This is a genomic window from Ramlibacter sp. MMS24-I3-19 (assembly GCF_050320135.1).
Lineage (GTDB): Bacteria > Pseudomonadota > Gammaproteobacteria > Burkholderiales > Burkholderiaceae_C > Ramlibacter.
Genome location: NZ_CP190017.1, coordinates 4,452,244 through 4,505,682 on the forward strand (window position 1 = coordinate 4,452,244; position 53,439 = coordinate 4,505,682).

General features: G+C 70.0%; 53 protein-coding genes and 1 tRNA gene (2 of these 54 cut by a window edge). 36 read left to right on the plus strand and 18 right to left on the minus strand.

The window, feature by feature from the left end:
- Nucleotides 1-904, minus strand: the 5' portion of a protein-coding gene (locus ACPWT1_RS22060) for an acyl-CoA synthetase (protein ID WP_427915613.1). It extends 872 nt beyond the left edge of the window; only the first 904 of its 1,776 coding nucleotides appear in the window; the start codon lies at nt 902-904; its stop codon lies beyond the left edge, outside the window.
- A 51-nt stretch (nt 905-955) separates the two neighbouring features.
- Here ACPWT1_RS22060 and ACPWT1_RS22065 point away from each other — a divergent pair, with 51 nt between their 5' ends.
- The 6 genes from ACPWT1_RS22065 to ACPWT1_RS22090 all read left to right on the plus strand — a co-directional run bounded on the left by ACPWT1_RS22065 (nt 956) and on the right by ACPWT1_RS22090 (nt 8,704).
- Nucleotides 956-1,903 carry an alpha/beta fold hydrolase gene (locus tag ACPWT1_RS22065; RefSeq protein WP_427913269.1) on the plus strand — a complete coding sequence of 316 codons (948 nt, stop codon included), beginning with the start codon at nt 956-958 and terminating at the stop codon, nt 1,901-1,903.
- A gap of 354 nt (nt 1,904-2,257) precedes the next feature.
- A complete protein-coding gene (locus tag ACPWT1_RS22070; RefSeq protein ID WP_427913270.1) occupies nt 2,258-3,181 on the plus strand; it encodes a hypothetical protein in 924 nt (307 codons plus the stop codon).
- 93 nt (nt 3,182-3,274) lie between these two features.
- Nucleotides 3,275-4,379, plus strand: a protein-coding gene (gene prfB, locus ACPWT1_RS22075) for a peptide chain release factor 2 (RefSeq protein ID WP_427913271.1) whose coding sequence is annotated in 2 segments (ribosomal slippage) — nt 3,275-3,355 and nt 3,357-4,379 — 1,104 coding nt in all. Because the reading frame shifts where the segments join, the coding sequence is not laid out codon by codon here.
- The gene (locus ACPWT1_RS22080) at nt 4,379-5,050 is read left to right on the plus strand and encodes an HAD family hydrolase (RefSeq protein WP_427913272.1); all 672 of its coding nucleotides are present in this window, start codon (nt 4,379-4,381) and stop codon (nt 5,048-5,050) included. Before prfB ends, ACPWT1_RS22080 begins: the two co-directional genes overlap by 1 nt.
- On the plus strand, nt 5,043-7,685 hold the full coding sequence (gene pepN / locus ACPWT1_RS22085; RefSeq protein ID WP_427913273.1) for an aminopeptidase N: 2,643 nt from the start codon (nt 5,043-5,045) through the stop codon (nt 7,683-7,685). The genes ACPWT1_RS22080 and pepN overlap by 8 nt, the downstream gene beginning before the upstream one ends.
- Before the next feature lie 8 nt (nt 7,686-7,693).
- Nucleotides 7,694-8,704 (plus strand): class 1 fructose-bisphosphatase, encoded by a 1,011-nt coding sequence (locus ACPWT1_RS22090; RefSeq protein WP_427913274.1) that lies wholly within the window; start codon nt 7,694-7,696, stop codon nt 8,702-8,704.
- 38 nt (nt 8,705-8,742) lie between these two features.
- Here the strand turns inward: ACPWT1_RS22090 and ACPWT1_RS22095 are convergent, their stop codons facing one another.
- Nucleotides 8,743-9,414 (minus strand): TetR/AcrR family transcriptional regulator, encoded by a 672-nt coding sequence (locus ACPWT1_RS22095; protein ID WP_427913275.1) that lies wholly within the window; start codon nt 9,412-9,414, stop codon nt 8,743-8,745.
- Between the two features lie 130 nt (nt 9,415-9,544).
- Here ACPWT1_RS22095 and ACPWT1_RS22100 point away from each other — a divergent pair, with 130 nt between their 5' ends.
- The 4 genes from ACPWT1_RS22100 to ACPWT1_RS22115 are packed head-to-tail and all read left to right on the plus strand — an operon-like array spanning nt 9,545 to nt 13,575.
- Complete coding sequence (locus tag ACPWT1_RS22100; RefSeq protein WP_427913276.1) at nt 9,545-10,897, plus strand: MFS transporter; 1,353 nt, start codon at nt 9,545-9,547, stop codon at nt 10,895-10,897.
- A 24-nt stretch (nt 10,898-10,921) separates the two neighbouring features.
- A complete protein-coding gene (locus tag ACPWT1_RS22105; protein WP_427913277.1) occupies nt 10,922-11,755 on the plus strand; it encodes a shikimate dehydrogenase family protein in 834 nt (277 codons plus the stop codon).
- 12 nt (nt 11,756-11,767) lie between these two features.
- Nucleotides 11,768-12,679, plus strand: coding sequence for a 4-hydroxyphenylpyruvate dioxygenase (locus ACPWT1_RS22110; protein ID WP_427913278.1), 912 nt, complete (start codon nt 11,768-11,770; stop codon nt 12,677-12,679).
- Between the two features lie 35 nt (nt 12,680-12,714).
- Nucleotides 12,715-13,575, plus strand: a complete 861-nt coding sequence (locus ACPWT1_RS22115; RefSeq protein ID WP_427913279.1) for a sugar phosphate isomerase/epimerase family protein — start codon at nt 12,715-12,717, stop codon at nt 13,573-13,575.
- Between the two features lie 40 nt (nt 13,576-13,615).
- On the opposite strand, the gene ACPWT1_RS22120 is transcribed toward ACPWT1_RS22115, so the two are convergent.
- The 3 genes from ACPWT1_RS22120 to ACPWT1_RS22130 are packed head-to-tail and all read right to left on the minus strand — an operon-like array spanning nt 13,616 to nt 16,717.
- Nucleotides 13,616-14,605: a DUF1839 family protein gene (locus tag ACPWT1_RS22120; RefSeq protein WP_427913280.1), complete on the minus strand. Its 990-nt coding sequence runs from the start codon at nt 14,603-14,605 to the stop codon at nt 13,616-13,618.
- Between the two features lie 25 nt (nt 14,606-14,630).
- Nucleotides 14,631-15,545 (minus strand): amino acid--[acyl-carrier-protein] ligase, encoded by a 915-nt coding sequence (locus tag ACPWT1_RS22125; protein WP_427913281.1) that lies wholly within the window; start codon nt 15,543-15,545, stop codon nt 14,631-14,633.
- Nucleotides 15,545-16,717 carry an acyl-CoA dehydrogenase family protein gene (locus tag ACPWT1_RS22130; protein WP_427913282.1) on the minus strand — a complete coding sequence of 391 codons (1,173 nt, stop codon included), beginning with the start codon at nt 16,715-16,717 and terminating at the stop codon, nt 15,545-15,547. Before ACPWT1_RS22130 ends, ACPWT1_RS22125 begins: the two co-directional genes overlap by 1 nt.
- A gap of 84 nt (nt 16,718-16,801) precedes the next feature.
- Between ACPWT1_RS22130 and acpS the strand changes: the two genes are divergently transcribed.
- The 6 genes from acpS to ACPWT1_RS22160 all read left to right on the plus strand — a co-directional run bounded on the left by acpS (nt 16,802) and on the right by ACPWT1_RS22160 (nt 21,928).
- The gene (acpS, locus tag ACPWT1_RS22135; protein ID WP_427913283.1) at nt 16,802-17,257 is read left to right on the plus strand and encodes a holo-ACP synthase; all 456 of its coding nucleotides are present in this window, start codon (nt 16,802-16,804) and stop codon (nt 17,255-17,257) included.
- Nucleotides 17,258-17,272: 15 nt separating this feature from the next.
- Nucleotides 17,273-17,530: an acyl carrier protein gene (locus ACPWT1_RS22140; RefSeq protein ID WP_427913284.1), complete on the plus strand. Its 258-nt coding sequence runs from the start codon at nt 17,273-17,275 to the stop codon at nt 17,528-17,530.
- Between the two features lie 11 nt (nt 17,531-17,541).
- On the plus strand, nt 17,542-20,058 hold the full coding sequence (locus ACPWT1_RS22145) for a glycoside hydrolase family 2 protein (protein ID WP_427913285.1): 2,517 nt from the start codon (nt 17,542-17,544) through the stop codon (nt 20,056-20,058).
- Nucleotides 20,055-20,633, plus strand: a complete 579-nt coding sequence (locus ACPWT1_RS22150) for a serine aminopeptidase domain-containing protein (protein ID WP_427913286.1) — start codon at nt 20,055-20,057, stop codon at nt 20,631-20,633. Before ACPWT1_RS22145 ends, ACPWT1_RS22150 begins: the two co-directional genes overlap by 4 nt.
- Nucleotides 20,624-21,838, plus strand: coding sequence for an alpha/beta fold hydrolase (locus ACPWT1_RS22155; protein WP_427913287.1), 1,215 nt, complete (start codon nt 20,624-20,626; stop codon nt 21,836-21,838). Before ACPWT1_RS22150 ends, ACPWT1_RS22155 begins: the two co-directional genes overlap by 10 nt.
- A 14-nt stretch (nt 21,839-21,852) precedes the next feature.
- A tRNA-Thr gene (locus ACPWT1_RS22160) sits at nt 21,853-21,928 on the plus strand.
- Between the two features lie 52 nt (nt 21,929-21,980).
- Here the strand turns inward: ACPWT1_RS22160 and ACPWT1_RS22165 are convergent.
- Together ACPWT1_RS22165 and ACPWT1_RS22170 are read right to left on the minus strand one after the other, a co-directional pair.
- A complete protein-coding gene (locus tag ACPWT1_RS22165) occupies nt 21,981-22,574 on the minus strand; it encodes a hypothetical protein (protein ID WP_427913288.1) in 594 nt (197 codons plus the stop codon).
- Nucleotides 22,575-22,672: 98 nt separating this feature from the next.
- Nucleotides 22,673-22,861: a DUF3606 domain-containing protein gene (locus ACPWT1_RS22170; protein ID WP_427913289.1), complete on the minus strand. Its 189-nt coding sequence runs from the start codon at nt 22,859-22,861 to the stop codon at nt 22,673-22,675.
- Nucleotides 22,862-23,065: 204 nt separating this feature from the next.
- Between ACPWT1_RS22170 and ACPWT1_RS22175 the strand changes: the two genes are divergently transcribed.
- The 6 genes from ACPWT1_RS22175 (at nt 23,066) to ACPWT1_RS22200 (ending at nt 28,431) form a co-directional block, all read left to right on the plus strand.
- Nucleotides 23,066-23,869 carry an outer envelope protein gene (locus ACPWT1_RS22175; protein ID WP_427913290.1) on the plus strand — a complete coding sequence of 268 codons (804 nt, stop codon included), beginning with the start codon at nt 23,066-23,068 and terminating at the stop codon, nt 23,867-23,869.
- 103 nt (nt 23,870-23,972) lie between these two features.
- Nucleotides 23,973-24,110 (plus strand): DUF3096 domain-containing protein, encoded by a 138-nt coding sequence (locus ACPWT1_RS22180; RefSeq protein ID WP_427913291.1) that lies wholly within the window; start codon nt 23,973-23,975, stop codon nt 24,108-24,110.
- 171 nt (nt 24,111-24,281) lie between these two features.
- Entirely contained in the window at nt 24,282-25,400 is a 1,119-nt protein-coding gene (locus ACPWT1_RS22185; RefSeq protein ID WP_427913292.1) for an ABC transporter substrate-binding protein, read from the plus strand.
- Nucleotides 25,401-25,540: 140 nt separating this feature from the next.
- Complete coding sequence (locus ACPWT1_RS22190) at nt 25,541-26,404, plus strand: class I SAM-dependent methyltransferase (RefSeq protein ID WP_427913293.1); 864 nt, start codon at nt 25,541-25,543, stop codon at nt 26,402-26,404.
- Nucleotides 26,405-26,546: 142 nt separating this feature from the next.
- Nucleotides 26,547-27,731, plus strand: coding sequence for an SGNH/GDSL hydrolase family protein (locus ACPWT1_RS22195; RefSeq protein ID WP_427913294.1), 1,185 nt, complete (start codon nt 26,547-26,549; stop codon nt 27,729-27,731).
- A 19-nt stretch (nt 27,732-27,750) separates the two neighbouring features.
- Nucleotides 27,751-28,431, plus strand: a complete 681-nt coding sequence (locus tag ACPWT1_RS22200; protein ID WP_427913295.1) for an OmpW/AlkL family protein — start codon at nt 27,751-27,753, stop codon at nt 28,429-28,431.
- Between the two features lie 53 nt (nt 28,432-28,484).
- Here ACPWT1_RS22200 and ACPWT1_RS22205 read toward each other — a convergent pair whose 3' ends face one another.
- Both ACPWT1_RS22205 and ACPWT1_RS22210 read right to left on the minus strand, forming a co-directional pair.
- Nucleotides 28,485-29,609, minus strand: coding sequence for a response regulator transcription factor (locus ACPWT1_RS22205; RefSeq protein ID WP_427913296.1), 1,125 nt, complete (start codon nt 29,607-29,609; stop codon nt 28,485-28,487).
- On the minus strand, nt 29,602-30,906 hold the full coding sequence (locus tag ACPWT1_RS22210; protein ID WP_427913297.1) for a hemolysin family protein: 1,305 nt from the start codon (nt 30,904-30,906) through the stop codon (nt 29,602-29,604). The genes ACPWT1_RS22205 and ACPWT1_RS22210 overlap by 8 nt, the downstream gene beginning before the upstream one ends.
- 24 nt (nt 30,907-30,930) lie before the next feature.
- Between ACPWT1_RS22210 and ACPWT1_RS22215 the strand changes: the two genes are divergently transcribed.
- Nucleotides 30,931-31,767: a symmetrical bis(5'-nucleosyl)-tetraphosphatase gene (locus tag ACPWT1_RS22215; protein ID WP_427913298.1), complete on the plus strand. Its 837-nt coding sequence runs from the start codon at nt 30,931-30,933 to the stop codon at nt 31,765-31,767.
- Between the two features lie 138 nt (nt 31,768-31,905).
- On the opposite strand, the gene ACPWT1_RS22220 is transcribed toward ACPWT1_RS22215, so the two are convergent.
- The 3 genes from ACPWT1_RS22220 to ypfJ form a co-directional block, all read right to left on the minus strand.
- The gene (locus tag ACPWT1_RS22220; RefSeq protein ID WP_427913299.1) at nt 31,906-33,339 is read right to left on the minus strand and encodes a DEAD/DEAH box helicase; all 1,434 of its coding nucleotides are present in this window, start codon (nt 33,337-33,339) and stop codon (nt 31,906-31,908) included.
- Between the two features lie 17 nt (nt 33,340-33,356).
- Entirely contained in the window at nt 33,357-35,513 is a 2,157-nt protein-coding gene (locus tag ACPWT1_RS22225) for a SulP family inorganic anion transporter (protein ID WP_427913300.1), read from the minus strand.
- 75 nt (nt 35,514-35,588) lie between these two features.
- Complete coding sequence (gene ypfJ / locus ACPWT1_RS22230; RefSeq protein ID WP_427913301.1) at nt 35,589-36,464, minus strand: KPN_02809 family neutral zinc metallopeptidase; 876 nt, start codon at nt 36,462-36,464, stop codon at nt 35,589-35,591.
- Between the two features lie 29 nt (nt 36,465-36,493).
- On the opposite strand from ypfJ, the gene pcp reads away from it, so the two are divergent.
- The 7 genes from pcp (at nt 36,494) to ACPWT1_RS22265 (ending at nt 42,277) form a co-directional block, all read left to right on the plus strand.
- The gene (pcp, locus tag ACPWT1_RS22235; protein WP_427913302.1) at nt 36,494-37,162 is read left to right on the plus strand and encodes a pyroglutamyl-peptidase I; all 669 of its coding nucleotides are present in this window, start codon (nt 36,494-36,496) and stop codon (nt 37,160-37,162) included.
- 76 nt (nt 37,163-37,238) lie between these two features.
- Entirely contained in the window at nt 37,239-38,093 is an 855-nt protein-coding gene (locus tag ACPWT1_RS22240) for a 3',5'-nucleoside bisphosphate phosphatase (RefSeq protein ID WP_427913303.1), read from the plus strand.
- Complete coding sequence (locus ACPWT1_RS22245) at nt 38,090-39,007, plus strand: DMT family transporter (protein ID WP_427913304.1); 918 nt, start codon at nt 38,090-38,092, stop codon at nt 39,005-39,007. The genes ACPWT1_RS22240 and ACPWT1_RS22245 overlap by 4 nt, the downstream gene beginning before the upstream one ends.
- 8 nt (nt 39,008-39,015) lie before the next feature.
- Entirely contained in the window at nt 39,016-39,651 is a 636-nt protein-coding gene (locus ACPWT1_RS22250) for an L-threonylcarbamoyladenylate synthase (protein WP_427913305.1), read from the plus strand.
- A 22-nt stretch (nt 39,652-39,673) separates the two neighbouring features.
- Entirely contained in the window at nt 39,674-40,342 is a 669-nt protein-coding gene (locus tag ACPWT1_RS22255; RefSeq protein ID WP_427913306.1) for a site-2 protease family protein, read from the plus strand.
- Between the two features lie 2 nt (nt 40,343-40,344).
- Nucleotides 40,345-41,628 (plus strand): tryptophan--tRNA ligase, encoded by a 1,284-nt coding sequence (locus ACPWT1_RS22260; protein WP_427913307.1) that lies wholly within the window; start codon nt 40,345-40,347, stop codon nt 41,626-41,628.
- Between the two features lie 34 nt (nt 41,629-41,662).
- Entirely contained in the window at nt 41,663-42,277 is a 615-nt protein-coding gene (locus tag ACPWT1_RS22265; RefSeq protein ID WP_427913308.1) for a LuxR C-terminal-related transcriptional regulator, read from the plus strand.
- A 16-nt stretch (nt 42,278-42,293) separates the two neighbouring features.
- Here the strand turns inward: ACPWT1_RS22265 and ACPWT1_RS22270 are convergent, their stop codons facing one another.
- Complete coding sequence (locus ACPWT1_RS22270) at nt 42,294-43,787, minus strand: sensor histidine kinase (RefSeq protein ID WP_427913309.1); 1,494 nt, start codon at nt 43,785-43,787, stop codon at nt 42,294-42,296.
- A gap of 37 nt (nt 43,788-43,824) precedes the next feature.
- A complete protein-coding gene (rpoN, locus tag ACPWT1_RS22275) occupies nt 43,825-45,222 on the minus strand; it encodes an RNA polymerase factor sigma-54 (protein WP_427913310.1) in 1,398 nt (465 codons plus the stop codon).
- Between the two features lie 339 nt (nt 45,223-45,561).
- Between rpoN and ACPWT1_RS22280 the strand changes: the two genes are divergently transcribed.
- Both ACPWT1_RS22280 and ACPWT1_RS22285 read left to right on the plus strand, forming a co-directional pair.
- Complete coding sequence (locus ACPWT1_RS22280; RefSeq protein ID WP_427913311.1) at nt 45,562-46,749, plus strand: hybrid sensor histidine kinase/response regulator; 1,188 nt, start codon at nt 45,562-45,564, stop codon at nt 46,747-46,749.
- 111 nt (nt 46,750-46,860) lie between these two features.
- On the plus strand, nt 46,861-48,294 hold the full coding sequence (locus ACPWT1_RS22285; RefSeq protein WP_427913312.1) for a sigma-54-dependent transcriptional regulator: 1,434 nt from the start codon (nt 46,861-46,863) through the stop codon (nt 48,292-48,294).
- Between the two features lie 3 nt (nt 48,295-48,297).
- Here the strand turns inward: ACPWT1_RS22285 and ACPWT1_RS22290 are convergent, their stop codons facing one another.
- Nucleotides 48,298-49,872, minus strand: a complete 1,575-nt coding sequence (locus ACPWT1_RS22290; protein WP_427913313.1) for an amidase — start codon at nt 49,870-49,872, stop codon at nt 48,298-48,300.
- Nucleotides 49,873-49,948: 76 nt separating this feature from the next.
- Entirely contained in the window at nt 49,949-50,227 is a 279-nt protein-coding gene (locus ACPWT1_RS22295; RefSeq protein ID WP_427913314.1) for a hypothetical protein, read from the minus strand.
- Between the two features lie 95 nt (nt 50,228-50,322).
- Here ACPWT1_RS22295 and ACPWT1_RS22300 point away from each other — a divergent pair, with 95 nt between their 5' ends.
- The 4 genes from ACPWT1_RS22300 to ACPWT1_RS22315 all read left to right on the plus strand — a co-directional run bounded on the left by ACPWT1_RS22300 (nt 50,323) and on the right by ACPWT1_RS22315 (nt 52,678).
- Nucleotides 50,323-50,679: a KGG domain-containing protein gene (locus tag ACPWT1_RS22300; RefSeq protein ID WP_427913315.1), complete on the plus strand. Its 357-nt coding sequence runs from the start codon at nt 50,323-50,325 to the stop codon at nt 50,677-50,679.
- Between the two features lie 92 nt (nt 50,680-50,771).
- Complete coding sequence (locus tag ACPWT1_RS22305) at nt 50,772-51,074, plus strand: hypothetical protein (protein ID WP_427913316.1); 303 nt, start codon at nt 50,772-50,774, stop codon at nt 51,072-51,074.
- A 106-nt stretch (nt 51,075-51,180) separates the two neighbouring features.
- Nucleotides 51,181-52,176 (plus strand): Ku protein, encoded by a 996-nt coding sequence (locus tag ACPWT1_RS22310; RefSeq protein WP_427913317.1) that lies wholly within the window; start codon nt 51,181-51,183, stop codon nt 52,174-52,176.
- Between the two features lie 4 nt (nt 52,177-52,180).
- Entirely contained in the window at nt 52,181-52,678 is a 498-nt protein-coding gene (locus ACPWT1_RS22315) for a hypothetical protein (protein WP_427913318.1), read from the plus strand.
- Between the two features lie 7 nt (nt 52,679-52,685).
- On the opposite strand, the gene ACPWT1_RS22320 is transcribed toward ACPWT1_RS22315, so the two are convergent.
- Together ACPWT1_RS22320 and ACPWT1_RS22325 are read right to left on the minus strand one after the other, a co-directional pair.
- Nucleotides 52,686-53,186, minus strand: a complete 501-nt coding sequence (locus tag ACPWT1_RS22320) for an aspartate carbamoyltransferase (protein WP_427913319.1) — start codon at nt 53,184-53,186, stop codon at nt 52,686-52,688.
- Nucleotides 53,187-53,274: 88 nt separating this feature from the next.
- On the minus strand, nt 53,275-53,439 hold the 3' portion of the coding sequence (locus tag ACPWT1_RS22325) for a hypothetical protein (RefSeq protein ID WP_427913320.1). 66 nt of this gene lie beyond the right edge of the window; the window shows 165 of its 231 coding nt (coding positions 67-231); its start codon lies beyond the right edge, outside the window; its stop codon occupies nt 53,275-53,277.

Sequence of the window (53,439 nt, forward strand, 5' to 3'; positions counted from 1 at the left end):
TGAAGGCGAGCTCGGGACTGAAGCGCGCGTTGCAGGCGACGATGGGGCGGCCGAAGTAGAGGGATGGCAACAAGGCATCCATCAGCCCCCCGGTCCAGGCCCAGTCTGCAGGGGACCAGAACACTGACGTGTTCTGGTCGTCCCCTGCGCTGGGCGCTTGCCCCTGCTTGACGCCCGCCCCCTCCCCAACCCTCCCCCTCACGGGGGAGGGAGCAGGAAGCGCCGTGGTCGTCTGGAACCCGAACCAGTTCTGGCTGCACACGAACCCGGGCAGGTTGCCGATCAGGGCGCGGTGCGGGATCAGCGCGCCCTTGGGCGGTCCCGTGGTGCCGCTGGTGTAGATCAGGATCGCGCCCTCGTCGGCCCTGGTTTTCGCCGCGGTGAAGTCGCCCGGGTGCCGGCCGAGTTCCACGCCCCAGTCCAGGTCTGCCTGCAGTGCCGCGGCACCGACGCCGATCACGTGGCGCAGCGACGGACACGCAGCACGCACCGAGAGCAGGTTGGCAATGGAGCTCTCGTCGCAGATGGCGACGGTGGCCTCGCTGTCCTGCAGCCGGTATTCGAGGGCGTCGGGGCCGAACAGCATCGACAGCGGCATCGCGATCGCGCCGGACTGCAGGATCGCCATGTACGCGATCGCGGTCTCCGCGCGCTGCGGCATGACCAGCGCCACGCGATGGCCGCGACGCACGCCCAGCGAGGCCAGCACGTGGCTCAGGCGATCGGCCTGCGCCTGCAGCGAGGCGAACGTAAGACGGCCGCCGCCGTGCGTGCGCACCGCCACGCGGGTGTCGCCCTCGGGCCCCTGCGCCCAGCGCGTGCAGCACGCCTGCGCGATGTTGAAGTGCCTGGGAACGGCCCACCGAAACTGCGCATGCATCCGCGCGTGGTTGTCGGCCTGCATGTCGCTGCGTTGACTGACCGCCATCGGTAGGCCTCCTATGATTCCGGGGCAATGTACCAACCCCAACGTGCCTCGCGCAGCGAGTTTGTGCCGATCCGCCGCCTGCGCTACCACGTGCGTCTCTGGGGCGACCCTGCCCCGGGCAAGGTGCCGCTGGTGCTGGTGCACGGCTGGATGGACGTCGCAGCCTCCTGGCAGTTCATGGTCGATGCCTTTTCGCGCGACCACTACGTGATCGCCCCGGACTGGCGCGGCTACGGCCTCACGGGCCTCGACGCTGCGCAGGACCCTGCGTCGGGCGGCTCGCCCTATCGCCCCGCGGCCGACAACTACTGGTTCCCGGACTACCTCGCCGATCTCGACTTCCTGCTGGACCACTACGCGGGCGACCAGCCGGTCGACCTGGTCGGCCACAGCATGGGCGGCAACATCGCCATGCTGTACACCGGCGCGCGTCCGCAGCGCATCCGCCGCCTGGTCAACCTCGAGGGCTTCGGCATGCCAGCCACGCGGCCCTCGCAAGCGCCGGGCCGTTATGCCAAGTGGATGGATGAACTCAAGGCCCTGCACCGCGGCGAGATGGCGCTGAAGTCGTACGACTCCATCGCCCTGGTCGCGGCGCGGCTCATGAAGACCAACAAGCGGCTGTCGCAGGACAAGGCCGACTGGCTGGCGCAGCACTGGTCGCGGCAGGGCGCCGACGGCCGCTGGCACATCCTCGGCGATGCGGCGCACAAGATCACCAATGCCCAGCTGTTCCGCGTCGACGAGGTGCTGGAGCTCTACCGCCGCATCACGTGCCCGACGCTGTGGGTCGAAGCTGCCGACGACAGCCTGGGCCAGTGGTGGCAGGGCAAGTTCACGCTGGCCGAGTTCCACGAACGGCTGGGCCACGTTGCCTCGCTGCGGAAGGCTGTGCTGCCTGACGCGGGCCACATGCTTCACCACGATCAGCCCGCCCTGCTCGCGGACCATCTCGAGGCGTTCATCGACGGCTGAGGCGTCCGCAGCTCAGCCGTGGGCGCGCGCGTCGCGCCGGTGAGACGCGAGCATGGGCGCCGTACGCCCTCTTGAACCGTTTCCTCGCGCGCCGCAACCCAGCGGGCGACATCCGGCAGTCCCGCCGGGCTGCCCCCCGCGAGGTCTGCCATGCGGCCAACGCCCCTGTTCGCACGTCACTGCGCTGCGCGCCTCGGCCGCCGTCCTCGCGGCGAAGCTGCTCATCGTCACACGCATGCCTCAGCCCCCGTCAAAAAGTCGCACTTTTCCGACATCCCTGTCGGACATAGCCTCGGCACTGGCGTAGGAGACCTCCTACCCCCTACAGTCGTCTCACAAGTTGAGGTGACTCGGATGAGCAGGAAAATCTGGACGCTGTTTCTTGCAGTGTTGCTCGCACCTTGCGCCGCGCTCGCCGCGGATGAGACGGAGCAAGGCCTGGCCACGGTGTGGGAAGCGCTGTGGCACCAAAGCGGCACGCCCACGCGCATCGTGCGCTGGGACGGCGAGATCCGCATGCGGATGACGGGAATCGATCTTCCCAAGCACCGCGACTACATCGTGCAGGCGCTGCGCACCGTCACGGACGAGGCGGGCGTCAAGCTGGTCGACGTGTCCGACCAGCCCAATGCCGAGCAGGTCGCGAACTTCAAGCTCGAGGTGGTGCCCGACACCGCGCTCGAGGACAACCAGCCGTGCGTGACCTACCTGGACTTCCGCACGGAGGACCGCATCGACTCGGCCACGATGCAGATGCGCACCAAGGACGTGTGGCGCTGTGCGTACCATGAGTCCATGCACCTGATGGGCGTGCGTGGCCACCCGGGCGGCAAGACCGTGCTGAGCTACTTCCCGACCAAGGTCGACGGCCTGCTGCCGCTCGACCGCGCGATGCTGCGCGCCTGGTACTCGCCGCGCATGAAGGGCGGCATGACGCCGTTCGAGGCGCTGCCCGTGCTCGCCGACGAAGTGGTGAACATGGCGCCGGACAAGGTGGCCGCCGCGCAGACGCGCGACCACTTCTTCTCGACCACGGTCGACCAGATGCAGGCGTACGCCGCCGGGCGTGGCGACATCCCCGCGATCGTCAAGCGCTCGGGCAAGTCCACCGACGAAGGCATCCGCCGCGGCCGCAGCGAGATGAGCTACTTCCTGGGCGTCGCCTACTTCGAGGGCGCGATGGTCGCGGCCGACCAGAAGCAGGCCCTGACCTGGTTCGAACGCGCCGCCAGCGCCGGCAACCGCCGCGCCCAGTCGTACCTGGCCGGCCCGCGGTAACCCGCGGCGCGCCCGGCGCGCACTCTCTCGCGGGGCCCGTCGGCGGGGCCCTGCCCTTCTGCGAAAATCCGTGGTTTTGGAAGACACAGAACCATGGACGCAGAACGCATCAACCTCATCGGATCCACCCTGACCGACCTGCAGCGCAGGACGGCGGATCTGCGGAGGTATCTTTGACTTCGATGCCAAGTCGGAGCGCCTGAGGACCGTCAACGCCGCGCTGGAGGATCCCGCGGTCTGGAACGATCCGAAGAAGGCCCAGGAGCTGGGCAAGGAAAAGAAGCAGCTCGATGGCGTGGTCCTCGTGCTGCAGGACCTGGACCGCGAGCTGAGCGACAACCTCGAGCTCTATGAAATGAGCAAGGACGAGGGCGACCAGGCGGGCCTCGCCCACATCGAGGCCGAAGCGGCCAAGCTCACGCCGGTGGTCGAGGACCTCGAGTTCCGCCGCATGTTCGACAAGCCGGCCGACCCGATGAACGCCTTCCTGGACATCCAGGCCGGTGCCGGCGGCACGGAAGCCTGCGACTGGGCCGGCATGCTGCTGCGCCAGTACCTGAAATACGCCGAGCGCAAGGGCTTCAAGGCCAACATCGAGGACGAGACCGCAGGCGACGTGGCGGGCATCAAGAGCGCCACCATCAAGGTCGAAGGCGACTACGCCTATGGCCTCCTGCGCACCGAGACCGGCGTGCACCGCCTGGTGCGCAAGTCGCCGTTCGACTCCGCCGGTGGCCGGCACACCAGCTTCGCCAGCGTGTTCGTCTATCCGGAGATCGACGACTCGGTGGAGATCAACATCAACCCGGCCGACGTGCGCGTGGACACCTTCCGCGCGTCGGGCGCCGGTGGCCAGCACATCAACAAGACCGACTCGGCGGTGCGCCTGACGCACGTGCCCACCGGCATCGTCGTGCAGTGCCAGGACAGCCGAAGCCAGCACAGCAACCGCGACGTCGCCTGGCAGCGCCTGCGTTCGCGCCTCTACGACCACGAGATGCGCAAGCGCATGGAGGAGCAGCAGAAGCTGGAGGACACCAAGACCGACGTCGGCTGGGGCCACCAGATCCGCAGCTACGTGCTGGACCAGAGCCGCATCAAGGACCTGCGCACCAGCGTCGAGATCTCCAACACGCAGAAGGTGCTGGACGGCGACCTCGACCCGTTCATCACGGCATCCCTGAAGCAGGGCGTGTGATGGCGCACCCCACCCTCGCGCTCGTGTTCGACATGGACGGCACCATGGTCGATTCCATGCCGGCGCATGCGCGCAGCTGGCAGGTGTTCACGCGCCGGCACGGCATCCACCTGCCGGTCGACGAGGTGCTGCGCCGGACCACCGGCCGCACCGGCGTCGAGTGCATCCGGGTGCTGATGGGCGAGGACATCGACGATGCGCGGGCCGCCGCGCTGATCGGGGAAAAGGAAGCGCTGTACCGCGAGTTCTTCGGCCCCGAGTTCCGCGAGGTGGCGGGCTTCCGCGACTTCGCGCATGCCGCGCAGCGGCGTGGGCTGAAGCTGGCCGTCGCGACGGCGGGCGACCGGCACAACATCGCGTTCTCGCTCGAGCGCCTGAAGCTTGCGCAGGCGCCCGACGCCATCGTCGGCGGCGACGAGGGCCTGGCGGGCAAGCCCGATCCCGCGCTGTTCCTCGAGGCGGCGCGCCGGGTGCAGGTGCCGCCTGCGCAGTGCATCGTGTTCGAGGATGCGCCGTTCGGCATCGAGGCCGCGCGCAGGGCCGGCATGCGCGCCGTGGCCGTCTGCACCACGCACAGCCAGGCCGAGCTGGCCGGCCCGCACGTGATCGCGCAGGTGCGCGACTACCGAGAACTCATTCGATCCAACTTCCTGGAGACACTCCATGCGTGAAGGACAGAACGCGGTCATCTACCGCGCCGACTACCAGGCACCCGCCTACTGGATCGACACCGTCGACCTGTGCTTCGACCTCGACCCCGCCAAGACGCGGGTGTTGAACAAGATGAAGGTGCGCCGCAACCCCGACGTCCCGGCGCAGGCGCTCAAGCTCGATGGCGACGAGCTGAACCTGGCGCGCGTGCTGGTGAACGGCCAGGGCACCTCGTTCAAGATGGAAGGCGACCGGCTGGTGCTGGAGAACCTGCCCGAGGGGCACGAGCCGTTCGACCTGGAGATCTTCACCACCTGCGCCCCGGCCCGCAACAGCAAGCTGATGGGCCTGTACGTCAGCAACGAGTCGTTCTTCACGCAGTGCGAGGCCGAGGGCTTCCGCCGCATCACCTACTTCCTGGACCGTCCCGACGTGATGGCCAGCTACACGGTCACGCTGCGCGCCGACAAGCAGAAGTACCCGGTGCTGCTGTCCAACGGCAACCTCGTGGACCAGGGCGACCTCGGTGACGGCCGCCACTTCGCCAAGTGGGTCGACCCGCACCGCAAGCCCTGCTACCTGTTCGCGCTGGTGGCGGGCCAGCTGGTGTGCCGCGAGCAGAAGATCCGCTCGCGCGGCGGCAAGGACCACCTGCTGCAGGTGTACGTGCGGCCCGGCGACCTGGACAAGACCGAGCACGCGATGAACTCGCTGATCGCCTCCGTCGCCTGGGACGAGGCCCGGTTCAAGCTGCCGCTGGACCTGGAGCGCTTCATGATCGTCGCGACCAGCGACTTCAACATGGGCGCGATGGAGAACAAGGGCCTGAACATCTTCAACACGAAGTACGTTCTTGCCAGCCAGGCCACCGCCACCGACACCGACTTCTCCAACATCGAGTCGGTGGTCGGCCACGAGTACTTCCACAACTGGAGCGGCAACCGCGTCACCTGCCGCGACTGGTTCCAGCTGTCGCTCAAGGAAGGCCTCACCGTCTTCCGCGACCAGGAGTTCAGCCAGGACCTGGCCGGCGAAGCGTCCGCCCGCGCCGTCAAGCGCATCGAGGACGTGCGCGTGCTGCGCACCGCGCAGTTCCCCGAGGACGCGGGCCCGATGGCGCACCCGGTGCGCCCCGAGCAGTACCTGGAGATCAACAACTTCTACACGGTCACCGTCTACGAGAAGGGCGCCGAGGTCGTGCGCATGATGCAGACGCTGGTGGGCCGTGAAGGCTTCGAGCGAGGCATCACGCTGTACTTCCAGCGCCACGACGGCCAGGCCGTCACCTGCGACGACTTCGCGCAGGCCATCGCCGACGCCAACCCGGGCTCGCAACTGCAGCAGTTGCTGGAGCCGTTCAGGCGCTGGTACAGCCAGGCCGGCACGCCGCGCGTCCATGCGCGCACGCAGTGGGACGCCGCCAGCGGCACCTACACCGTCGACTTCACGCAGCACTGCCCGCCGACGCCGGGCCAGGCCGAGAAGCAGCCGTCCGTGATCCCGATCGCTTGGGGCCTGCTCGACGCCAGCGGCCGCGAAGTCGGCCAGGGCATGTTCGTGCTCACCGAAGCGTCCCAGCGCCTCACGGTGCCGGGCCTGACGGCCGAGCCGGTGCCGTCGCTGCTGCGCGGCTTCAGCGCGCCGGTGATCCTGGAGTGGGATGCCAGCGACGAGCAGCTGCTCGCGCTGCTCGAACATGACACCGACCCGTTCAACCGCTGGGAAGCCGGCCAGCGCCTGGCCGTGCGCCGGGCCCTGGCCGCGATCGAAGGCAGTGGCGTCGTGGAGCTGGACACCTCGTTCATCGAGGCGATGCGCAACATCCTGCGCCACCCGAACCTGGACGCGGCCTTCAAGGAGCTGGTGCTCACGCTGCCCGCCGAGGCGTACATCGCCGAGCAGCTGGAAGTGGTCGATCCGCAGCGCGTGCATGCGGTGCGCGAATCCATGCGCGAGCAGCTGGCCACCGCACTGGTGGACGACTGGGCCTGGGCCTACGAGCAGAACCACGAGAACGGTGCCTACAGCCCCGATCCGGTGTCCTCGGGCCGCCGCGCCCTCGCCGGCCTCGCGCTCGCGCACCTGTGCATCGCCGCGCGCAAGTCGAATGACACGGTGTGGCCGGGCAAGGCCTACCAGCGCTTCAAGGATGCCTCCAACATGACCGATCGCTTCAACGCCCTGGCGGCGCTGGTGGTGAGCGGCCAGGACCTGGCACGGCCCGCGCTCGACAAGTTCCACGGCATGTTCCGCGACGAGGCGCTGGTGCTGGACAAGTGGTTCTCGCTGCAGGCCGGCGCCCCCGATCGCGGCGGCAACGTGCTGCCGATCGTGCGCCAGCTGATGCAGCACCCCGACTTCAACATCCGCAACCCGAACCGCGCGCGCAGCCTGATCTTCAGCTACTGCAGCGCGAACCCGGGCGCGTTCCACCGGCCCGACGCGGCTGGCTACGTGTTCTGGGGCGACCGCGTGATGGAGCTCGATGCCATCAACCCGCAGGTGGCCGCGCGCCTGGCGCGCGCGCTCGATCGCTGGCGCAAGCTGGCCGAGCCGATGCGCAGCGCCGCCCGCGAAGCCATCGCCCGCGTGGCCGGCAAGCCCGACCTGTCCAACGACGTGCGCGAGGTGGTCACCCGCGCACTGGCCGACTGAACCACACCATGAGCAAGATCTCCCTCACCCGCTACCTCGTCGAGCAGCAACGCGTCGACGGCCACATCCCCTCGCAGCTGCGCCTGCTGATCGAGGTCGTCGCGCGCGCCTGCAAGGGCATCAGCCACGCCGTCAACAAGGGCGCGCTCGGCGGCGTGCTGGGCACCGCCGGCAGCGAGAACGTGCAGGGCGAGGTCCAGAAGAAGCTGGACATCATCGCCAACGAGGTGCTGATCGAGGCCAACGAATGGGGCGGCCACCTCGCCGCGATGGCCAGCGAGGAGATGGACACCATTTACGTCGTGCCCAACCGGTATCCCAAGGGCGAGTACCTGCTGCTGTTCGATCCGCTCGACGGCTCGTCGAACATCGACGTCAACGTCAGCATCGGCACCATCTTCAGCGTGCTGCACATGCCCGAGGGCGACCGCGGCGTCGACGAGGGCGACTTCCTGCAGCCCGGCAGCCGGCAGGTCGCGGCGGGCTACTGCGTCTACGGACCGCAGACCACGCTGGTGCTGACGGTCGGCGACGGCGTGGCGATGTTCACGCTCGATCGCGAGCAGGGCTCGTTCGTGCTGACGCAGGAGGACGTGCGCATTCCCGAGGACACGAAGGAATTCGCGATCAACATGTCGAACATGCGCCACTGGGACGCGCCGGTGAAGCGCTACATCGACGAGTGCCTGGCCGGCAAGGAAGGCCCGCGCGGCAAGGACTTCAACATGCGCTGGGTCGCCTCGATGGTGGCCGACGTGCACCGCATCCTCACGCGCGGCGGCATCTTCATGTACCCCTGGGACAAGCGCGAGCCGGACAAGCCGGGCAAGCTGCGCCTCATGTACGAGGCCAACCCCATGAGCTGGCTGATCGAGCAGGCCGGCGGCGCCGCCACCAACGGCCGCGAGCGCATCCTCGACATCAAGCCGAAGAAGCTGCACGAGCGCGTGAGCGTGGTGCTGGGGTCGAAGAACGAGGTGGACCGCGTGACGCGCTACCACCTCGAGGCGAAGAAGTAGGACCTGCGCCGGCGCTGGCCTGGCGCAAGGCAGGCGCCTCACTTGCGCACGTAGCGCACCACCATCTCCACGACGTGATCGCGCCGCTGCCGCAGGGCGGCGGCCGACTCCATGTCGCACTTGAAGATCATGGAGAAGGTGTAGCGGTTCGACACGTTGAAGAAGCACAGCGCCGAAATGGACATGTGCACGTCCACCGGATCGAGCCCGCGGCGGAACACACCCTTGTCGACGCCGCGCTCGTAGATCGCACGCAGGCTTTCGATGGCCGGCACGTTCAGTCCCTGGATCGCGCTGCTGCGCGCCAGGTACTGGCCGCGATGGATGTTCTCGCTGACCACCAGGCGCACGAACGGCTCGTTGTCGTGCTGGTAGTCGAAGGTGAATGCCACCAGCTTGCGCAACGCGTCCTCGGGTTCGAGGTCCTGCAGGTGCAGGTCGCGTTCGAGCTCGCGGATCTTCCGGTACGCCTCTTCGAGGACGGCGATGTACAGCGCCTCCTTGCTCTCGAAGTGGTAGTAGATCATCCGCTTGCTGGTGCGGGTGAGCGCGGCGATCTCGTCGATGCGCGCGCCGGCCAGGCCCTTGTTGGCGAACTCGGCGGTGGCCACTTCCAGGATGTCGGCCAGGGAGCGTGCCGAGTCGTAGGTGCGCGTGCGACTGCGCTCTTCGGGCGCCGCTTGCGCGTCGGAATGAACGAACTGTTCCATTTTTTCGAGGGTACACCTTGCCCGGCCCGCTCGGGACGCTAGCCCATCACGGGTTTACCCCGGACCCGAGAAAGCGAACCAGTTCGTACATTCTGGGCTCCGACCCCGGATCGGGGCGAAGGAGACACCCATGACCCACCCCCAGGACACCGGGGCCCCCACGCTCCACGCGCCGCGCAAGGCGGCGCTCGCCAGCTGGATCGGCAGCGCACTGGAGTACTACGACTTCTTCATCTACGGCACCGCGGCCGCGCTGGTGTTCGGGAAGATCTTCTTCCCCAACGTCGATCCCAAGCTGGCCACCATCGCGGCATTCGCCACGTTCGGCGTGGGCTACGTGACGCGGCCGATCGGCGCCTTCTTCATGGGCCATGTGGGCGACAAGTTCGGCCGCAAGAAGATCCTGACCTTCACGCTGCTGCTGATGGGCCTGTCGACGTTCCTGATCGGCGTGCTTCCCACCTACGGCCAGGTCGGCATCGCCGCCCCGGTGCTGCTGGTGGTGCTGCGGCTGCTGCAGGGGCTGTCCGCCTCGGGCGAGCAGGCCGGCGCGAACTCGATGACGCTGGAGCACGCACCCGCGTCGCGGCGCGCGTTCTTCACGAGCTTCACGCTCGGCGGCACGCAGATGGGATTCATCCTGGCCACCATCGTGTTCCTGCCGATCTCCACGCTGCCCGAGGACCAGCTGCTCTCGTGGGGCTGGCGCGTTCCGTTCCTGCTCAGCGCCGTGGTCGTCGCCATCGGCTTCTGGATCCGGCGCACGCTGCCGGAGACGCCGGTGTTCGAAGCGGAGGCGAAGTCGAAGGCGACGCCGCGCGTGCCGGTGGCCGATCTCTTTCGCGAGCACACGCCGGACGTGCTGCGCGTGATCTTCGCGGCCCTGGTCTCCGTGGTCAGCACGATCTTCGGCATCTTCGTGCTCTCGTACGGCGTGAACACGGTCCACATGGACAAGTCCAGCATGCTGCTGGTCCTGGTGAGCGCGAACATCGTCGCGCTGGCCGCGATCCCCCTCTGGGCGATGCTGTCCGACCGCATCGGCCGCCGGCCGGTGTTCATCTTCGGCGCGCTCGCGTGCGCCGTCATGATCTGGCCGACGCTGTGGGCCATCTCGCGCGCCGACGTCCCGCTGGTGTTCCTGTTCGGCGTGCTCCTGTCCGGCGTGGTCTACAGCGCCGCCAACGGCACCTGGCCGTCGCTGTACGGCGAGATGTTCGACACCCGGGTGCGCCTGTCGGGCATGGCCATCGGCACCCAGATCGGATTCGCGCTCGGCGGCTTCGCGCCCACCATCAGCGCGGCGATCCAGAAGCCCGGACCGGACGGTTGGATCCCGGTCGCGGTGCTCGTGACCGTGTCCTGCGTCATTGCCGCCCTGTCGGTGCTGACCGCGCGCGAAACCTACAACCTGCCGATGGAGCAGCTGGGCCGCCGGCGCGCGCAGCGCGCGGGGCACGGCGGCACGCGGCTCGCCGCCTGAGGACGTCCGACGGGTCCCGAATCGATGCTCACCGGCAAGACGACGCTCATCGCCCACCTGGGCTTCCCGACCGAAGCCTTCAAGGCACCGATGATCTACAACCCTTGGTTCGAGCGCCAGGGCATCGATGCGCTGGTGGTGCCGATGGGCATCCGCGCGCAGGACTATCCGCAGGCGCTGGACACGCTGTCGCGCATGACCAACCTGCGTGGCGCACTGGTCACCATGCCGCACAAGGTGACCACTCTCGGCCTGGTGCGGGAGGCCTCGACGGCCGCGCGCATCGCCGGTGCGAGCAACGCGCTGCTCAGGCGCGGTGACGGCAGCTGGTACGCGGAGCAGTTCGACGGCATCGGCTTCACGCGCGGCTTGCGTCGCAAGGGCAGGACCGTGCAGGACCAGAGCGTGCTGGTCGTCGGCTGCGGCGGCGTGGGCAGTGCGATCGCCGCGGCCATCGCTGCCGAGGCGCCGGCACGCCTGGACCTGTTCGACAGCAGCGGCGCCGCAGCCGACGCCCTTCGCCAGCGCCTGCTGCAGTTCTACCCGCAGCTCGACGTGCGTTGCGGCTCCAACGATCCCGCGGGGCACGGCATCGTGGTCAACGCCACGCCGCTGGGCATGAAGGAAGACGACCCGCTGCCGTTCGACGTGCAGCGCATCGCGCCCGGTGCCTTCATCGGCGAAGTCGTGATGAAGAACGAATACACGCCGCTGCTGCGCGCCGCGCGCGGGCGCGGCTGCGACGTGCAGCTGGGCGTGGACATGCTGTTCGAGATGATCCCGGCGTACCTGGAGTTCTTCGGCTTCGGGACCGCCTCGCCCGACGATCTTCGCGCCGTGGCGCGCATCCAGTACTGAAGGAGCACGACGATGAGCGCGCAACTCGTGGAACCGGAGGCCGCCCGCGAACCGCTGCAGCCGGCGTGGTCGGAGGCGGCCAATCCGCTCGGCCTGGACGGCATCGAGTTCATCGAATACGCGACCGGCCGGCCGCAGGCGCTGGGCCATGTGCTCGAGATGATGGGATTCCAGCCCGTCGCGCGGCACCGTTCGCGCGAGGTGCTGCTGTACCGCCAGGGCGGCCTCAACATCGTGATCAACGCGCAGCCGCCCGACGAGGAAGCGGCGGACGCACTGCCCGCCACGCCGGTGATCGCCGCGCTGGCCCTGCGCGTGCACGACGCGCGCGCGGCGTATCGCCGCGTCCTCGACCGCGGCGCGTGGGAGGTGCCCACGCATCCCGAAGTGATGGAGCTGAACATCCCCGCGATCCACGGCGTCGGCGGCAGCCGCATCTACTTCGTCGATCGCTACCGCGAGTTCTCGATCTACGACGTCGACTTCGTGCCGATCCCGTCGGTGCCGCGCGATCCGCCCGCCATCGCGGGCATCCACTTCTTCGGCGTGGTGCAGTACATCGGCTTCGGCCGGACCGAGGACTGGGTCGCGTTCTACGGCGAGCTGCTCGGCGCCCAGGCGATCCCGCCCGAGGAACGGTTCGGCATCATGCCGGCCGGCACCCTCATGCGGGTGCCAGCGCGCACTCCCGGGAACGGCTTCATGCTGCAGCTGATCGAGCCGAAGCCCGACTTCATCGGCGACGAGGAACGACTGCAGCGCATCGGCCTGGGCGCGCCCGACGTGCTCGCGGCCGTCGACGCGCTGCGCAAGCGCGGCATCGAGTTCGTCGAATCGACGGTGGCGCACACGCAGGAGCGCGGCGCGATCACCAAGAGCTACCTGGGCAGCGCCGTGTTCGAACTCGTGCAGAGCCAGCTATGAAGGAGCGACACCTGCAGTCCATGCAGTCCTTCGGCATGGACACGATCACCCTCGCGGGTCCGCTGGAGGCCAAGCTCGAGGCCATGGCACAGGCGGGCTTCGGCCAGGTGATGCTCAAGGCCAACGACCTGGTCGGTCATCCCCAGGGCTGGAAGGCGGCGGTGCGGGCCGTGCATGCCAGCGGCCTGCGGGGCACCGGCTTCCAGGTGCTGCGCGACTTCGAGGGCCTGTCGGGACACCTGCACCGCTACAAGGTCGACATCGCCAAGGCCATGCTGGAGATGTGCGCCGCGCTCGAATGCAAGGTGCTGCTGGCCTGCTCGTCCACCTCGACGCACGCCAGCCAGGACCTGGACCGCATCGCGGCCGACCTGCGCAAGCTGGCAATGCTGGCCATCCCGTTCGGCATCCGCATCGCGTACGAGGCGCTGTCGTGGGGGCGCACGGTGAACGAATACACCACGGCCTGGGACCTGGTCGATCGCGCGGACTGCCCCAACCTCGGCCTGGCCATCGACTCCTTCCACATCCTGGCCGCGCGCACGCCGCTGGACGAGATCGAGGAACTCGACGCGGGGCGCATCTTCCTCGTCCAGCTGTCGGACTTCATGTGGCAGGAGACGCGCACCTTCGAGGAGCGGATGGCGACCGCGCGCACCTTCCGCGTCTTTCCCGGCGAAGGCGTGCACACGCCGGCGATCGTGAGGCTGGTGCAGAAGCTGGACTCGCTGGGCTACGCGGGCGACTACAGCTTCGAGGTGTTCAACGACGACTACGTGCAGATGCCGCTGCCGTTCGTGGCCGAGCGCGCGCGGCGATCGGCGCTGTGGCTCGCGGAGGAAGTGCTCCATCGCGGCATGCCGCCCTCGGCGCAGCTGAAACTCCGCACCCACTGAGCTGGAGATGGCGTGCGGCCCCGCACGCCCGGTTCCCCGCTCAGTTCTCCACCAGCAGCGGCCCCAGGACCGCCATCCCGGCTTCCCAGTCCGACGCCATGCCCTGCAGCAGCTCGTCGGCGTTGAGCGCACGTCCGGCGTTGACGGCCCGTGCGCCCTTGAGGATCAGCGTCTTGTTCGCCTGGCCGATCGCCTCGAAGCGCTCGGCGGCCTCGCCCAGTTCCGGGTAGCCCTGCGTCGCCATCCAGCGCAGGTTGGCGCCCAGCAGTTCGAAGGCGATCCCCGCCTGTCGCACCGACGCGAACGCCCACTGGTGGTAGTGCGCCAGCCCCTTCTCATGCATCGCCGGCAGGTCCTGCGCGATGCGCGCCGCGAAGCGCGAGAACGGGTTGGTGCGGGGCCGCCAGGGGTAGTGCCGGCGCAGCAGTTCGAACGACAGGTCGGACAGGTCGGACGCGTTGCGCCGCACGATGCGGTCGATGCGCACCACCTCGGCGAAGAACGGCATGAATGCCGGATCGGCGGGCGCGTCCAGGCGGAACAGCTGCCGGAAGTCCTCGCCCGAGAGCTCGAAGTAGCCGGCATTGTGGAAGTAGCCCAGCCGCTCGCGGTCGACGTCGAGATGCGCCATCAGGATCGTGGTCTTGGTGTGGCTGCGGCGGTAGTCGGTGCCCGCGGTGTCGGGCAGCCAGAAGGCATCCGACTCGGTGCTGATCAACTTGCCGGCGGCCAGGTGCTCCTGCGCATGCTCGAGCAGCGGGCGCCACACGGTGAGCTCCTGCACGTCGACGCCGTACAGCGAGCGCAGCTCCTCCAGCGGCGGCTTGAAGAAGGTCCACTGGTCGCCCTCGAAGTCGACGGCCACCGTGAACGGCAGCAGGGCCAGCGGCTCCAGCCCCAGCGTGTGCAGGAACGCGATCCACAGGTCGGCGTAGCAGTTCTTCTCGGGCCACGCGGCGCCGTCGCCGTGCAGCGGATGCCGGCGATAGCTTTCAGGGGCCAGGCCCGGCAGGACAGCGAGCGTTCTCATGCGAGTCACCTCCGCGGCCGCGTCCTCAGGGCCACAGCTGCGCGCGCACCTTGTCGGGCCAGTCGGCCACGTCGTACCCGTGCGCCCGGATCAGGGCCAGGGTCACGCGCTCGAGACCGAAGCCCAGGCACGCCGTGTGCGCCACGCTGCTGTCGGCATTGCGGATGCCGAACTTGGAACTGAAATGGTCCTGGTGCCAGTTGAACGAGCAGATGGCCGTGGGCTTCTCGCGCGAGATCACCGGGCAGAGGATCTCGAACTTCAGGCGCTGGTCGACCTGGTTGGCGGCCATCATCTTGCCGGCGCGGCCGAAGAACGGGTCCGAGGCCACGTCGCTCTGCACCGGCAGGCCCAGGCCCTCCAGTAGCTCGAGGCCGCGCTGGAGCCACGCATCGCGCCAGGCCACGACGTCCTCGGGCTTGCCGACGCGGATGTGCTCGCGCATGCGGAAGTGCTGCAGGCGCGTGGGCTCGTCGGACGGCTCGTGCCGGAACACCCAGTTCATCACCGTGACCAGTTTTCCGCCGCTGGGCAGCAGGCCGCTGAACGTCGGATAGACGGGATAGCAGGCGGCCGGCGTGAGCATCACGTCCGTGGGCGACAGCATGTCTTCCCAGCGCTCGCCGGCATGCACCTTGGCGGACAGCTCGCGGGCCTGCTTGTCGGTGCCCATGAAGCTGTGCACCGAGCCGGCCAGCTGCGGGAAGTTGTCCATGTAGCCGACCTTCTCGATCATGGCGCGGGCCAGGATCGGCGGGAACATCAGTTCCTGCGCGTTGTCGGGCGCGGCGATGCGCTGGATCAGCGCATCGAACTGCCGCAGGATGTCCTCGAACACGGGACCACGGCCATAAGCGCCCTTGATGCCGGTGGGCACGATCAGGCCATGTTCGACCAGGCCTTCGGCGAAGCCTTCGATGTCGTAGGTGCGGGTATCCATCACGCAGCGTCCTTGTAGACCAGCAGCATCGAGGCGTTCTTGGCCGCGATGCGTTCATTCGAAATCATGAGCGAGCCCGAGAGGGCATCGCGGTAGTGGCGCCCGAGGCTGAACGGGCTGTCGTTCTTGTAGCCGAGGATGCCGACGATCTGCAGCGCGCGGTGCACGATCTGCGGCGTGGCCTCGGAGCTGGCGATCTTCAGGTTGTTCAGGCGCAGCGCCCAGCCCATCCCCATCAGCTCGTCGCGGTCGTCGCCCAGCGCATCGAAGTCGCGCGCGGCGGACAGCCAGTTCTGCTTCAGCGTCTGCAGCTGCACCTGCAGCTCGGCCAGTCGTTGCGCCGTCGGCGGCACGGTGCCGGGGTTCTGCCGGGCCTGGCCGCGCACGAACTGCGCCGCCTTGCCCACCGCACCCGCGGCGATGCCCCACCACAGCGAGGACCACAGGATGTGCGAGTACGGCACCATCGTCTGCGCCGAGCTGTCCGCGAAGGCGCCGGGCAGGATCTGCGCCTCGTCGCCGCTGGACACCAGCTTGAAGCCGGGGCTGCACGTGCCGCGCATGCCGAGCGTGTCCCAGCTCGTGGTCTGCGTGATCGTGCAGTCCTCGCGGCGCACCAGCACCAGAACCTGGTCGCTCTTGGCCGCCTGCTCGTCCTTGCGGCAGGTGACCAGGATGGCGTCCGCGTGCGCGCAGTACGAGCCGGTGGTGGCGTCCTTGTCCAGCAGGAAGCGGCCGTTCGAACGCCGCACCGCGCAGATGCTGGAGCGCGTGTCGCCGAAGGTGCCGTTCTCGGAGGTCATCGAGGCCAGCAGGTGCTGGCGGCGCACGATGTCGCGCAGGTAGTCGCGGAAGAACTCGCTCTCCATCCCATGGCGCGCGATGCACGCGAGCTGGATGTAGTGCATGGCCAGCACCATCGCGCTGGACGCGCACGATTGCGCGAGGGTCGAGCACAGCTGCGACAGCTGCTCCATCGTGCAACCCGGGCCGCCGAGCTCGCGCGGGACCGCGGCCGACAGCACGCGGTCCTCACGGAGGGCCGCCAGGGTTTCGATCGGAAAGCGCGCCTTGGCGTCGACATCCGGGGCTTGTGCCGCCGCGATACCGGAGGCGACCTTGCGCACCGCTTCGAGAAGCTGCGGGAAGCTGGTGGCGGAGGGGGAATCCATACGTCGTTGTTCTCCCATGCATGAGACTGGTGCGATGACAATAGCACCGCACCCTCACGCCGTGGTGCGCTCGAAAGGGCCAAAGTGCACAGCCAGAACCTCATCCAATCGCTGTCGAGCCAGTGGCCTGCAACGCTGCCGGGTGTTGTCCGACTCGGCATCGATCTCGTGCACGTGCCGCGCATCGCGGAGTCGCTGCGCGACTTCGGCGATCGCTTCGCGCAGCGCCTGTTCACCGACGCCGAGATCGCGTATGCGCGAAGCTCCGGATCCGAGCAGGCTGCGCGCTTCGCCGCGCGCTTCGCCGCCAAGGAGGCGACCATCAAGACACTGTCCCTGAGCGATGCCGGCGTGAACTGGCGCGACATGGAAGTGCAGCGCGCCGCCGATGGCGCGTGCTCGCTGGTGCTGCGTGGCGAGGCGCTTGCCGCGGCACGCTCGATGGGTGTCGGCCGCCTCCTAGTCTCTTTGAGCCATGACGGCGACTACGCTGCCGCGGTTGTCGCGGCACTGTCCGACACGGACGAGCCACACCGCTGACCAGAATTCACCGGCATGACGACCCTGCAACATGCCGAAACCACCATCCGCCAAGTGCTGCGTGACCATGGCCGCCTTGCGGTTGATGCCGACAAGCTCGGCGTCGATTCCGACCTGTACCAGTCGGGCATGACGTCCCACGCCAGCGTGAACGTGATGCTCGCCCTCGAAGGCGAGTTCGATGTGGAGTTCCCCGATCACATGCTCAAGCGCAACGTGTTCCGCAGCATCGGCACCATCGAACGTGCGCTGCGGGAGCTGATCGCCGCCTGAGCACCGGGACCATGGGCTTGGCCGGCTCCGCACCGCAAGCGCGGCAGCCTCTGGCCGCCCGCTGGCGACTGTGCGCAGGTGAACCGGATCGCGATGGCGCACCGCCCTGCAGCGATCGGGGCTGGACGCCGATCTCGCATCCGCAGACGGTCGCAGCCGCCTTGCGCGAGCGCGGGGACTGGTCGCTCGATGCACCGGCGCGCGACTTCGATGCGCACGACTGGTGGTTCAGCGCCCACTTCGACGCGCCGCCGGAGCAGGCCGACCAGCTCTCGTTCGACGGCCTGGCCACGCTGGCCGAGGTCTCGCTGAACGGCGAGCCGCTGCTCGCGTCCGACAACATGTTCCTCGCGCACCGCGTGCCGGTGGCCGATCGGTTGCGGCTCGCGGGCAATGAACTGGTGCTGCGGTTCCGCAGCGTGCAGTCGGCGCTCGCGAGGCGACGGCCGCGGCCCCGCTGGCGCACGCCGATGGTCGCGCACCAGCAGCTGCGCTGGCTGCGCACGACGCTGCTCGGCCGCACGCCGGGCTGGTCGCCGCCAGCTGCGCACGTGGGCCCATGGCGCGACATCGCCTGGTCGACCCGCGAGCCCTGGCACGGCCACGTGCAGGCCAGCGTCGTCGACGGACGTGGCCGCTGCCAGCTGCGCCTCGAGGCAGATCCGGACTGGGTGCGCTCGGTCGAAAGCGCGCAGCTGGTGCTGGTGGGGCCCGATGGTCGCGAGCACGTGCAAGCCCTGTCGTCGTCCACCGTCGGCTTCGAGGCCACGCTCCAGATTGCGCAGCCTGCTCTCTGGTGGCCGCACACGCACGGTCAACCCACGCTGTACCGCGCCGCGTTGCGACTGCAGACGCGCGACGGCAATCGCCATGAGGCTGCGCTGGGCTCGGTGGGATTCCGCACCGTCGAGATCGACACCAGCGGCGACGGTTTCGCGTTGCGGGTCAACGGCGAGCGCGTGTTCTGCCGCGGCGCCGGCTGGCTGCCGCTCGATCCGGTGTCGCTGCGTTCCACCCCGGACGCCTGCCTCGCGGCCCTGCAGCAGGTGCGCGCCTGCGGCATGAACATGCTGCGGCTGGCCGGCACGGGCGTGATGGAAGAGGAGCACTTCTACGCGACGTGCGACGCGCTCGGGCTGCTCGTCTGGCAGGACTTCCTGTTCGCCAGCATGGACTACCCCTTCGCCGATGCCGCGTTTGCCGACGGCGCCGCGCGCGAGGTGCGCCACCAGCTTGCGCAGCTCGCGCCGCATCCTTGCGTGGCCGTGCTGTGCGGCAACAGCGAGGTCGAGCAGCAGGCCGCGATGTGGGGCGTGCCGCGCGAGCAGTGGCACGCGCCCTTCTTCCACCAGACGCTGCCGGCGCTGTGCCGCGAGCTGGCGCCCGGCGTGCCGTACTGGCCGTCCAGCGCGCACGGCGGCGCCTTCCCGCACCAGGCGAGCACCGGCACCACGTCGTACTACGGCGTGGGAGCCTACGAGCGCGGGCTGGACGACGCACGCCGCAGCGGGCTGCGCTTCGCGAGCGAATGCCTGGCCTTCGCCAACGTGCCGGAGCCGTCCGCGCTCGAGCGCATGCCGGGTGGCCTGGCCACGCGGGTGCACCACCCGCAGTGGAAGGCACGTTCGCCGCGCGACCTGGGCGCGGGCTGGGACTTCGACGACACGCGCGACCACTACGTGCGCGAGCTGTTCGGGGTCGACCCGGCGCGCCTGCGGCATGCCGACCACGACCGCTACCTCGCGCTGGGCCGCATGGCCATCGCCGAGACGATGAGGTCCGCGTTCAGCGAATGGCGACGCGCCGGCAGCGCCTGCAACGGCGCCCTGCTGCTGCAACTGCGCGACCTCTGGGCCGGTGCCGGCTGGGGCGTGGTCGACGATGCCGGCGTCCCCAAGTCGGGCTGGCATGCGCTGCGGCGCGTGCTGCAGCCGATCGCGGTGGTCGTGACCGACGAAGGTGGCGACGGCCTGGTCGCGCATGCGATCAACGACACGGCCGGGTCCTTGCAAGTCCAGCTGGCGTTCACGGCATGGCGCGACGGGGACGTGCGCGTGGCCGAGGGCGCCCGCCCGCTCGAACTTCCGCCGCGCAGCACCGTCGCCGTGCCGCTGGTGGGCCTGCTCGACCACTTCATGGACCTGAACCACGCCTGGCGCTTCGGCCCGGCCGCCTGCGAGCTGGTGCAGGTGCGCCTGCTCGATGCGCACGGCGGTGTCCTGGCCCAGGCCTTCCATTTCCCGCTCGGCCTCGCGCCGCTGGCGGCGTCGCCGCAACGCGATCTCGGCCTGCAACTCCACGCAGCCGGGAACGGCGATGGCGGAGAACTCACCATCGCGACGCGGCGCTGCGCCATCGGCGTGCACCTCGACGTGCCGGGCTGGACGACCGACGACAACCATTTCCACCTGGCGCCCGGCAGCACGCACCACGTGCGGCTGCAGCGCGCACGGGATGGCGCACCCCTGGCAGGGTCGCTGCAGGCCCTGAACCTGTCCGGCTCGTTGCCCATCGAGATCACCCCATGAGTTTGCGGCCCACCTGCATCAGTTTCGACGCTGCGCCCGGCTGGTGCGCCGGCTGGTACCACGCCCCCACGACGCCCTGGCACGACCTCGCGGTGGTGCTCTGCCCGCCGATCGGCTTCGAGGCGGTCAGCAGCTATCCGACGCAGGTGCAGCTGGCCACGGCGCTGGCCGATGCCGGGCTGCCGGTGCTGCGCGTCGACTACCACGGCACCGGCGACTCGGCCGGAGATGCCGCCAGTCCCGATCGCGTCGAAGCCTGGCTGGCCAGCATCGAAGCCGCGGTGGCACAGGCGAAAGCGCGATCCGGCGCGAGCGAAGTGGCGCTGCTCGGCATCCGGCTCGGCGGCACGCTGGCGATCGCGGCCGCGCGGCGCCTGGGCGGCGTCGACAGTCTTCTGGTGTGGGCGCCCTGCGCCAGTGGCAAGGCCTTCGCCCGCGAGCTGCAGGCGGTGGGACACAAGGACGACGACGGCGGCCTGCATGCCCTCGGCGAGCACTACGCGCCGGCCACGCTGGAAGCCTTGCGGGCGCTCGATGTCGCAACGGGCCCGGCCCGGCCCGGCGCGTGCTGGTGATCGGCCGCGACGACCTGCCGGCCGAAGGGCCGCTTCCGAAGGCACTGCGCCGGGCCGGGTCGCAGGTCGACTTCCGCGTGCTGCCGGGCTTTGCCGCGATGGTCGAGGAGCCGCGCGCCGGGGTGCTCGACGTCGCCACGCTGCGCACGCTGTGCGACTGGTTCATCGCGTCGCCCGCGGCACGGGCACGTCCGGAGGCCGTCGCCGCGCCCGAGGAATCCGCTGACTGGCGTCCGGCCGACCAGGTGCGCGAGATGCCGCTGCGCTGCGGCAGCGCCGGCGCGCTGTTCGGCGTGCTGTCCGAGCCCGCGGCCGGTGCCGGCAAGGCCCCCACCGGCATCGTGCTGCTGAACGTGGGCGGCAACCACCACGTGGGCCCGCACCGGGTGTACGTGAAGATGGCGCGCACGCTGGCCGCGGCGGGCCACGCGGTGCTGCGGCTCGACGTCGGCGGCATCGGCGACAGCCCGCCCGCGCCGGGCCAGCCCTGGGGCAACCTCTACGAGCGCAACTCGGTGCACGACGTGCGCGCGGCCATCGACGCGCTGGTGCAGCGCGGCTGCCGCGAGATCCTGCTCATGGGCATCTGCTCGGGCTCGTACCTCTCGTTCCAGACCGCGCTGGTGGACGAGCGCGTGGACGGCGTGGTGCTGATGAACGCGCGCCTGCTGGAGTGGACGCCGGGCCAGTCCGGCGGCGGCTGGGAAACCTCGATGCAGCAGTACGCCAAGTCCACGGCCTTCTACCGCCGAGAGCTGTTCAACCCGGAGGTGTGGCGGCGGGTGCTGCGCGGCGAGGTCAACCTGCCGCTGATCACGCGCCGCTTCGCCGCCCTGACCGCCGCCAGGCTGCGCCGCGCGTTCACCGTCGGCAGCTCGCGCGAGGAGAGCCTGCTGGCCAGGATGCAGCGCCTGTGCGCAAGGGGCACCGACGTGCTGATGCTGGTCTCCGATGCGGACGACGGGCGCGACTACGTGGAGTTCCACTTCGGCGCGGCAGGCCGGCGCCTGCGCGCCCAGCCGAACTTCCGCATGGCGTACGTGCCCGATGCCGACCACACCTTTTCCAAGCCGGGCAACCAGGAACACGTGCTGCCGCAGCTGCTGCGGCACCTGGCCCAGCGCGCCCCGCGCCACGCGCCGCCCGCCCCTGCCCCGGATCGCGCCACCGGGCTGGAGACGATGGCCCAGGCACGCCCGCTATAATCGCGGGCTCGCGTGCCGGAGTAGCTCAGTCGGTAGAGCAGCTCATTCGTAATGAGAAGGTCGGGGGTTCGATTCCTCTCTCCGGCACCAGGATCAAGGGCCCCGCAGCTGTCATGGCTGCGGGGCTTTTTCCATTCCGGCGCTAGGCCGCGGTGTCCGCGCAAGCGTCCGCGGGCTTGCCGGCAGGCGCCACCCTGGCTTGCGAGCCCGGGAGCTTCGTCTGGATCGACAGGCCAAGCCGCCGCAGCGGCATGAAGAGAGCCGGGACCTCGGGCGCGGGCGGCGCGCTTTGCGCCAGGACGGGTGGCCGTTGCGTGCGCGGGCGCGCCTTGCCACCAGCGCGATGCCTGGCAGCGGCCGTGGCATGCGCGACCTGCGCAGGGGCCTTCGCCGCCGGCTTCAGGTTCGATGGTTGTGGCGTGGAGGGGCGATCCGCAGGGACCGGACGTGCCGCCGGAACGGCAGGCGCCTTCAGGGGCTGCCAGCGCTCGGCCGACATGGGGCCCATGGCCTCGGTCGCCGCGCCGCCGGTGCCGGATGCAGCCAGGCGGAGCACACCCGCGACCGGATCGGCAGCCGGCGCGGCGATGGCCGCGCGCGGACTGACCATCGCGATGCCGACCACCTCGGTGACGATGCGCGCGGGCTTCGCGTCACCCGTGTGCAGCCACGCCGCCAGGCAAAACAGCAAGGCGAGGATGCTGGTGACGAAGCGCGGCGAAATGGTGCTGTCCATGCGCCTCGTTTGTGCATGGCTCTGCCGATGCGCCGCGTCGGAGGCCGCCCCGCGCTGCTGTCAGGACCAGCGCACAGCGCCACGGGGCACCCCGACCGTCAGCGTGCCTTGTCGGACTTCAGGTACTCGCGCACCTTCTCGGCACGATCGCCCACCGCCTGCACCGCTTCCTTCAGGCGCTCGGGCGTGGTGTTCAGGCTCCTGGACCAGTCGCGCAGTTCGTAGTCCTCGTGCACGTTGATGCGCTCGCGGTCCTGCCCGTGGGCCTTGGTCTTGTCGTCGGACATGCGTGATCTCCCGGAAAAACTGTCGTCGCACCAGTCTGGTGACGCACTCACGGCACAACGGTAGGACGGCGTCGCAGCGCCACGACAGACGCTTGCAGCCCACTGACAGGAACGGCTGCCGCTGGCCTCCCGTCAGGGTTCGGCCAGTCGCTGGACCGTATCTTGCTCAGCAGCAAGACCAACTTCAAAGCAGGAACGGGACTCATGAACAAGCATCTGTGCATTGCCGCCGCCCTGGCGGCCACCAGCCTGGCCGCCTCGGCCGCCGAGTGGAGCGACACCTCCATCGGCTTCCGCTACGGCACCAAATTCCAGGAGCCGTACAACGGCCAGGACATCAAGAAGAGCATCGTCAACATCACCCACGTCAGCGGGTACAAGTACGGCAGCAACTTCTTCAACGTCGACCTGCTCGACTCCGACGGCACCGACGCGCACGCGCAGGAGGCGTACGTCGTCTACCGCAACACGGTGGACTTGGGCAAGGTCACCGGCCGGGACTTCAAGTTCACCGGCGTGCGCGGCTTCGGTATTACCGGCGGCTTCGACTGGAACACCAAGAACGACCCCGGCTACGCGTCGCGCAAGCGCATGCTGGTCGTGGGCCCGACGCTGTTCGTCGACGTGCCCGGCTTCCTGAACGTGGGCGTGTACGCGCTGCGCGAGAGCAACCAGCCGGTCGGCGTCGCCAGCCGCTACACCTACGACACGCACGCGATGCTGGGCCTCAACTGGGGCATCCCGCTCGGCGGCACCGGGTTCGCGTTCGAGGGCTACACCAACTGGATCGCCTCCAAGGGCACCAACGAGTTCGGCGGCCCCACGGCGCCCGAGTTCAACTTCGACGGCCAGGTGATGTACGACATCGGCCAGCCGATGGGCATGGGCAAGAACACGCTGCGCGCGGGCCTGGAGTACCAGTACTGGCGCAACAAATTCGGCAATCCGCACACGGTGCCGGGCTCGCTGGCCAGGACGCCGATGGCGCGGGTCGAGTACCACTTCTGACCGACGCCGGGAACGCCGGCGCGTGTTCCCACGCCGGTGTTGGCTCAGCACTGACAAGGCGCGGCACGCCGGTGCCTACGATGGTCTGCCCAGGGAGACCCGCATGAACATCGTTGCCCACATCGGCCCGCTGGCCGCGCTCGTGGCCGGCATCCTGATCCTGCTGATGCCGAAGCTGCTCAATTTCATCGTCGCGATCTACCTGATCGTGATCGGCCTGGTGGGCCTGCTCGGACGCTGAGTCCAGCCCGGCGAAGTTCCGCCCAAGTGCGCTTTGCGCAACGCGCCCGCTCCGCCGGGCGCCGTTGCACGACCTTCCGGCGGCCCGCAGGGCCGGGCCGGATTCCCACCGTGCCCGGCGTTGGCTACGGTTGTGCAGCGGCGAGGTTGCCGCGCCAAGCACTCTGGGACCATGACATCCACCATCCTGGCTCGCGCCGTCCGGGCCCTCGCCGCCGTCGCGGCGCTGTCGCCGGCGCTGTCCTTCGCCGACATCCTCCTCGGCCACTCCGGCGACCTCTCGGGCACCTCGGCCGCGCTGACCAAGGACTACCTGCGCGGCATGAACGCGTACTTCGACGAGGTCAATCGCAAGGGCGGCATCCGCGGCGAGAAGATCAAGCTGGTGAGCATGGACGACGGGTTCAACCCGGACAGGACGGTCGAGAACACCAAGGCACTGATCGCGCAGAACGCCGTGGCGCTGGTGGGCTACCGCGGCACCGCCAACATGCAGAAGATCATCCCCGTCGTGCAGGCCGCCGGCATCGCCGAGATCGGCAACACCAGCGGCGCCAAGTCGCTGCGCGACCCGTACGTGCCGAACCTGTTCCACGTGCGCGCCAGCAACTCCGACGAGATCGAGGCGGCGGTCAACCATGCCTGGACCATCGGCATCACGCACATTGCCGCTGCCTACCAGGACGACGCGTTCGGCAAGGAGAGCCTGGACGCGCTGAACGCCGCGGTCAAGAAACGCGGCGGCGCCGCCCCCGTCGCGGCGCCGGTGCCGCGCGGCACGGTGGACGTCGCCAAGGCGGTCGACACGGTGTTCGCCTCGAATCCGCAGATGGTGATGTTCCTGGGCCAGTCCAAGCCGGCGGCTGCGTTCATCAACGCCTACCGCGCCAAGGGCTCCCGGCCGCAGTTCTTCGTGATCAGCGTGGCCTCCGGCCTGCACGCGGACCTCGGGCCGGACGCGCAGGGTGTCATCGTCAGCCAGGTGGTGCCGTATCCGTTCACCGAACTCGGTAACCCGGTGGTTCGCGAGTACCAGAAGGTGATCTCGCAACTGCCCGACAAATCCTTCAGCTACAACAGCATGGAAGGCTTCCTCAACGCGAAGCTGGTGACCATCGCGCTGCAGCGCGCGCCGGCGCCGGTCACCCGTGCCAAGCTGATTTCCACCCTGGAAAGCTTCAACAACGAGGATCTGGGCGGGTTTGCGATCACCTACGGCAAGCAGAGCAACCTCGGCTCACGGTTCGTCAACCTGACGATGATCCGCGCCGACGGCAGCTTCGCGCGCTGAGCCTTCCCGCACAGCCTTGCGCACGGCCTGTTGCAAGGCCGACAGATCGGAACGGAATACGCCGCCTCGCGCGGCGTTAATGCTGGAGCAGGGACCGGCGACCGCGGGTGTTTCGCGGGCTGGCCACCAACGAGGCCACGATGCTCCAGAGCTTCCACGAGGGGTCCTTCTCCAGCAATCGACACGAGCCGCTGCACCACGACCTGGATGCCGTCAACCGCGGCACCTGGCGGCGCCGGTCCACCGTCGACCAGTACCGCAAGCTCACCGGGTGGACCGATCCCGGCGAGGGCGTGGCCGTCGAATGGGCGCGGCCCTTCATCCAGGGCCACCCGATCCTCGACATCGGCGTCGGCGCCGGCCGCACCACGGCCCTGCTGCGACCGCTGGGCAGCGACTACCTCGGCATCGACTACACGCCCGAGATGGTGGACACCTGCCGCACGCTGCATCCCGATGCGCGTTTCGCCCACATGGACGCGCGCAACCTGCAGTCGCTGCCCGCGAACCACTACGGGCTGGTGGTGTTCTCGTTCAACGGCATCGACTCGGTCGCGCCGCACGATCGGCCGACCATCCTGGCCGAGGTGTACCGGGTGCTGCGTCCGGGCGGCCTGTTCATCGTCTCCTCGCACAACCGCCACGGTCCGGGCGTGCGCGAGCGGCCGACGCTGCACGTGGACTTCACGCCCAATCCGCTGCGCCTCGGCTTGCGTGTGCTGCGCTCGCTGGGCGCCATGCCGCGCGCGGTGCGCAACCACCTGCGGCTGCGCGCGGCCAACGAGGACCACGAGGAGTGGGCGCTGCGCAATGCAGGTGCGCACGACTTCGGGCTGCTGGTGGTCTACACCACGCTCGCCGAGCAGCAGCGCCAGCTGGCCGCCGCGGGGTTCGAGGTGCCGGCGACGTTCGACAGCGAGCGAGGCCAGCCGGTGACGCCGGCGCAGGACACGCACGACATCTGGTGGTTCCACTGCGTCGCCCGCAAACCGATGACGCAGTAGCCGCACTGCAATAACCGCATCGCACGCCGACGTCCAGTCCGGCGACCTTCACGCAAACCCTGTGGAAGAGGCCGGGGCGCGCAGCTTAAGCTCTGCCGCTCAGTTTTCGAACGGTCGTTCTTTTTTCCACGGGAACAACAACATGCAAGTGAAGACAACGCGCCGCGCGCTCGTGCTCGGCGCCTGCGCCGCGGCCGCGGCATTGATCGCAGCCTGCGGTGGCGGTGGCGGCGATGCCGCCGGCCCGAAGGCACCCATCTCGCGCGTGATCGTGGCCGGCGACAGCCTCGCCGATGCCGGCACGTTCGGCTTCAAGTTCACGGTGCAGAACGCGGCCAGCCCGTCCACGGGCTATCCGATCTTTCCGCAGATCGTGGCGCAGAACTACGGCCTCGCAGCCCAGTGCAACTTCTACGCGACCACCACCGGCGCGTCGTTCACCACCAATCCCGGCTGCACCGATTACGCGGTCGGCGGCGGACGCGTGGTGAACCCGGCGTCGCAAGGCGGTGCAGCGGCCCCGTTCTCGGTGCCCACGCAACTGGCCACCGCAGCCACCGTCCAGGGCGGTGCCTGGGCCCCGACCGACCTGCTGCTGATCGATGGCGGCGGCAACGACGCGGCGGACCTCGTCACGGCCTACCTGGGCGCCGCCAGCGGCTCGGCCGGCGTGACGGCCTACCAGGCGTTCCTCGCCCAGCAACTCGATGCGGCCACCATCGGCGCCACGCTCACGCAGCCCAATGGCGCTGCGCTCGCGGCCGGCCTGTACATGAAGAAGCTGGCCGACACGTACTGGACCGCCATCAAGACCAACGCCCTCGACCGGGGCGCGACGCACGTCGCCGTGCTGAACATGCCCGACATCACGCTGACGCCCCGGTTCCGCGCGGTGCTGGCTCAGGTGGGCGCGGCCAACGGCGGCGGCACTGCCGGTGCCACGGCCTCGGCCACGCTGCAGGGTGCCATCCAGCAATGGATCGGCGCGTTCAACACGCAGCTGGCGAGCGACGTGAACGGCGACGCCCGCGTGGCGCTGGTGCCGTTCTACAAGGACTTCACCGACGAAGTGACCAACCCGGTGGCCTACGGCCTCACCAATGCGACGACGGCCTCGTGCCCGGTGGTGAGCCTCACGGCCGGCCTGCCCAACTACGACTTCCCGACCTGCACCTCGGCTGCGCTGGACGCGGCGCCGCCAGCCGGCCTCGCGCCCGGCTGGTGGAACACCTGGGCCTTCGCGGACGGCTTCCATCCGACGCCGTACGGCCACCGCCTGCTGGCGGCGTCCGTGAGCCGCGCGCTCGCCCGGGCCGGCTGGCTCTGATCGCAACGAGGACCAAGCGATGCACAACAAGATGATCACGATCCGCGCCGCCGTGGCGCTGGCCTTCGCCGGTGGCGCGCTGGCCGCCCACGCGCAGTCGGCCGACACCTGGATGGTCGGCGTGGGTGCCACGCAGATCAGGCCGCACGTGTCCAGCGGCACGCTGGCCGCGCCGTCGTCGCCGAACACCCAGGTCGACATCGGCTCCGACACGCAGCCGACCCTGTGGGTGGCGCGGATGCTGACCGACCACTGGTCCGTGGCCGCGCCGATCGGCTTCGGCTTCAAGCACGAGATCACCGGCGCGGGCTCGATCGCCGGCGTCGGCAAGATCGGCACCGTGAAGGCGCTGCCGGTGACGGTGTACGCGCAGTACCGGTTCCTGGAGCCGAGCGCCCGCATCCGTCCGTACGCGATGCTGGGGGTCACCTACGCGCACTTCTACGGCGCCCGCGGCAGCGCGACGCTGAACGCGCTGAACCCCTCGAATCCGGCCGGCGGCACTGGCCTGTCGGTGGACTCCAAGTGGGGCCTGACGCCGGGTCTGGGGGCCACCGTGCTGATCAACGGCCGCTGGTTCGCGGACTTGCAGTACGCCCGCTCTTTCCTGAAGACCACGGCCAAGCTGTCGACCGGCCAGACCATCAGCACGAAGCTCGACCCGGACGCGCTGCGCATCGGCGTCGGCATGCGGTTCTGAGCCGCAACGGCGCATGCGACAAGGCCGCCCGAGGGCGGCCTTGTTCCTGGTGCTCAGCCGCGCGCGCGCAGCAGTTCCACCGCGCCCGTGGCGTTGGGCACCTTGCCCAGCCGCCCGAACGTGGCGACCGCCGGCGGCACGCGCTCGGCCAGCGGCGCGGGCGCAGCCACGGCCCAGCCTTGTGCACGCGCCACCCGGCGCAACGCCAACGCGCGACGCAAGGTGGATCCGGGCACCGCGGCCAGGCCCGCATCCCCATGCAGCGGATCGTGCAGCCGCAGCAGCGACACGGGGCCGGCCTCGATGGCTACCGTCAGCCGCCCGGAGTCCGGGCCCGTGTCGGCGCCCAGCACGGCACCCGCGGCGGCCTGCAATGCGAACGCCGCCCGCACCAGCTGCGGCAGGTTGGGCGGTAGACCGTCCTGGGTGCCGAACACCGCCACGAGGTCGCCGCCGTGCGCCAGGACGTGGACGGCGCCGAACAGGTAGAGCGCGTCGCTGGCCGCGAGGTGCGCACGGCGCAGCAGTTCGCCCGGTGGGACGGGGCCGCCTTCCTCGCGTTCGACGGCGCGGTAGAGATCGGCCATGACGAGCGCCGCCCTCGGGAACACGAGTTCGGCGCCGGCGGCGACGTCGGTCTTCCACTTCCTGTTGACTTCCGCCAGCAGCTGCGATTCGTAGCGCGCGCCCAGCGCCTCACGCTGCTCCTCCAGGGCCGCGTCCATGTCCTGCATCACGCTGCCGGCGATGGCATCGAACTGGGCCTGGCGCCGCTGCAGCAGTGCCTGGACCGCGTCGCGCAACTCCGCCGGCTGGAACGGCTTGGCCAGATAGTCGTCGGCCCCCGCGGTCATGCCGGCGCGCACCTGCGCGCGCCCGGCCAGCGAGGTGAGCAGGATGACCGGCGTGGTGCAGATCGAAGGCTCCGCGCGCACGGCCGCCACCATCTGGTAGCCGTTCATGCGCGGCATCACGACGTCGCACACGATCAGCTGGGGCGGATCGTCCAGCGCGAGTTGCAGGCCCTCGGCGCCGTCGCCGGCCTCGCGCACGGAGTGGCCCGCCTCCGCCAGCACCAGCGCCGCAAACGCGCGCTGGTGCGGGTCGTCGTCGACCAGCAGCACGGTGGCCATCAGGGACGATGCCGCGCCGTGCCGCCCCTTGTCCGGGTCATGCACGTTCTTCCTGGACGGCCAGCGCCAGGCGGCTGGCCAGCACCTTGTCGATGCGGCGGCCGTCCAGGTCCATCACCTCGAACAGCCACTCCCCGCATTCGATCTTCTCGCCCACCGCGGGCAGGTGGCCCGAGACCGCCAGCAGCAGCCCCGCGACCGTGTTGTAGCGCCCACGATCCTCCTCCGGCAGCTCGCGGATGTCCAGGCGCGCCTTCAGTTCGGCCACGGGCATCAGGCCGTCGAGCAGCCAGGAGCCGTCCTCGCGCGGCGTGGCCCAGGCCTGCGCGGTGGCGCGCGGCTGCAGCTCGCCGGTGATGGCCTCCAGCAGGTCGTGCGGGGTCAGCAGGCCCTGCACCACGCCGTACTCGTCGACGACGAACACGACCCGCTGCGCCTGCTGGCGGAACTGCTCCAGCAGTTCCATGCCGCTGAGCGTCTCGGGCGCGAAGGCGGCCGGCATCGCGTGCGGTCCCACCGGCCCCTCGTGCTCGGGCCCGAGCGCCAGCAGCCGCGCGATGTTGACCATGCCGACCACGTCGTCCAGCGAGCCGCGGCACACCGGGTACCAGGAATGCGCGCCGCCCTGCCCCGCCAGGCGCAGGCATTGCGCGACGGGCGTGGCGGCGTCGAACCATTCGATGTCCGAACGCGGCACCATCATCGAGGTGAGCGCGCGGTCGTCCAGGTGGAACACGTTGCGCACCATCTGGTGCTCGTGCTCCTCGATGACGCCTGCATCCACGCCTTCCTCGAGGCTGTGCGTGATCTCCTCCTGGGTCATGCCGCGCGTCTGCGCGGTGTCGATGCGCAGCACCTTGAGCGTCGCCTGCGTGGTGGCCGACAGCAGGCGCACGAACGGCCCGGCCGCGCGCGCGAGGAACGTCATCGGCCGCGCCATCACGCGCGACACCGGCTCCGGATAGAGCTGGCCGATGCGCTTGGGCACCAGCTCGCCGAAGATGATGGTCACGAAGGTGATCAGGATCACCACGATCGCGGTTGCCGCCACGCCGGCGACGCCGTCAGAGATGCCGAACCCGGCCAGCCAGTGCGACAGCGAGGCGCTGAACGCGGCCTCGCCGACGATGCCGTTGAGCATGCCGATGGAAGTGATGCCCACCTGCACGGTGGACAGGAACTGCGTGGGATGCTCCAGCAGCCGCAGCGCCTGCTCGGCGCCCTTGTCGCCTTCCTCGGCCAGCGCCAGCAGGCGCGCCTTGCGGCTGGAGGCCAGCGCCAGCTCGGACATCGCGAACACCCCATTGAGCACCGTGAGCACGGCGATCAGCAGGAAATCCATGGCGCTCGGGGAGAATCGGACACGATGTCACTGTATCTGATCGGGGATGTGCAAGGCTGCGACGACGCGCTCGCGCGGCTGCTGCACGAGGTGGCGTTCTCGCCGAGCCGCGACCATGCGGTGCTGCTCGGCGACCTCGTCAATCGCGGACCTGCATCGGCCGGCGTGTTGCGACGCCTGATGCAGCTGGGAGGCGCCGCGACGTGCCTGCTGGGGAACCACGACCTCAGCCTGCTGGCCGTCGCGCACGGCGTCCGCCCGCCGCACCGCAACGACACCATGGATTCGGTGCTGCTGGCGCCGGACCGCGAGGCGATGCTCGACTGGCTGCGGCAGCAGCACATGGCGCTGCATGCGCATGGCCTGCTGATGGTGCACGGCGGCGTGCTGCCGCAATGGGACGTGCAGGACACGTTGCGTCTGGCCGGCGAGGTGGAAGCGGTGCTGCGCGGCCCCGAGGTGGGCGAGTTCTTCAGCACGATGTTCGGCAACGAACCGGCGTCGTGGCACGGCGACCTGCATGGCGCCGAGCGGCTGCGCGTGATCGTCAACGCGCTGACGCGGCTGCGGTTCTGCACCGTGGACGGCGCGATGTACCTCAAGGCCTCGGGCGGCCTCGACCACGCGCCGCCCGGCACGCTGCCCTGGTTCGACGTGCCGGGCCGCCGCACCGCCGGCACGACCATCGCCTTCGGCCACTGGTCGCAGCTCGGATTGCTGCTGCGCGAGGACGTGATCGCGCTCGACACCGGCTGCGTGTGGGGCGGCTGCCTGAGCGCGCTGCGCTACGACCCGGCGACGAAGTCGCGCGAGGTGATCCAGGTGAAGTGCGAGCAGGCGCAGGAGCCGGGGAGGGAGTGAAGGCGGAAGCGGACTCCCAAACGCAGAAGGCGCAGAAGGTACGCAGAAGACGCAGAAGAAACTTCCAGAGGATTTTTCTGCGTCTTCTGCGCTTGCTCTGCGTCTTCTGCGTTTGGGAGTCCGCTCCCGGCCCCGCGTTTACTGCGGCTGCTTGAAGAGGGCCGCGACCTTGCGCTTGGTCTTGATGTTGGCGGAGACGCGGCTGGTGGCCGGCTTGGCGCCGCCTTCCCACGCCGGCTTCACGTCGCCTTGCGGCGCTTCGTAGGGCTGCTCGAAGAACGGGTCGCGCGGCGCCGGCGCAGGACGCGATTCCCGGCGTGGCGGCCGATCGCCGCGGTCGCGCTCGAGCATGTCGCGCGGGTCGCCAAGCTCGCCGTGCTCGCGCCACGTGCGGCGGCCGTCGTTCATGCGGCCGCGCGGACGCTCGTCGTCCCACTCGAGCGCCTCGAGGTCGATCTTCTTCTTCAGCAGCTTCTCGAGGTCGGCCACCAGCCGGCCGTCGCTCCCCGACACCAGCGTGACCGCCAGGCCCGATGCGCCCGCCCGGCCGGTGCGGCCGATGCGGTGCACGTAGTCCTCGGGGTTGAACGGCACGTCGAAGTTGAAGACCGCCGGCACGTCCTTGATGTCGAGACCGCGCGCCGCCACGTCGGTGGCCACCAGCAGGTCGACCTCGCCGGCCTTGAACGCGGCCAGCGCCTTCAGGCGCTCGTCCTGGCTCTTGTCGCCGTGCAGCGCGGTGGTCCTGAGGCCGTCGCGCTCCAGCGACCGCGCCAGCCGCGCGCAACCAAGCTTGCTGTTGACGAACACGAAGGCCTGCGTGAGGCCGCGCTGCCGCACGATCTGCTTGACCGCGCGGCGCTTGTCGTCGTCCGACACGCTGTAGAAATGCTGCTCCACGGTCGACGCCGTGGCATTGGGCCGGGCGACCTCGATGGTCACCGGGTCGTTCAGGTAGCTGTTGGCCAGCCGCTTGATCTCCGGCGAGAAGGTGGCCGAGAACAGCAGCGTCGTGCGCTGCTTGGGCAGGAACGACAGGATGCGTTGCAGGTCGGGCAGGAAGCCGATGTCCAGCATGCGGTCGGCCTCGTCGAGCACCACGTACTCGACCTGGTTCAGCACCGCGTTCTTGGCCTCGATGTGGTCTAGCAGCCGGCCCGGCGTGGCCACCAGCACCTCGACGCCCTTCTTCAGCTCGAGCGTCTGCGGCTTCATGTCGATGCCGCCGAACACCACGGCGCTGCGCAGGTTGGTGTGCTTGGCGTACAGCTTGATCTGCTGGGCGACCTGGTCGGCCAGCTCGCGCGTGGGCAGCAGCACCAGCGCGCGCACCGGGTGGCGCGCGGGCGAGGTCGAGGCGTTCTCGTGCTTCAGCAGCCGCTGCAGCAGCGGCAGCGAGAAGGCCGCGGTCTTGCCGGTGCCCGTCTGCGCGGCCCCCATCACGTCCTTGCCGGTCAGCACGACGGGGATGGCCTGCGCCTGGATCGGCGTCATCTGCTCGTAGCCCATCTCGGCCACGGCTCGTGCCAGCGGCTCGGCCAGCGACAGGTTGGAAAAGGCGGATTCACTCATGTCAACCCGCCATTGTCTCACCCCGGCACAGCCGGGCTGGCCGGACCGTTTTCCAGCACGGCGCGCAGCTGCCGCGTGGTGGCGGCGAGGCGGCGCGTTCCCATCAGCGCGAGGTTGTTCAGGAACACCAGCGCGTCGCGCGGATGGTCCGCGGCCCAGGCCTCGAACGCCGGCCGGTCCAGCTTCAGCAGGTGCACCGCGCGCCCCTCGGCCCCGGCGCAGGCGGTGCGCGGCTGGCCGTTGAGGAAGGCCATCTCGCCGAACGCCATGCCGTGGCCGATGGTGGCCAGGCGCAGGCTGCTGCCCGGCGGCCACTGCGTGGCCATGGTGACGTGGCCCGAGCGCACGATGCACAGCTCGCGGCCGGAGTCGCCATCGCGGAAGATGCATTCGCCGCGGCGGTAGTCGGCATGCGTGAAGACCGCCTCCAGCGCATAGCGCGCCTCGTCGGACACGCCCTCGCCCAGTTCGCCCAGCAGGTCCGCATGCGGGCCGATCAGCGTGGAAGCGAGCGCGGGCTGCTCGACCAGGATCGCGTCCTCGGCCCACTCCAGCGCGCGATCGAGATCGGCGAACTGCTCCACGTGCACGCCCAGCTGCGCCGCCAGGGCCGGATCGGCGCCCGCCACCGCGAGCTGGCGCCGCTGCTGCGCGAGGTCGCGGCCCAGGGCGCGCACCTGGACCAGCGCGGTGGCGTCCCATGCGGGCACGCGCGTGACATCGAGGATCACCCACTCGTGCTCCCGTCGCAGCAGCGCGCGCACCTGCTCGGCCATGTACGCGGCCACGCCGAACGACATCATTCCCTGCAGCTCGATGACGGCCAGCCGGTTCATGCGCGGGGCCAGCCAGCTTTCGGAGACCGCGCGGCGCAACCGCCGCGAACGAACCTCGCCGTCGAGATGGCCGCGTCGGATGGCGCTGCTGGCCGAAGCGCGCAGCAACACGAACGTGGCCACCACCAGGCCGGCGACCAGCGCGCCGGCGCCGCCGGCCACGCAGAACACCAGCGCCACCAGCCAGCCTTGGCTCCAGGCCGCAGGCGCGGCCTGGGCATAGCCGCGCGACCACATCACGGCCGGTACCTGCGTCAGGCCGGCCAGGATCAGCGCGCCGGACAGGCACGCCATCGGCACCTTGTCCAGCCACCAGTGACCGGTCGCCGCCACCAGCAGCAGCAGGAGCGCATGCACCATGCCCGCACTCGACGACGCACCCGCACGGGCCAGCACGATGCGCGAACGCGAGGCGCTGGTCGACGCCGGGATCAGCCCGCACAACGCACACAGCGCACCGATGGCGCTCTCGCGGCGCAGGGCCCGGTTCGGGTCGCCGCGCAGGCCGTGGTCCAGCTCCAGCTCCTGGTTGAAGACCAGCACCTCCAGGCTGTTGACCACCGCCATCAGCAGCGCGAGCGACACCAGGTGCAGGCCCTGTGCCTCGAGCAGCGCGCGCCAGGGCACGCCCGCGTGGTCCGGCCAGGGCGGCAGGGCGAAGCCGCTCTTCACCGCCGCGGGCGCGAGGGCGCTGCCCCAGCCGCCCAAGCCGACCAGCACGGCCACTGCGACGACGCCGGTCAGCAGGCCGGGCATGCGGGGCCAGCGGCGCTGCGCCAGCACCGCGACGCCGACCACGCCCAGCGCCGCGGCGGCATGCACGGCCACGTGCGCACTGAGGGACCACGTGCCGGCACCGAAGCCGCTGCGCAACTGGCCGACGACCATGGCCAGCCCCACGCCGGCCGCGAATCCGTGCGTGACCGAGATCGGCAGGAAGCGCGCCAGCGACGCGAGCCGCATGGCGCCGAACAGCCACTGGAATCCGCATGCCAGCGCCGCGGTGGCACTGCACGCCGCCAGCACCTGCGGCGCGGTCATGCCCAGCGACGTGGCCGCGCCCGCGAGCGAGGCGACCACCGCGGCATAGAGCAGCGCCACCACCGTGGTCGGCGCGTAGACGACACCGGGACGTCCCGCCACCAGCGACGCGATCGCGCCCGGAAGCGCCGCGGACCAGAGGGCGAGCGTCGCCACGGGCAGGTCCCCTGCCACCGGCGCGAACGCCAGCAGACCGAGGCCGAGGGCGTGGGGAATGGTGACGGCGGCGGCGGACATGGCGGCCGTGGGGACCGCCGACCGCGCGAGGCGCGTCCGCAAGCCGAGGGAACTGCTCATCGCGCCATCATCGCACTGCCGAGCTGGCAGGGCGACCCGGGACCTGTCACGGTCCCTGCTGCCGACGCGCAGCGGCTACAGGCCGGAGGCGGAGAACGTGTCGCAGGCCTTCACGCTGCCCGACTTCCAGCCGGTGGTGAACCAGCGCTGGCGCTGCGCGCTGCTGCCGTGCGTGAAGCTCTCGGGCACCACCGCGCGGCCGGCGGAACGCTGCAGCGTGTCGTCGCCGATCTTCTGCGCCGCGTTCAGGGCCGACTCGATGTCGCCGGGATCGAGCCACTTCTTGGATTCCTCCGAGTAGTGCGCCCACACGCCGGCGAAGCAGTCGGCCTGCAGTTCGACCCGCACGCTGAGGGCATTGCCCTGCGTCTGGCTGCTGTGCGAGCGCAGCTGGTCGACCTTGTCGGTGATGCCCAGGAGGTGCTGGACGTGGTGCCCGACCTCGTGCGCGATGACGTAGGCCTGCGCGAACTCGCCCGGCGCACCGAGCTGGTCGCGCAGCGTCCGGTAGAAGCCCAGGTCGATGTAGACCTTGGAATCGGCCGGGCAGTAGAACGGCCCCATCGCCGACTGACCCGCGCCGCAGCCGGTGCGGATCGCGCCCGTGTACATCACGAGGTGCGGGGGCTGGTAGGTGGCGCCGCCGCGCTGGAACACCTGCGACCACACGTCCTCGGTGTTGGCGAGCACCACGCGCACGAACTTGGAGTCGCGATCCTCCGTCGCGGGATTGGGCTGGCGCGGCGCCTGCTGCTGCTGCACCTGCGCCGGGCCGCCACTGAGCATGCTCAGGATCGTGAGCGGGTTGATGCCGAAGATCGCGCCGCCCACCAGCGCGATGACGATCGCGCCGATGCTCAGGGTGCCGCCGCCCAGGCCGAAGCCGCCCCCGCCACCGCCGCCGCGGTAGTCCTCGACGTTGTTCGATTCGCGTTCGCCTTCCCAACGCATGGCCGACCCCTTCGCTGTACAGTGGGCCGATGCTAAGCGACCGGACGGCCGTGCCTGTCGGCCAACCCCGCATCCTCGTCACGGGCTTCGACCCGTTCGGCGGCCAGCCGATCAACCCCAGCTGGGTGGCCGTGCAGGCACTGCACGGCCGCGAGCTCGACGGCCACCGCATCGTCAGCGCCCAGCTGCCCACGGCCTTCGGCCGCTCGCTGCACGTGCTGCAGGAACTGCTGGGCCAACACCGGCCCGCGCTGGTCGTCTGCACCGGCCAGGCCGGCGGCCGGGCCGCGATCTCGCTGGAGCGGGTGGCGATCAACGTCAACGACGCACGCATCCCCGACAACACGGGAGCGCAGCCGATCGACACGCCGGTCATGCCCGGCGGTCCCGCCGCGTACTTCACCGGGCTGCCGATCAAGGCGATGCTGGCCGCCATGCTCGCTGCCGGCATCCGGGCCGAGGTGTCGCAGACCGCGGGCACCTTCGTCTGCAACCACGTGTTCTACGGCCTCATGCACACGCTCGCCGATCCGCGCTGGGCCGGCACGCGTGGCGGCCTGGTGCACGTGCCGTGGCTGCCCCAGCAGGGCGCACCGTCGATGACGCTGGAGCAGCTCGTGCAGGGCCTGGAAGTCGGCATTGCCTGCGCACTGCGCACGCACGCCGATCTCCGACTCCAGGCCGGTGCGCTGAACTAGGCACGCACGCCACGCTCCTGTCGGGATTGCGGGCCGAAACGGGGACAGCCGCCGTGTTGTGGGCGAAAATCGGCGCGTGTCCTCGATCCTCAACGCCGACCTCCACTGCCACTCGGTCGTATCCGACGGCACGCTCATGCCCGAGGCGCTGGCGGCCCGGGCCAAGGCCAACGGCGTCGAGCTGTGGGCGCTGACCGACCACGACGAGATCGGCGGCCAGCACCGCGCGGCGGCCGCGGCGCGCGAGCAGGGCATGAAATACCTCACCGGCACCGAGATCTCGGTGACGTTCGCGGGCGAGACCGTGCACATCGTCGGCTTGGGATTCGACCCCGATGACCCGCGCATGGTCGAAGGCCTGCTGGCCACCCGCGGTGGCCGCGGCGCGCGGGCGCAGGAGATGTCGGACCAGCTGGCCAAGGTGGGCATCAAGGGCGCCTACGAGGGCGCGCTCAAGTACGTGGGCAATCCCGAGCTCATCTCGCGCACCCACTTCGCGCGCTTCTTGGTCGAGACCGGGATCTGCAAGGACACCAGCGAGGTGTTCCGCCGCTACCTCACCGATGGCAAGCCGGGCTTCGTGCCGCACCGCTGGGCTTCGTTGCGCGATGCGGTGCAGTGGATCACGCGTTCCGGCGGCGTGGCCGTCATCGCCCACCCGGCGCGCTACAGGTTCACGCCCAACGAGGAGTACGCGCTCTTCACCGAGTTCAAGGCCCATGGCGGGCAGGCGGTGGAAGTGGTGACCGGCAGCCACACCGCGGCCGAAGCGGTGAAGTACGCCGGCACCGCGCGCGAGTTCGGCCTGGCCGCCTCGCGCGGCAGCGACTTCCACAGCCCCGACGAGAGCCACACCGACCTCGGCCAGTTGCCGTACCTGCCGGGCGAGCTGACGCCGGTCTGGGAACTGCTGGCCGAGCGCATCCGGTGACGCGCGCCGCCGCCGCCGCGGGGCACGGACCACGCGCCGAGCTGCTCGGCATCGCGCTGGTGCTGGGCGCGGCGGCCTGCTTCTCGGCGCTGGACACCACCACCAAGCATGTCGGCGCCTATGTCCCGCTGCTGATGGCGCTGTGGTTCCGGTATGCCTTCCAGGCGCTCGCCACCACGGCCGTGGTGATCCCGCTGCGCGGCCTCAAGGTGCTGCGCACCCGGCACCTGCCGTTCCAGATCCTGCGAGGCCTCCTGCTGCTCACCAGCAGCCTGCTGGCGTTCACCAGCCTGCGCTTCATGCCGGTGGGCGAGTTCACGGCCATCGTGATGATGGCGCCGCTCGCGGTGACGCTGCTGGCCGCCACGGTGCTGAAGGAGCACGTGTCGCCGCTGCGCTGGTCGCTGGTGGCCGGCGGCTTCGCGGGCACGCTGGTCATCATCCGGCCCGGCGGCGAGAGCTTCACCTGGGCCATGTTGCTGCCGCTGGGCCTGGTGGCCAGCAATGCCTGGTTCCAGGTGCTCACCAGCCGAATGGCCCGCACCGAGGATCCGCTCACCACGCACCTGTACACCGGCTGGGTGGGCACGCTGGTCGCGTCGCTCGCGCTGCCGATGGTCTGGACCGCGGTGCACGACCCATGGCTGTGGGCTGGCATGTGCTTCATGGGTGCGATGGGCACCATCGGCCACTTCCTGCTGATCCTGGCCTATCGGCACGCTCCCGCCGCCACGCTGACGCCCTACCTCTATGCACAGATCGGCTTCTCGATGGTGGGCGGCTGGCTGGTGTTCGGCCACCTGCCGGACAGCTGGTCGTTCAGCGGCATGGCGGTGATCGCGGCGTGCGGCGCGGCAGGCGCCTGGGTCACCGTGCGGGAAGCCCGCTTGCCCCTGCGGACGGCACGAGCCTGAGGATCCACGTGGCCCAGTACTTCGAACTCCATCCCGACAACCCGCAGGTGCGGCTGCTCAAGCAGGCCGTCGCGCTGCTCGCGCAAGGCGGGGTGCTGGCCGTGCCCACGGACTCCAGCTACGCCCTCGCCTGCCAGCTGGACGACAAGACCGCGGTCGACAAGCTGCGGCAGGTGCGGGGGATCGACGAGAAGCACCACCTCACGCTGCTGTGCCGCGACCTGAGCGAACTGTCGAACTACGCGCGCGTGGACAACCGGCAATACCGGATGCTCAAGCTGGCCACGCCGGGCCCGTTCACGTTCATCCTCGAGGCCACGCGCGAGGTGCCGCGCCGCGTGAGCCATCCGCAGCGCAAGACCATCGGTCTGCGCGTACCCGACCACCCGGTGCTGCAGCAGCTGCTGGAACTGCACGGCGGTCCGCTTCTGGCCACCACGCTGATCGCGCGCGGCGACACCGAACCGATGAACGACGCCCAGGAGCTCCGCGAGCGGCTGCAGAACCAGCTGGCGGGCGTGATCGACGCGGGCGCGTGCCCACAGGAGCCCACCACCGTCGTCGACCTCACGCCCATGGGAGCTGGCGGCGACCCGGTCGTCATTCGCCAGGGTCGCGGCGACCCTTCGCTGCTGGGTCTCTGAGCGCCTCGGAGACAATGGGGCCGTGAACCCCGACACCCTCATCCAGACGGTCCTCATCTACGCGCTGCCCGTCCTGTTCGCGATCACCATCCACGAGGCTGCCCATGGCTACGTGGCCCGCTATTTCGGGGACAACACGGCCTATGCGCTCGGCCGCGTGACGCTCAACCCGATGAAGCACATCGACCCCATGGGGACGATCGTGATGCCGCTGCTGCTGTACTTCGCGACCTCGGGCGCCTTCCTGTTCGGCTATGCCAAGCCGGTGCCGGTGAACTTCGGCCACCTGCGGCGGCCGCGGCAGCACAGCATCTGGGTGGCGCTGGCGGGGCCCATCTCGAACTTCATCCAGGCTCTTCTCTGGGCCGTGCTGTTCACCGTGCTGGTCGCCTTCGACGTGCAGGAGCGCTTCTTCCTGCAGATGGCCAAGGCCGGCGTGCTGGTGAACCTGGTGATGTGGGCGTTCAACCTGTTCCCGCTGCCGCCGCTGGACGGCGGGCGCGTCGTCGCCGGCCTGCTGCCTCCCCGCGCCGCATGGACCTTCAGCCGCATCGAGCCGTGGGGCTTCTTCATCGTGATGGCGCTGGTGATCGCGCACGTGGTGGACCGGCTGTGGCTGAGCCCCCTGCTGTCCCTCGGCTACACCACCCTGGGCGTGCTGCTCGCGCCGCTGCAACTGCTGCTTTCCTGACCATGACCGCTCCCGTCCGTTTCCTCACCGGCATCACCACCAGCGGCACGCCGCACATCGGCAACTACGTGGGCGCGCTGCGGCCCGCGGTGGAGGCCAGCCGCCGTCCCGGCACCGAGAACTTCTACTTCCTGGCCGACTACCACGCGCTGATCAAGTGCGACGACCCGGCGCGCGTGCAGCGCTCCACGCTGGAAATCGCGGCGTGCTGGCTGGCGATCGGGCTCGATCCCGAGCGGGTCTTCTTCTACCGGCAGTCCGACATCCCGGAGATCCCCGAGCTCACCTGGCTGCTCACGTGCGTGACCGGCAAGGGCGTGCTCAATCGTGCACACGCCTACAAGGCGCAGGTGGACAAGAACCGGGCCGCCGGCGTCGATCCGGATGCGGACGTGACCGCGGGCCTGTTCATGTACCCGGTCCTGATGGCCGCCGACATCCTGATGTTCAAGGCGCACAGGATCCCGGTCGGCCGGGACCAGGTGCAGCACATCGAGATGGCGCGCGACATCGCCTCCAGCTTCAACCACCTCTATGGCGAGCACCTGGTGCTTCCCGAGGCGCAGATCGACGAGTCGGTGGCCCTCCTGCCCGGCACCGATGGCCGCAAGATGAGCAAGAGCTACGACAACGTGCTGCCGCTCTTCAGCCCGCGCGAGGAACTGCGCAAGCAGGTGTTCGGCATCGTCACCGACTCGCGCGCGCCGGGCGAGCCCAAGTCCGTCGAGGGCTCGTCGCTGTTCCAGATCTACGAGGCCTTCGCCTCGCGCGAGGAGACGCAGCAGCTGCGCAAGGCCTATGCCGATGGCATCTCGTGGGCCGATGCGAAGCAGACCCTGTTCGAGCGCATCGACCGCGAGATCGCCCCCATGCGCGAGCGCTACGACGCGCTGATGGCCAACCCGCGGGAGATCGAGCGCATCCTGCAGGCCGGTGCACGCCGGGTGCGCGAGCGCGCGACACCGTTCATGGCCGAGTTGCGGCACGCCGTGGGCCTGCGCAACCTGGCCACGCAGGCCAAGGCCGCCGGCAAGGCCAAGGCGAAGGCAGCGCTGCCCAGCTTCAAGCAATACCGCGAGGCCGACGGCCAGCACTACTTCAAGCTGGTCGACGCCGGCGGTGCGTTGCTGCTGCAAAGCACCGGCTTCGCTTCGCCGCAGGACGCCGGCCGCGCCGTCGCGCGACTCAAGGCGGAGGGCTGGAAGGACGGCGACGACGCGGCGCAACTGGGCGCCGGCGTGGACGCAGCCGCAGTGCGATCCGCATTGGCCCAGCTGGCCGGCTGAGCGCCACAACCGTGGGAGTATGCTAACGGTCGCCATGAAGCCCACGCCCAATCCCGCCACGCTGTACGTCATCGACGACCATCCGCTGATGCGCGAAGCGGTCGTGATGCTGATGCGCCGGCTGCGTCCTGGCGCCAACGTGATCGAGCTCGATCGCATCGGCGGCATGGAGGCCGCGGTCCGGCAGCATGGGTTCCCCGACCTGGTGTGCCTGGACCTCAAGCTGCCCGACACCACCGGCATGTCGGGCGTGCACGAGATGAAGAACCGCTTCCCCGACGCACCGCTCGCCGTGCTGTCGGCGTCACCCGCGGTCGATGCCGAGGAGGCCTGCATCGAGGCCGGCGCCGACATCTACATCGAGAAGTCCTCCGGCGCGCAGGAGATCGGCAACGCGCTGCGCGCCCTGCTCACCACCGACGGCAGCTTCGAGGAACTCGCGCCCACGGACAGCAAGCTGTCCAAGCGCCAGAAGCAGCTGATCGTGATGCTGGACCGCGGCCTGTCGAACCGCGAGATCGCCGACGAACTGGGCATCAGCGAGCACACGGTGAAGGTGCACCTGTGGCGGCTGTTCCGCCGCCTGGGCGTCAAGAGCCGCACCCAGACCATCCACTACGCGCGCACGCACGGCCTGCTCGGCCAGTGACGCCGCTCAGCACTCGCTAGGCCTGCGGAGCGGGCTGCTGCGGGGCCTGCACGCCAGCACCGCGGCGTTCCACCGAGAGCTGCCCCACCGGATCCAGTCGCCCTTGCCGCAGCCGGTCGACCGCCGACGCGGCACGGTAGATCGCCTGCGCCGCGTCCGTGGGCGTCACCAGCAGCCGGAACACCGTGCCCCTGCCGGGACGCGACGACAGGTCCAGCGGGTGGCCCAGGATGTGGCACAGGCGCGCGACGATGTACAGGCCCAGGCCGAAGCCGTCCTCGGTGCCCGCATGGCCCGGCACCTTGAAGAACTCGCGGAACACCTCGCGCTGGTGCTCGGCCGGGATGCCGACCCCGGTGTCCCAGATCTCGATGCGCGGCCCGCGCGATGTCGCGCGCGCGGCCACCAGCACGCCGCCACGGTGCGTGTACTTCACGGCGTTGGAGATCAGGTTGCCGACGATGCGCTGCAGCAGGATCGGATCGGAGGTCACCGTGCCCGGCACCGCATGCACGCGGAACGCCAGCCCCTTGGCCTCGGCCAGAGGCCGGTACTGCAGCTCCAGGTCGTGCAGCAGCTTGTCCAGCCGCATCGGCTCGATGGTGAGGCGGATCTTCCCGGAGTCCAGCCGCGCGAGGTCGAACAATGAATCGAACAGCGTGTTCACCGCCTTGGTCGCGTCGACGATCTTGGGCGCGATCTCGTGGACCATCTCCGGTTCGCTGCCCAGCCAGTCGGCATAGAGGCCCAGCGCATGCACCGGCTGCCGGATGTCGTGTGCGGCGCTGGCGAGGAACCGGTTCTTGATCTCCACCGCATCGAGCGCCGCCTGCGTCTGCCGCGTGAGCGAGTCGATCAGCTGGTTGTTGCGGTACTGCAGCTCGTAGTTCTTGCGCAGCGTCAGGTGCTGGCGCAGGCCCGTGAGGCGCAGCACCTGCCAGAACACCAGCAGCAGGATCACGATCCACCAGTGCTGCACCGGGCCTGCCAGGCGCAACTCCACCCCCATGCGCCAGGCCATCGCGGCGAGCGCACTCACCGCCAGCGCGTCGAGGCACAGCCGCATGGTCGCAAGATGGCTGGACAGCGTGACGCTCGCGAACATCGCGAGGCCCGCGAGCGCCAGCCAGCAGACGAACTGGTCCTGCAGCGGCACGCGGTCGAAGAAGAGCAGCGTGCTCAGGCCCCACGCCACGCTGCTGGCCGGCCACACCGGCCACCAGCGGTGCAGGAAGGCGATGTGCGCCTCCGCGCCCGCGTTCTCCACGTCGCGCAGGTACATGCGCAGCACGGCGAATCGCACCGCGGCGATCGTGGTGGTGAACAGCGCCCAGGACAGCAGGCCCGCCTTGGGAACGTCCTGCCACAGCATCGCCAGCAGCACCGGCACCAGCAGCAACCCGAGCGACTGCGTGTTGCGCTGCGTGCGCATGAGGTCGCGCACCAGCTCGCCTTCCACCCACAGGCCCTCGGCCGGGGTGACGCTGGACGGCGCGGTGTCGGGCTTCACGCCGCCATTGTCACAGCAGCGCGTCCTCCCGGCGGCGTCAGTGGCTCGCGCGCCGCCGATCCGCCGCTTCGATCTTCATCAGCTGCCGGTACTTGGTGACCGTGCGCCGCGCGACCTGCAGTCCCTGGAACGCGAGCTGGCGCGCGATCTCCACGTCCGACAGCGGCTGCGCCGGCGACTCCGCCGCGATCAGCTCCTGGATCAGGCCGCGGATCGCGGTCGGCGAGCACTCGCCGCCGCTGGCGGTGGCCAGGCCGCGGGAGAAGAAGTACTTCAGCTCGTAGACGCCGCAGGGCGTGGCCATGAACTTGTTGTTGGTCACGCGCGAGACGGTGGACTCGTGCACCCCGACCTCCTGCGCGATCTCGCGCAGCGCGAGCGGCTTCATCGCCATCGCGCCGTAGGCGAGGAACCGGTGCTGCCGCTTGAGGATGGCCTGGGCCACCGCGAGGATGGTGGAAAAGCGCTGCTCGACGTTGCGCACGGTCCAGCGCGCCTCCTGCAGGTGGGCGCCCAGCTCCGCGTTCTCCGCATTGCGATGCCGGCGGAACAGCTCGGCATAGCCGCGATTGAGGCGCACCTTGGGCACCACGGCGTCGTTCAGCACCGCGGTCCACTGGCCGCGCACCTTGCGCACGATCACGTCGGGCGTGACGTACTGCACCGACGGCCCGCCGAAGCGCCAGCCCGGCCGCGGATCGAGGCGGCGGATCGCCATGCACGCCGATTCGGCATCGGCCAGCGGCACGCCCAGGCGGCGCGCCACCGCATTCATGTCGCGGCTGGCCAGGCACTGCACGCACTCGCGCAGGATGCGCGCGGCCAGGGCACGACGCTTGTCGCACCCGACCTGCGGCAGCTGCAGCATCAGGCACTCGACCACGTCGCGCGCGCCGACGCCGGCAGGCTCCAGCGCCTGCACCCGGCGCAGGGCCACCACGAGTTCATCGGAGTCCGCCGGCGGATCCAGCGGCACCAGCGACCCGACCTCCTGCAGTGGCGTGCGCAGGTAGCCGTCGTCGTCCAGCGATTCGATCACCGCCATCGCCAGCGCCCAGTCGCGCTCGGGCAGCGACAGCAGGTTCAGCTGCGACAGCAGGTGGTCGGCCAGCGTGGTCTGGGCCTGCAGCGTGTCGAACACGCCATCGCCGTCGACCATGCGCGAGCGCGACACGGGCTCCACGCCCCAGCCGACGCCATCCGCGCCATCGAGCGGACGTTCGGCGACGACGGCGGGCTCCACATCGTCCATCGCCATGGCCTCGGGGGCGGGGTCGCCGTCCTCGGTCTCCAGGAACGGGTTGTTGTCCAGCGCGTCGCGCACCACCTGCGAGAAATCCATCGACGACATCTGCAGCAGCCTCACCGCGCGCTGCAGGCGCGGCGACAGCGTGGGTTGCAGGTGGGCTCCCACCTGCAGGCTCATCGTTTGCATCCAATCTCCTCGTTGGTCCGGCTGGATGCCGGTCGGCGGGTGGTGCGCAAGGTGCGTGCCGTCGCGTGCGATCGGGCGGCTCTCGTCACCAGCGATACCGCGCGTCACGGGCTGCCCGGCCGTCGAAACACAAAGGGTAGGCAGCGGCACGGATGGCGTGTTTGGCTTTCTGTAAATCTTGCCCTCCGTGCGGCCGAGCCAGCGGCGTGCGGCATGGCTTGCGGCAATCGCCGCCGCGAGGGAAACAGTTGGTTGCCGCGCATGCCGCGACCACCGGTTCGCGCCTAGCCTGTCGCGCAGCGCATGCAGCCGACCTCCGCCTCACATAGCGTCCTCAACGTGCCCTCTGACCTGGAACACACCGGCGATGCCGACCTGCGCGCGCAGGTCGCCGCACTCACCGCCGCGAACGAGCAGCTGCAGCGCGACCTGCAGGCAGCCCGCGACGCTGCGCAGGCCGCCGCCCGAGCCAAGGACGACCTGCTGTCGATGCTCGGCCACGAGCTGCGCAATCCCGTCGGTGCGATCACCGTCGCCTACGACGTGCTGGAGGCCGCGCCTCCCGCGAGCACCGAGGCCTTCGAGGCCCGCGCGATCCTCGGACGCCAGACCCGCAACCTGGGCCGGCTGCTCGCGGACCTGCTGGACATGGGCCGCGTGATGGCAGGGCGCGTCAGCCTGTCCTGCCAGCCGGTGGACCTGGCCGACCTGGTGACGCGCGTGCAGCGGACGCTGGAGATCCAGGGCGCGACGGCCGACCACGCCGTGCATGTGCAGGCACAGGCCGCGTGGGTGCATGGCGACCCGATGCGGCTGGAACAGGTGATGGTCCAGCTGCTGGGCAATGCGCTGAAGTACACGCCCGCGGGCGGCCGCATCGACGTGTGCATCGCGGCGCGCGGCGGCCTGGCCTGCTTCGACGTGCGCGATACGGGACGGGGCATTGCTCCCGGGCTGCTGCCGCACGTCTTCGACCTTTTCGTGCAGGGCGAGCGTCCACTCGACCGCCGGCCAGGCGGCCTCGGGATCGGCCTGCCGCTGGTCCGCAAGCTGGTGGAACTGCACGGAGGCACCGTGCATGCCGAGAGCAGTCCGCAGGGCAGCTGCTTTCGCGTGTGCCTGCCGGGCATCGCGGCACCGGATGCACCGGACGCACACGGCAGCGCCGCCGCACGCCGCCGGCGCGTGCTCGTCATCGAGGACAACACGGACGTGCTCTCGGCGCTGCGGGCCAGGCTCGAGCTCGACGGCCACACGGTGTTCGTGGCGTGCGACGGTGCGACGGGTCTCATGCGCCTCCTGCAGGAGCAGCCCGACGTGTCGCTGGTGGACATCGGCCTGCCCCGCCTGAACGGACTGGAAGTGGCGCGGCACGCACGTGCCGCCGGCTACGCCGGCCGCATGGTGGCGCTCTCGGGCTACGGCCAGCACAGCGACGTCGATGCCGCACGGCGCGCGGGCTTCGACGACTATGCCGTCAAGCCGCTCGGGCACGAGCTCCTGCGGCGCTGCCTCGGCACGGAGTGAAGTGCGGCACGCTTGCCGGCCGTTACAGCAGCCCGGCCGCCGCGAACCAATAATCAGCCCGGCCTTCCGCCACGGCGGAGCAGCAAGCACAACAAGGCACGATGGGGCACGATGGGGCACGCACTGATCGTCGAGGATGATGCCGATGCGGCGCGCATGATGGCGCAGCTGGTGGCCAACGAGGGCTACTCGGCGGCCACCGCGCAGTCGCTGCGCGAGGCGCGCCGGCAGATGGCGCTGCAGCAGCCGGACATCGTGCTGCTGGACCTGAAGCTGCCCGACGGCAACGGCATGACGCTGCTGGACGAGACCGACCTGATCGGCAATTCCGAGGTCGTGCTGATGACCGGCCACGCGAGCCTCGAGACCTCGATCCAGGCGCTGCGCTTCGGCGCCGCCGACTACCTCGTCAAGCCGGTCAGCGCGCGCCAGCTGCAGAGCATCCTGTCGCGCGTGATGAAGCCGTCGGTGCTGAAGGACGAAGTGCGCTCGCTGCACGACGACCTGCAGCGCACGGGCCGCTTCGGCCACCTGGTGGGCACCTCGGCGCCGATGGAGCAGGTCTACCAGCAGCTCGCGCGCGTGGCCGGCACCTCGGTCACCGTGTTCGTCACCGGCGAGAGCGGCACCGGCAAGGAGCTCGTGGCACGCACCGTGCACGACCTGTCGCGGCGGCGTGCCCGGCCGTTCCTGGCGGTCAACTGCGGCGCGATCTCGCCCAACCTGATCGAGAGCGAGATCTTCGGCCACGAGAAGGGCAGCTTCACGGGGGCCGAGCGGCAGCACCACGGCTTCTTCGAGCGCGCGCATGGCGGCACGCTGTTCCTCGACGAGATCACCGAGATGCCGATGGAGCTGCAGGTGAAGCTGCTGCGCGTGCTGGAGACCGGCACCTTCATGCGCGTGGGCTCGTCGACACCGATCGAGACCGACGTGCGGGTGATCGCCGCCTCCAACCGCGATCCGGCGCAGGCGGTCGCGCAAGGCAAGTTCCGCGAGGACCTGCACTACCGGCTGAACGTGTTCCCGCTCGAGCTGCCGCCGCTGCGTGAGCGGCTGGAGGACCTGCCGCTGCTCGTCAAGCATTTCCTGGCCGACATCGGCAAGCGCGAAGGCGTGTCCAAGCGCGCCACCCCGGCGGCGCTGGAGCGGCTGGCGCAATACCGCTGGCCGGGCAACGTGCGCGAGCTGCGCAACGTGCTGCAGCGCGCGTGGGTAATGGCCCCCGAGGCCGACATCACCGACCAGTGGCTGCCGCGCAATCCGGCGCAACAGGTGGCAAGTCTCGCGGCGGTGGCGCCCGTCATGGCGGGCGCAGCCGGCAGCGCTGCGGCGTTCGTTGGCAAGCCCGCCAGCGATGCGGGCGAGGCGTCATCCACCGGCGGCGCCATCCAGATCACGGTCGGCACGCCCCTGGCCGCGGTGGAGCGCCAGGTGATCCTCGCCACCCTGGCGCACTTCGGCAACCACAAGGAGCGCACGGCCGCCGCGCTGGGCGTGAGCCTCAAGACGCTCTACAACCGCCTGAAGGACTACGGGCTCTAGCCTTCAGCGCACCAGGGGCAGCAGGTGGGCCGGCCGCAGCGCCGGCGGCTTGCGGTGGCGTGTGCCCTGCTCGTACGCATAGGCCAGCTGCAACAGCTTGCCTTCCGACCACGCGGTGCCGACGAAGGTGAGCCCCACCGGCAGCCCTTCGGCCTGGCCCATGGTCACGGTGATCGCCGGATAGCCGGCCACCGCCGCCGGCTGCGAGCTGGACCCGAGGAAGGCATCGCCATTGACGTGGTCCGTGAGCCAGGCCGGGCCCGCAGTGGGCGCGACGATGGCATCGAGCTTGTGCTCGCGCAGCGGCTTGTCGATGCCCTCGCGCGCGAGCCGCCGCGCCTTCTGCGACGCGTCGACATAGGCCGCGTCGGTGAGCGGGCCCTTGGCCTGCGCCTTCTCGAACAGCTCCTGGCCGAAGAAGGGCAGCTCGCGATCGGCGTTGCGCTGGTTGAAGGCGATCACGTCGGCGAGCGTGCGCACCGGCACGCCGGGCCGCGTGGCGAGATAGCGGTTCAGGCCGTCCTTCAACTCGTACAGCAGGACTTCCATCTCGTCCTCGTCGTACTCGCCGATGGCGCCGAAGTCGGCCGGATCCACCAGCTCGGCACCGAGCCGCTTCAGGTCGCGCAGCGCCTGCTCGTAGAGCCGGTCGGTGTGCGTGCTGTAGCCCGTGACGCGCTTGCGGGCGACGCCGATGCGCATGCCGCGCAGCCCATCAGCCTTGAGGAACGCGCGGTAGTCGGGGGCGACCTGCGCATCCCTGGTGGCCGCATCGCGCGGGTCCGCGCCGGCCAGCACGTTCAGCACCACGGCGGCGTCGGCGACGCTGCGCGTCATCGGGCCGGCGGTGTCCTGCGACTGCGAGATCGGGACGATGCCGCTGCGGCTGACGAGTCCCACCGTGGGTTTGATGCCGACGAGGCCCGCGACGCTGCTGGGGCACATGATGGAGCCGTCGGTCTCGGTGCCCACGCCGGCCACGGCGAGGCCTGCGGCAACCGCAGCGCCGGTGCCGGAACTCGAGCCGCAGGGATTGCGTCCCTCGCCGTACGGATTGACGGTCTGGTCGCCGCGCGCGCTCCAGCCGCTGGACGAGTGGCTGGAGCGGATGTTGGCCCACTCCGAGATGTTGGTCTTGCCCAGCAGCACGGCGCCGGCCTCGCGCAGCCGGCGCACGAGGAAGGCGTCCTCGCGCGCGGGTGCGCCCATGAGCGCCAGCGACCCCGCCGTGGTGAGCATGCGATCGCCGGTGTCGATGTTGTCCTTCACCAGCACCGGAATGCCATGCAGCGGCCCGCGCACGCTGCCCGCCTGCCGCTCGCGGTCGCGCGTGCGGGCGATGTCCAGCGCATCGGGATTGGTCTCGACCACCGAATGGAGGCCACCGGCTCCCGCGTCGATGCGCCGGATGCGCAGCAGCGCCTCGCGCGTGAGCGACTCCGACGAAGCGCGGCCTTGCGCCATCAGCGCCTGCAGCTGGTCGATGGGGGCTTCGGGGGGTACCTGGGCGCCGGCGCGGGCGGCGGCCAGGAACAGCGCGACGGGAAAGGCGAGCGAGGCAAGACGAAGCGGCGGCATGCGGCGGGCGAGGGTTGGCTGGCCCGCGATGGTAGACGGTCGGCCCGCGCCGCGGCGGGCCGGTCGCCCGTTCGCGTCAACCGACCTTGCGCGCCGTGCGGCCGCTGTCGATCTGCGAGCGCTCGCAGCCGCCCACCAGCGTCGGCGACTGCGTCGAGTCGGCAACTTCGCGGTGGCCGACCACCGTGACGGGGTCGAGCGCCACGCGCACCGGTGCCGTGCGGTCGTAGTTGCCGGGACCGGCGGTGAGCCAGGCCGCGGCCGTCAGTCCCACCACCGCGACGGCGACGGCACCGCGCAGCACGCGCACCAGCGTCGAGTGGCCATCGAGAAAGCCTGGTTCGTAGGCATGCATGGTGTCCTCCTGCGCAGGACCGACGCGGCCCCGATGGAGTGCACTCTACGAATCTGCGGACCGGCCCGCAGCACCGATGCGACGGACCGCTGCCCGTGGCGACGAACTGCACGAATCCGTGCCCGGATGCTGGCGCCGCTGAGCTTCGACATCGCAGGCATGCCCATTGCCATGCGTGGAGTCCATCCAGTGCCCACAGCATTCCAGAAAGGACGGTCAGACATGGCAACCCAGGATTCCTCCCCCAGAAGCAAGACGGCGCCAGCTCCCCCAAGCGCAGCCTCCGCGGCTTTGCTGCCATGAACCCGCAACGCCAGCGCGAGATCGCGAGCCTCGGTGGGCGGGCCGCGCACCAGAGTGGCCACGCGCACGAATTCACCACCGAGGAAGCGCGCGCCGCCGGCAAGAAGCGGCACGCGGGCCGCAACGGCGCGACGACGCAGGCCCGCTGAGCCTGCCGAAGGGCTGTAGGACGGCGCGGCCCCACCGCGGGGCCGGCGCCGACAGGGACCGCATGCGGCCGTTCCTACGATGCGTCTCAGCGATGGACACCGCACCGCTTTCCGCACCGACCCTGCATGACGCGAGCCGCGCGCTGTGGCTCGCGACGCTGTCGCTGATGGCGGCCTTCATGCAGACCCAGGCACCGGCGCACCGCTACCTGCTGGCGCGGCGCATCGCGAGGAATTTCGAGACGCTGCGCACGCAGGACTGCTTCTCCGCCGACTGCCGCCGGCGCTTCGGCCGCCTCGGCTCGCGCTGGCAGGCCCAGGCCGACCGGCTGCGGCCCGGCGAGCCCGTCCCGCCGCGCTGGCAGCAGGTCATGCGCCGCCTGCTGGGCATCTGAGGCCCTCGCGCGTCTGTACGCGCCCACCTACACGGCACCCCGCGCGGTGCCGACACGGCCGCGCCGTGAACATTTGCAGACTGGCTGAAACACTCTCCAACCCTGCATGGCAACCAGCAAAGGCATGGCACCGACTTCCACGCGCACGCTGTGGAAGGGCGCCATCACGTTCGGCCTGGTCCACATCCCGATCGGGCTGTACTCCGCGACCGCGGAAAGCGGCATCGACTTCGACTGGCTCGACAAGCGCACCATGGACCCGGTGGGCTACAAGCGCGTCAACAAGAAGACCGGCAAGGAGATCGACAAGGACGACATCGTCAAGGGCGTGAAGTGGGACAGCGGCGAGTACGTGGTGCTCAGCCCCGAGGAGATCGCCGCCGCCTACCCGCGCACGACGCAGACGATCGAGATCGAATCGTTCGTCGATGCCGACGAGGTCCCCTTCGTCTACCTGGAGCGGCCCTACTACGTCGCGCCCGTGAACAAGGGCGACAAGGTCTACGCGCTGCTGCGCGAGGCGCTCAAGCAGACCCACAAGGTCGGCATCGCCAAGGTGGTGATCCAGACCAAGCAGCACTTGGCGGTGCTGATTCCGTGCGGTCCCGCGCTGGTCCTGAACCTGCTGCGCTGGGGCGGCGAGATCCGCTCGTGGGAGGACCTGAAGCTGCCGCCCACGGACGCCAAGTCGGCCGGCGTGAAGGACGCCGAGCTGAACATGGCCAAGCAGTTGATCGAGGGCATGTCGGGCCACTGGAGCGCCGACGAGTTCCGCGACTCGTTCAAGGACGAGATCATGAAGCTCGTGGAATCCAAGGCGCAGGCCGGCGAGACCGAGGCGGTCGAGCAGGTCGAGAAGGCGCCCTCGTCCAGCGATTCGAACGTGGTCGACCTCACCGAGCTGCTGCGCCGCAGCCTGCGGGGCGGCGCTGGTGCGACGGAGCACAAGGCACGCGCGCCGGCCCCAGCGCCCAGCGCCAGCAAGCCCGCTGCGAAGCGCAAGGCGAGCCCCGCGCGCGCCGCGGCCAAGACGGACACGGCCAAGCCCGCGGCGGCCCGCAAATCGGCCGCCGCCAAGCCGCGCGCCAGGAAGACCGGCTGACCGCATGCAGGGCCTGCTGTACCACGCGTCGTGGATCGCCGTGGCGCTGGCGCTCATCGCCGGCGCGAGCGCCTGGCTGTCGCACCACTGGCGCCTGCGCGAGACGCGCCGGCATCACGCCGAAGAAGCGCTCGACGCGCTGGCGCGCTACTCCGAATGGCTCGCGGGCCAGCGCCGGCCGGGGCAGTTCAGCGGCGAGCGCACGGATGCGGCCGCGCCACTGGCGCGCGTGCGGACCCTGCAGCAGGCGTCGTTCCCGGAGCTCGCGCCCGCGCTGGTGCACCTGTACGAGGTGCATGCGCGCCTGCTCGATTTCCTGTGGCGCCAGCAGCTGCTGCAACTGCGCGATCCCGAAGGCTGGCTCGAGTCGGACCACGACGGCCGCTTCATGGCCCTCTGGCGCGAGCACCGCGAAGTGGTGCATGCGCTGGCCCAGACGCTGCGCCGCCGCGCCGGCGAGCTGCTCGTCGACGCCGAACCGGAGTCGGTCTACCCCGCTTGAGGCGGGCCTATTCGGCCCGCGCGTCGGACCCGTGTTCCGAGAGCTGTGCACCGAACCAGCGGTGCACGGCCGTGACCAGCTTCAGGTCGCGCGTGCGGAAGCGGATTTCGGCCCCGTTCGACAGCGACCGGTACGTGATCTGCATGTGCGCAGCGCCGGCCTGCATGTCCTTCAGGCCGGGCATGCTGTCACCGTGCAGGTGGGCAGGATCCCCGAAGTCACCCTTGCGGAAGGCGGCTGCTTCCTGCGCGAGATGGTGCTGGATCCTGCGAACCTGCTCGGCGTCGGCCGAGTCGCCGCGCAGGATCACTTTCTGCGTCCCGCCGTCCTCGGTCATCCGGAACACGTGCACCGTGCTGGCCAGGTCGAACAGCATGACCTCGTGCCCGTGGCTGTGCACGTGCTCCTGCACGGCCTGCGCCGCAACGACGGTCGACATCGCGAGCAGCCCCACGGCAGCGAACCACTGCACGCTGCGCATCCGGATGCGGGAGGCGGAGGAGTTCATTCGGCGAGCATAGGTCATGAGCCCCGGGGCGCCGAGGGCGAAAAAAAGCCCCGGCGAACCGGGGCTGAGATCGCGATCGCGAGAGGGATCAGGCGCTGGGCGCGCTGCTGTCGGTGCCGGCCGGACGGGCTTCGGCGGCGCGGCGGGTGCGCACTTCGACGCTGCGGCGGGCGGCCGCACGAGCCTCCTCGCGCGAGAACTGGTGGGCACGGCCCGCGGCGTGGGCGGTACGGCCGCCCAGGGCCGCGACCTG

Excerpts from the sequence above, each read along its gene's own strand:
- ACPWT1_RS22065 (WP_427913269.1), top strand. The coding sequence starts at position 956 with ATGTACCAACCCCAACGTGCCTCGCGCAGCGAGTTTGTGCCGATCCGC.
- ACPWT1_RS22070 (WP_427913270.1), top strand. The coding sequence starts at position 2,258 with ATGAGCAGGAAAATCTGGACGCTGTTTCTTGCAGTGTTGCTCGCACCT.
- ACPWT1_RS22080 (WP_427913272.1), top strand. The coding sequence starts at position 4,379 with ATGGCGCACCCCACCCTCGCGCTCGTGTTCGACATGGACGGCACCATG.
- pepN (WP_427913273.1), top strand. The coding sequence starts at position 5,043 with ATGCGTGAAGGACAGAACGCGGTCATCTACCGCGCCGACTACCAGGCA.
- ACPWT1_RS22090 (WP_427913274.1), top strand. The coding sequence starts at position 7,694 with ATGAGCAAGATCTCCCTCACCCGCTACCTCGTCGAGCAGCAACGCGTC.
- ACPWT1_RS22095 (WP_427913275.1), bottom strand. The coding sequence starts at position 9,414 with ATGGAACAGTTCGTTCATTCCGACGCGCAAGCGGCGCCCGAAGAGCGC.
- ACPWT1_RS22100 (WP_427913276.1), top strand. The coding sequence starts at position 9,545 with ATGACCCACCCCCAGGACACCGGGGCCCCCACGCTCCACGCGCCGCGC.
- ACPWT1_RS22105 (WP_427913277.1), top strand. The coding sequence starts at position 10,922 with ATGCTCACCGGCAAGACGACGCTCATCGCCCACCTGGGCTTCCCGACC.
- ACPWT1_RS22110 (WP_427913278.1), top strand. The coding sequence starts at position 11,768 with ATGAGCGCGCAACTCGTGGAACCGGAGGCCGCCCGCGAACCGCTGCAG.
- ACPWT1_RS22115 (WP_427913279.1), top strand. The coding sequence starts at position 12,715 with ATGGACACGATCACCCTCGCGGGTCCGCTGGAGGCCAAGCTCGAGGCC.
- ACPWT1_RS22120 (WP_427913280.1), bottom strand. The coding sequence starts at position 14,605 with ATGAGAACGCTCGCTGTCCTGCCGGGCCTGGCCCCTGAAAGCTATCGC.
- ACPWT1_RS22125 (WP_427913281.1), bottom strand. The coding sequence starts at position 15,545 with ATGGATACCCGCACCTACGACATCGAAGGCTTCGCCGAAGGCCTGGTC.
- ACPWT1_RS22130 (WP_427913282.1), bottom strand. The coding sequence starts at position 16,717 with ATGGATTCCCCCTCCGCCACCAGCTTCCCGCAGCTTCTCGAAGCGGTG.
- ACPWT1_RS22140 (WP_427913284.1), top strand. The coding sequence starts at position 17,273 with ATGACGACCCTGCAACATGCCGAAACCACCATCCGCCAAGTGCTGCGT.
- ACPWT1_RS22145 (WP_427913285.1), top strand. The coding sequence starts at position 17,542 with ATGGGCTTGGCCGGCTCCGCACCGCAAGCGCGGCAGCCTCTGGCCGCC.
- ACPWT1_RS22150 (WP_427913286.1), top strand. The coding sequence starts at position 20,055 with ATGAGTTTGCGGCCCACCTGCATCAGTTTCGACGCTGCGCCCGGCTGG.
- ACPWT1_RS22165 (WP_427913288.1), bottom strand. The coding sequence starts at position 22,574 with ATGGACAGCACCATTTCGCCGCGCTTCGTCACCAGCATCCTCGCCTTG.
- ACPWT1_RS22170 (WP_427913289.1), bottom strand. The coding sequence starts at position 22,861 with ATGTCCGACGACAAGACCAAGGCCCACGGGCAGGACCGCGAGCGCATC.
- ACPWT1_RS22175 (WP_427913290.1), top strand. The coding sequence starts at position 23,066 with ATGAACAAGCATCTGTGCATTGCCGCCGCCCTGGCGGCCACCAGCCTG.
- ACPWT1_RS22180 (WP_427913291.1), top strand. The coding sequence starts at position 23,973 with ATGAACATCGTTGCCCACATCGGCCCGCTGGCCGCGCTCGTGGCCGGC.
- ACPWT1_RS22185 (WP_427913292.1), top strand. The coding sequence starts at position 24,282 with ATGACATCCACCATCCTGGCTCGCGCCGTCCGGGCCCTCGCCGCCGTC.
- ACPWT1_RS22190 (WP_427913293.1), top strand. The coding sequence starts at position 25,541 with ATGCTCCAGAGCTTCCACGAGGGGTCCTTCTCCAGCAATCGACACGAG.
- ACPWT1_RS22195 (WP_427913294.1), top strand. The coding sequence starts at position 26,547 with ATGCAAGTGAAGACAACGCGCCGCGCGCTCGTGCTCGGCGCCTGCGCC.
- ACPWT1_RS22200 (WP_427913295.1), top strand. The coding sequence starts at position 27,751 with ATGCACAACAAGATGATCACGATCCGCGCCGCCGTGGCGCTGGCCTTC.
- ACPWT1_RS22210 (WP_427913297.1), bottom strand. The coding sequence starts at position 30,906 with ATGGATTTCCTGCTGATCGCCGTGCTCACGGTGCTCAATGGGGTGTTC.
- ACPWT1_RS22215 (WP_427913298.1), top strand. The coding sequence starts at position 30,931 with ATGTCACTGTATCTGATCGGGGATGTGCAAGGCTGCGACGACGCGCTC.
- ACPWT1_RS22220 (WP_427913299.1), bottom strand. The coding sequence starts at position 33,339 with ATGAGTGAATCCGCCTTTTCCAACCTGTCGCTGGCCGAGCCGCTGGCA.
- ACPWT1_RS22225 (WP_427913300.1), bottom strand. The coding sequence starts at position 35,513 with ATGAGCAGTTCCCTCGGCTTGCGGACGCGCCTCGCGCGGTCGGCGGTC.
- ypfJ (WP_427913301.1), bottom strand. The coding sequence starts at position 36,464 with ATGCGTTGGGAAGGCGAACGCGAATCGAACAACGTCGAGGACTACCGC.
- pcp (WP_427913302.1), top strand. The coding sequence starts at position 36,494 with ATGCTAAGCGACCGGACGGCCGTGCCTGTCGGCCAACCCCGCATCCTC.
- ACPWT1_RS22260 (WP_427913307.1), top strand. The coding sequence starts at position 40,345 with ATGACCGCTCCCGTCCGTTTCCTCACCGGCATCACCACCAGCGGCACG.
- ACPWT1_RS22265 (WP_427913308.1), top strand. The coding sequence starts at position 41,663 with ATGAAGCCCACGCCCAATCCCGCCACGCTGTACGTCATCGACGACCAT.
- rpoN (WP_427913310.1), bottom strand. The coding sequence starts at position 45,222 with ATGCAAACGATGAGCCTGCAGGTGGGAGCCCACCTGCAACCCACGCTG.
- ACPWT1_RS22285 (WP_427913312.1), top strand. The coding sequence starts at position 46,861 with ATGGGGCACGCACTGATCGTCGAGGATGATGCCGATGCGGCGCGCATG.
- ACPWT1_RS22290 (WP_427913313.1), bottom strand. The coding sequence starts at position 49,872 with ATGCCGCCGCTTCGTCTTGCCTCGCTCGCCTTTCCCGTCGCGCTGTTC.
- ACPWT1_RS22295 (WP_427913314.1), bottom strand. The coding sequence starts at position 50,227 with ATGCATGCCTACGAACCAGGCTTTCTCGATGGCCACTCGACGCTGGTG.
- ACPWT1_RS22305 (WP_427913316.1), top strand. The coding sequence starts at position 50,772 with ATGGACACCGCACCGCTTTCCGCACCGACCCTGCATGACGCGAGCCGC.
- ACPWT1_RS22310 (WP_427913317.1), top strand. The coding sequence starts at position 51,181 with ATGGCAACCAGCAAAGGCATGGCACCGACTTCCACGCGCACGCTGTGG.
- ACPWT1_RS22315 (WP_427913318.1), top strand. The coding sequence starts at position 52,181 with ATGCAGGGCCTGCTGTACCACGCGTCGTGGATCGCCGTGGCGCTGGCG.
- ACPWT1_RS22320 (WP_427913319.1), bottom strand. The coding sequence starts at position 53,186 with ATGAACTCCTCCGCCTCCCGCATCCGGATGCGCAGCGTGCAGTGGTTC.